At 58.4% G+C, this 55,698-nt stretch carries 62 protein-coding genes; 45 read left to right on the plus strand and 17 right to left on the minus strand.

The genetic code is table 11. From position 1 onward, the window contains the following. Positions 1-598: IS6 family transposase (locus tag DDF70_RS19335; RefSeq protein WP_114946479.1), on the plus strand; the 598-nt coding region annotated here is incomplete at its 5' end. A 227-nt stretch (positions 599-825) separates the two neighbouring features. On the opposite strand, the gene DDF70_RS19340 is transcribed toward DDF70_RS19335, so the two are convergent. Both DDF70_RS19340 and DDF70_RS19345 read right to left on the minus strand, forming a co-directional pair. After that, positions 826-2,598 (minus strand): SIR2 family protein, encoded by a 1,773-nt coding sequence (locus DDF70_RS19340; protein ID WP_114946480.1) that lies wholly within the window; start codon positions 2,596-2,598, stop codon positions 826-828. A 182-nt stretch (positions 2,599-2,780) separates the two neighbouring features. After that, positions 2,781-3,551, minus strand: coding sequence for a hypothetical protein (locus DDF70_RS19345; protein WP_162820504.1), 771 nt, complete (start codon positions 3,549-3,551; stop codon positions 2,781-2,783). An 890-nt stretch (positions 3,552-4,441) separates the two neighbouring features. Between DDF70_RS19345 and repC the strand changes: the two genes are divergently transcribed. From repC to DDF70_RS19390, 10 genes are all read left to right on the plus strand, one after another. Then, a complete protein-coding gene (gene repC, locus DDF70_RS19350; RefSeq protein WP_114946482.1) occupies positions 4,442-5,743 on the plus strand; it encodes a plasmid replication protein RepC in 1,302 nt (433 codons plus the stop codon). A 446-nt stretch (positions 5,744-6,189) separates the two neighbouring features. Continuing rightward, the gene (locus DDF70_RS36680) at positions 6,190-6,843 is read left to right on the plus strand and encodes a hypothetical protein (protein WP_162820506.1); all 654 of its coding nucleotides are present in this window, start codon (positions 6,190-6,192) and stop codon (positions 6,841-6,843) included. Between the two features lie 13 nt (positions 6,844-6,856). After that, positions 6,857-7,612, plus strand: coding sequence for a tetratricopeptide repeat protein (locus DDF70_RS19355; RefSeq protein WP_114946483.1), 756 nt, complete (start codon positions 6,857-6,859; stop codon positions 7,610-7,612). A 94-nt stretch (positions 7,613-7,706) separates the two neighbouring features. Next, complete coding sequence (locus tag DDF70_RS19360) at positions 7,707-8,978, plus strand: DUF192 domain-containing protein (RefSeq protein ID WP_162820507.1); 1,272 nt, start codon at positions 7,707-7,709, stop codon at positions 8,976-8,978. Positions 8,979-9,040: 62 nt separating this feature from the next. Then, positions 9,041-10,981 carry an AAA family ATPase gene (locus DDF70_RS19365; RefSeq protein ID WP_114946485.1) on the plus strand — a complete coding sequence of 647 codons (1,941 nt, stop codon included), beginning with the start codon at positions 9,041-9,043 and terminating at the stop codon, positions 10,979-10,981. Between the two features lie 401 nt (positions 10,982-11,382). Next, the gene (locus DDF70_RS19370; protein ID WP_114946486.1) at positions 11,383-12,357 is read left to right on the plus strand and encodes a GcrA family cell cycle regulator; all 975 of its coding nucleotides are present in this window, start codon (positions 11,383-11,385) and stop codon (positions 12,355-12,357) included. Between the two features lie 94 nt (positions 12,358-12,451). Further along, complete coding sequence (gene ssb, locus DDF70_RS19375; RefSeq protein WP_114946487.1) at positions 12,452-12,871, plus strand: single-stranded DNA-binding protein; 420 nt, start codon at positions 12,452-12,454, stop codon at positions 12,869-12,871. A 100-nt stretch (positions 12,872-12,971) separates the two neighbouring features. After that, on the plus strand, positions 12,972-14,291 hold the full coding sequence (locus DDF70_RS19380; RefSeq protein WP_114946488.1) for a site-specific DNA-methyltransferase: 1,320 nt from the start codon (positions 12,972-12,974) through the stop codon (positions 14,289-14,291). 43 nt (positions 14,292-14,334) lie between these two features. Continuing rightward, entirely contained in the window at positions 14,335-15,606 is a 1,272-nt protein-coding gene (locus tag DDF70_RS19385; RefSeq protein WP_114946489.1) for a hypothetical protein, read from the plus strand. A gap of 27 nt (positions 15,607-15,633) precedes the next feature. Continuing rightward, complete coding sequence (locus DDF70_RS19390) at positions 15,634-16,488, plus strand: winged helix-turn-helix domain-containing protein (RefSeq protein WP_114946490.1); 855 nt, start codon at positions 15,634-15,636, stop codon at positions 16,486-16,488. On the opposite strand, the gene DDF70_RS19395 is transcribed toward DDF70_RS19390, so the two are convergent. Then, on the minus strand, positions 16,448-17,446 hold the full coding sequence (locus DDF70_RS19395) for an IS481 family transposase (protein WP_114946491.1): 999 nt from the start codon (positions 17,444-17,446) through the stop codon (positions 16,448-16,450). The two genes, DDF70_RS19390 and DDF70_RS19395, sit on opposite strands and share 41 nt — an antisense overlap. A 383-nt stretch (positions 17,447-17,829) precedes the next feature. On the opposite strand from DDF70_RS19395, the gene DDF70_RS19400 reads away from it, so the two are divergent. The 3 genes from DDF70_RS19400 to DDF70_RS19405 all read left to right on the plus strand — a co-directional run bounded on the left by DDF70_RS19400 (position 17,830) and on the right by DDF70_RS19405 (position 19,959). Continuing rightward, entirely contained in the window at positions 17,830-18,216 is a 387-nt protein-coding gene (locus DDF70_RS19400; protein ID WP_114946492.1) for a hypothetical protein, read from the plus strand. A gap of 767 nt (positions 18,217-18,983) precedes the next feature. Beyond that, on the plus strand, positions 18,984-19,244 hold the full coding sequence (locus DDF70_RS36685; protein WP_162820508.1) for a hypothetical protein: 261 nt from the start codon (positions 18,984-18,986) through the stop codon (positions 19,242-19,244). Between the two features lie 61 nt (positions 19,245-19,305). Further along, on the plus strand, positions 19,306-19,959 hold the full coding sequence (locus DDF70_RS19405; protein WP_114946493.1) for a hypothetical protein: 654 nt from the start codon (positions 19,306-19,308) through the stop codon (positions 19,957-19,959). A 66-nt stretch (positions 19,960-20,025) separates the two neighbouring features. On the opposite strand, the gene DDF70_RS19410 is transcribed toward DDF70_RS19405, so the two are convergent. Both DDF70_RS19410 and DDF70_RS19415 read right to left on the minus strand, forming a co-directional pair. After that, positions 20,026-20,735 (minus strand): IS5 family transposase gene (locus DDF70_RS19410; RefSeq protein ID WP_205772452.1). Its coding sequence is split into 2 segments (ribosomal slippage): positions 20,026-20,456 and positions 20,456-20,735, totalling 711 coding nucleotides; the frame shifts between segments, so codons are not numbered across the junction. A 212-nt stretch (positions 20,736-20,947) separates the two neighbouring features. After that, positions 20,948-21,838, minus strand: coding sequence for a calcium-binding protein (locus tag DDF70_RS19415; RefSeq protein WP_114946495.1), 891 nt, complete (start codon positions 21,836-21,838; stop codon positions 20,948-20,950). A gap of 118 nt (positions 21,839-21,956) precedes the next feature. On the opposite strand from DDF70_RS19415, the gene DDF70_RS19420 reads away from it, so the two are divergent. The 10 genes from DDF70_RS19420 (at position 21,957) to DDF70_RS19465 (ending at position 29,340) form a co-directional block, all read left to right on the plus strand. Next, on the plus strand, positions 21,957-22,247 hold the full coding sequence (locus tag DDF70_RS19420) for a hypothetical protein (RefSeq protein WP_114946496.1): 291 nt from the start codon (positions 21,957-21,959) through the stop codon (positions 22,245-22,247). Positions 22,248-22,367: 120 nt separating this feature from the next. After that, complete coding sequence (locus DDF70_RS19425; RefSeq protein WP_114946497.1) at positions 22,368-23,522, plus strand: M50 family metallopeptidase; 1,155 nt, start codon at positions 22,368-22,370, stop codon at positions 23,520-23,522. A 172-nt stretch (positions 23,523-23,694) separates the two neighbouring features. Further along, positions 23,695-23,991, plus strand: coding sequence for a hypothetical protein (locus DDF70_RS19430; RefSeq protein ID WP_114946498.1), 297 nt, complete (start codon positions 23,695-23,697; stop codon positions 23,989-23,991). 112 nt (positions 23,992-24,103) lie between these two features. Continuing rightward, positions 24,104-24,868, plus strand: coding sequence for an SAM-dependent DNA methyltransferase (locus DDF70_RS19435; protein ID WP_114946499.1), 765 nt, complete (start codon positions 24,104-24,106; stop codon positions 24,866-24,868). Between the two features lie 174 nt (positions 24,869-25,042). Then, the gene (locus DDF70_RS19440) at positions 25,043-25,693 is read left to right on the plus strand and encodes a hypothetical protein (protein WP_114946500.1); all 651 of its coding nucleotides are present in this window, start codon (positions 25,043-25,045) and stop codon (positions 25,691-25,693) included. Between the two features lie 110 nt (positions 25,694-25,803). Then, positions 25,804-26,163 (plus strand): hypothetical protein, encoded by a 360-nt coding sequence (locus tag DDF70_RS19445; RefSeq protein ID WP_162820509.1) that lies wholly within the window; start codon positions 25,804-25,806, stop codon positions 26,161-26,163. Further along, positions 26,129-26,842, plus strand: coding sequence for an XF1762 family protein (locus DDF70_RS39030; RefSeq protein WP_342633932.1), 714 nt, complete (start codon positions 26,129-26,131; stop codon positions 26,840-26,842). Before DDF70_RS19445 ends, DDF70_RS39030 begins: the two co-directional genes overlap by 35 nt. Positions 26,843-27,406: 564 nt before the next feature. Beyond that, positions 27,407-28,021 (plus strand): thermonuclease family protein, encoded by a 615-nt coding sequence (locus DDF70_RS19455; protein ID WP_342633933.1) that lies wholly within the window; start codon positions 27,407-27,409, stop codon positions 28,019-28,021. 54 nt (positions 28,022-28,075) lie between these two features. Continuing rightward, the gene (locus DDF70_RS19460; RefSeq protein ID WP_114946504.1) at positions 28,076-29,005 is read left to right on the plus strand and encodes a hypothetical protein; all 930 of its coding nucleotides are present in this window, start codon (positions 28,076-28,078) and stop codon (positions 29,003-29,005) included. An 8-nt stretch (positions 29,006-29,013) separates the two neighbouring features. Further along, positions 29,014-29,340 (plus strand): hypothetical protein, encoded by a 327-nt coding sequence (locus DDF70_RS19465; protein ID WP_114946505.1) that lies wholly within the window; start codon positions 29,014-29,016, stop codon positions 29,338-29,340. A 13-nt stretch (positions 29,341-29,353) separates the two neighbouring features. On the opposite strand, the gene ligD is transcribed toward DDF70_RS19465, so the two are convergent. The 3 genes from ligD to DDF70_RS39230 form a co-directional block, all read right to left on the minus strand. Then, positions 29,354-30,343, minus strand: coding sequence for a non-homologous end-joining DNA ligase (ligD, locus tag DDF70_RS19470; protein WP_114946506.1), 990 nt, complete (start codon positions 30,341-30,343; stop codon positions 29,354-29,356). Positions 30,344-30,452: 109 nt separating this feature from the next. Continuing rightward, positions 30,453-30,998, minus strand: a complete 546-nt coding sequence (locus tag DDF70_RS19475; protein WP_114946507.1) for a hypothetical protein — start codon at positions 30,996-30,998, stop codon at positions 30,453-30,455. A gap of 6 nt (positions 30,999-31,004) precedes the next feature. Next, positions 31,005-31,949: a hypothetical protein gene (locus DDF70_RS39230; protein ID WP_425374093.1), complete on the minus strand. Its 945-nt coding sequence runs from the start codon at positions 31,947-31,949 to the stop codon at positions 31,005-31,007. 1,101 nt (positions 31,950-33,050) lie between these two features. Here DDF70_RS39230 and DDF70_RS39235 point away from each other — a divergent pair. Next, positions 33,051-33,269: a hypothetical protein gene (locus tag DDF70_RS39235; RefSeq protein WP_425374094.1), complete on the plus strand. Its 219-nt coding sequence runs from the start codon at positions 33,051-33,053 to the stop codon at positions 33,267-33,269. A gap of 417 nt (positions 33,270-33,686) precedes the next feature. Further along, a complete protein-coding gene (locus DDF70_RS19485; protein WP_114946509.1) occupies positions 33,687-34,391 on the plus strand; it encodes a hypothetical protein in 705 nt (234 codons plus the stop codon). Between the two features lie 99 nt (positions 34,392-34,490). On the opposite strand, the gene DDF70_RS19490 is transcribed toward DDF70_RS19485, so the two are convergent. Together DDF70_RS19490 and DDF70_RS19495 are read right to left on the minus strand one after the other, a co-directional pair. Beyond that, complete coding sequence (locus DDF70_RS19490; protein WP_114946510.1) at positions 34,491-36,725, minus strand: fused MFS/spermidine synthase; 2,235 nt, start codon at positions 36,723-36,725, stop codon at positions 34,491-34,493. A gap of 95 nt (positions 36,726-36,820) precedes the next feature. Continuing rightward, positions 36,821-37,627: an outer membrane protein gene (locus tag DDF70_RS19495; protein ID WP_114946511.1), complete on the minus strand. Its 807-nt coding sequence runs from the start codon at positions 37,625-37,627 to the stop codon at positions 36,821-36,823. Between the two features lie 214 nt (positions 37,628-37,841). Between DDF70_RS19495 and DDF70_RS19500 the strand changes: the two genes are divergently transcribed. The 5 genes from DDF70_RS19500 to DDF70_RS19520 all read left to right on the plus strand — a co-directional run bounded on the left by DDF70_RS19500 (position 37,842) and on the right by DDF70_RS19520 (position 40,256). Continuing rightward, entirely contained in the window at positions 37,842-38,294 is a 453-nt protein-coding gene (locus tag DDF70_RS19500) for a hypothetical protein (protein ID WP_114946512.1), read from the plus strand. Next, positions 38,291-38,569, plus strand: a complete 279-nt coding sequence (locus tag DDF70_RS37530; protein ID WP_114946513.1) for a hypothetical protein — start codon at positions 38,291-38,293, stop codon at positions 38,567-38,569. The genes DDF70_RS19500 and DDF70_RS37530 overlap by 4 nt, the downstream gene beginning before the upstream one ends. After that, entirely contained in the window at positions 38,566-38,868 is a 303-nt protein-coding gene (locus DDF70_RS19510) for a hypothetical protein (RefSeq protein WP_114946514.1), read from the plus strand. The genes DDF70_RS37530 and DDF70_RS19510 overlap by 4 nt, the downstream gene beginning before the upstream one ends. Next, positions 38,861-39,715 (plus strand): hypothetical protein, encoded by an 855-nt coding sequence (locus DDF70_RS19515; protein ID WP_114946515.1) that lies wholly within the window; start codon positions 38,861-38,863, stop codon positions 39,713-39,715. The genes DDF70_RS19510 and DDF70_RS19515 overlap by 8 nt, the downstream gene beginning before the upstream one ends. 115 nt (positions 39,716-39,830) lie before the next feature. Then, positions 39,831-40,256, plus strand: coding sequence for a hypothetical protein (locus DDF70_RS19520; protein ID WP_114946516.1), 426 nt, complete (start codon positions 39,831-39,833; stop codon positions 40,254-40,256). 71 nt (positions 40,257-40,327) lie between these two features. Here the strand turns inward: DDF70_RS19520 and DDF70_RS36695 are convergent, their stop codons facing one another. Next, positions 40,328-41,467 (minus strand): type 2 periplasmic-binding domain-containing protein, encoded by a 1,140-nt coding sequence (locus DDF70_RS36695; protein ID WP_162820512.1) that lies wholly within the window; start codon positions 41,465-41,467, stop codon positions 40,328-40,330. A gap of 599 nt (positions 41,468-42,066) precedes the next feature. On the opposite strand from DDF70_RS36695, the gene DDF70_RS19525 reads away from it, so the two are divergent. The 3 genes from DDF70_RS19525 to DDF70_RS19535 are packed head-to-tail and all read left to right on the plus strand — an operon-like array spanning position 42,067 to position 44,032. Next, entirely contained in the window at positions 42,067-42,384 is a 318-nt protein-coding gene (locus tag DDF70_RS19525; RefSeq protein ID WP_114946517.1) for a DUF5983 family protein, read from the plus strand. Between the two features lie 44 nt (positions 42,385-42,428). Continuing rightward, a complete protein-coding gene (locus tag DDF70_RS19530; protein WP_162820513.1) occupies positions 42,429-43,070 on the plus strand; it encodes a hypothetical protein in 642 nt (213 codons plus the stop codon). Positions 43,071-43,105: 35 nt separating this feature from the next. After that, positions 43,106-44,032, plus strand: coding sequence for a hypothetical protein (locus DDF70_RS19535; protein ID WP_114946519.1), 927 nt, complete (start codon positions 43,106-43,108; stop codon positions 44,030-44,032). On the opposite strand, the gene DDF70_RS19540 is transcribed toward DDF70_RS19535, so the two are convergent. Continuing rightward, a protein-coding gene (locus DDF70_RS19540) for an IS630 family transposase (RefSeq protein ID WP_245435564.1) occupies positions 44,004-44,955 on the minus strand; the annotation gives its coding sequence in 2 pieces (ribosomal slippage) (positions 44,004-44,618 and positions 44,620-44,955; 951 coding nt in all). The two genes, DDF70_RS19535 and DDF70_RS19540, sit on opposite strands and share 29 nt — an antisense overlap. Positions 44,956-44,989: 34 nt before the next feature. On the opposite strand from DDF70_RS19540, the gene DDF70_RS36700 reads away from it, so the two are divergent. Further along, the gene (locus DDF70_RS36700; protein WP_162820514.1) at positions 44,990-45,418 is read left to right on the plus strand and encodes a hypothetical protein; all 429 of its coding nucleotides are present in this window, start codon (positions 44,990-44,992) and stop codon (positions 45,416-45,418) included. Positions 45,419-45,425: 7 nt separating this feature from the next. Here DDF70_RS36700 and DDF70_RS19550 read toward each other — a convergent pair whose 3' ends face one another. After that, positions 45,426-46,097 (minus strand): hypothetical protein, encoded by a 672-nt coding sequence (locus tag DDF70_RS19550; protein ID WP_114946521.1) that lies wholly within the window; start codon positions 46,095-46,097, stop codon positions 45,426-45,428. A gap of 173 nt (positions 46,098-46,270) precedes the next feature. Between DDF70_RS19550 and DDF70_RS19555 the strand changes: the two genes are divergently transcribed. From DDF70_RS19555 to DDF70_RS19565, 3 genes are all read left to right on the plus strand, one after another. Further along, entirely contained in the window at positions 46,271-47,089 is an 819-nt protein-coding gene (locus DDF70_RS19555; RefSeq protein WP_114946522.1) for a hypothetical protein, read from the plus strand. A gap of 225 nt (positions 47,090-47,314) precedes the next feature. After that, positions 47,315-48,733, plus strand: coding sequence for a hypothetical protein (locus DDF70_RS19560; protein WP_114946523.1), 1,419 nt, complete (start codon positions 47,315-47,317; stop codon positions 48,731-48,733). 224 nt (positions 48,734-48,957) lie between these two features. Continuing rightward, positions 48,958-49,221, plus strand: a complete 264-nt coding sequence (locus DDF70_RS19565) for a LuxR C-terminal-related transcriptional regulator (RefSeq protein WP_114946524.1) — start codon at positions 48,958-48,960, stop codon at positions 49,219-49,221. 174 nt (positions 49,222-49,395) lie between these two features. Here DDF70_RS19565 and DDF70_RS38145 read toward each other — a convergent pair whose 3' ends face one another. After that, positions 49,396-49,665, minus strand: coding sequence for a response regulator (locus DDF70_RS38145; RefSeq protein ID WP_245435565.1), 270 nt, complete (start codon positions 49,663-49,665; stop codon positions 49,396-49,398). Positions 49,666-49,877: 212 nt separating this feature from the next. Between DDF70_RS38145 and DDF70_RS19575 the strand changes: the two genes are divergently transcribed. From DDF70_RS19575 to DDF70_RS19605, 7 genes are all read left to right on the plus strand, one after another. Next, positions 49,878-50,369, plus strand: coding sequence for a hypothetical protein (locus DDF70_RS19575; RefSeq protein WP_114946525.1), 492 nt, complete (start codon positions 49,878-49,880; stop codon positions 50,367-50,369). 32 nt (positions 50,370-50,401) lie between these two features. Next, on the plus strand, positions 50,402-50,593 hold the full coding sequence (locus DDF70_RS19580) for a hypothetical protein (RefSeq protein ID WP_114946526.1): 192 nt from the start codon (positions 50,402-50,404) through the stop codon (positions 50,591-50,593). Between the two features lie 135 nt (positions 50,594-50,728). Next, complete coding sequence (locus tag DDF70_RS19585; protein ID WP_114946527.1) at positions 50,729-52,048, plus strand: replication-associated recombination protein A; 1,320 nt, start codon at positions 50,729-50,731, stop codon at positions 52,046-52,048. A 128-nt stretch (positions 52,049-52,176) separates the two neighbouring features. Next, entirely contained in the window at positions 52,177-52,386 is a 210-nt protein-coding gene (locus DDF70_RS19590; RefSeq protein WP_114946528.1) for a cold-shock protein, read from the plus strand. A 93-nt stretch (positions 52,387-52,479) separates the two neighbouring features. Further along, complete coding sequence (locus DDF70_RS19595) at positions 52,480-52,785, plus strand: hypothetical protein (protein ID WP_114946529.1); 306 nt, start codon at positions 52,480-52,482, stop codon at positions 52,783-52,785. A gap of 91 nt (positions 52,786-52,876) precedes the next feature. Continuing rightward, a complete protein-coding gene (locus DDF70_RS19600; protein ID WP_162820515.1) occupies positions 52,877-53,104 on the plus strand; it encodes a hypothetical protein in 228 nt (75 codons plus the stop codon). Between the two features lie 123 nt (positions 53,105-53,227). Next, on the plus strand, positions 53,228-54,019 hold the full coding sequence (locus DDF70_RS19605; protein ID WP_162820516.1) for a restriction endonuclease: 792 nt from the start codon (positions 53,228-53,230) through the stop codon (positions 54,017-54,019). 16 nt (positions 54,020-54,035) lie between these two features. On the opposite strand, the gene DDF70_RS19610 is transcribed toward DDF70_RS19605, so the two are convergent. The 3 genes from DDF70_RS19610 to DDF70_RS19620 form a co-directional block, all read right to left on the minus strand. Beyond that, positions 54,036-54,506: a sigma factor-like helix-turn-helix DNA-binding protein gene (locus DDF70_RS19610; RefSeq protein WP_114946532.1), complete on the minus strand. Its 471-nt coding sequence runs from the start codon at positions 54,504-54,506 to the stop codon at positions 54,036-54,038. A gap of 381 nt (positions 54,507-54,887) precedes the next feature. Next, a complete protein-coding gene (locus tag DDF70_RS19615; protein ID WP_114946533.1) occupies positions 54,888-55,193 on the minus strand; it encodes an integration host factor subunit alpha in 306 nt (101 codons plus the stop codon). A gap of 44 nt (positions 55,194-55,237) precedes the next feature. Further along, positions 55,238-55,423 carry a NepR family anti-sigma factor gene (locus DDF70_RS19620; RefSeq protein WP_114946534.1) on the minus strand — a complete coding sequence of 62 codons (186 nt, stop codon included), beginning with the start codon at positions 55,421-55,423 and terminating at the stop codon, positions 55,238-55,240. Positions 55,424-55,698 lie beyond the last annotated feature (275 nt).

A 55,698-nucleotide genomic window follows, 5' to 3' on the forward strand; every position in this document is an offset into this window, starting at 1 on the left:
GATGTCCGAGCGCGGTGTCAGCGTTAATCCAAGCACGATCTTTCGTTGGGTCCAACGCTATGCCCCGGAGATTGAGAAGCGGATGCGACCAAACCACGGGCCTCGCTCAGGTTCGTGGCGAGTGGACGAGACCTATGTCCGAGTGGGTGGGCACTGGCGGTACTTGTTCCGAGCGGTCGACAAGCACGGTCGTCTGATTGCCTCCATGCTGTCCGGCCGGCGTGATACTGGAGCCGCTTATCGCTTCCTGCGCAAAGCCCTTAAGGCGATGAGCGATTATCCGCCGTCCTCGATCACGACCGACAAACTGGCATCCTATCCGAAGGCCATCCGACGCCTGCAGGACGAAGGGCTGCTGCCGCAGGATGTCGAACATCGCACCTCGAAATACCTCAACAACATCCTCGAGGCGGATCATGGCGCGCTCAAGCGGATGATCCGGCCGACGCGTGGCTTCCAGACGATGAAGACAGCCTCCGCCACCATCGGAGGTTTCGAAGTCATGCGCATGATCCGCCGCGGTCACTGCGTCCAGCGAAAACGTCAGGCGACAGGCGAAGTCCGTCTCATTAATCAGCTCTTCGGTCTAGCAGCCTGAATGACCCGCCCGACGGCGTTCGTTATGCCCTTTCAAGTTGCTGCAACAGTGCCAGCGCCGCAGCCTTGCGATGCTTACATACATCACAAGGAATATTTAATATGGGGGCGTGGAGATATCCACGCCCCCATTTCTTTGACCTAGAGCGAGCCAGGATGGCGCCGCCGAGGGCTAGACGCTAGACGGATCATTCGCCGACTACGGCGTTCCGCTCCTATGAACATCTATCATGTCATGCGTTCAAAACGCCTGCGCAGGCTCTGGAAAGCCAAGTCCAAAAACTCCGTACTCCCATTGCCAAAGCCCGCCTTAGCAAGTTGATCACGCACCTCGACCTTGGAGAGCTCCGTTAGGAGGCGCTCTTGAACTTGGGTGTGCCAGCCAGTTCGCCCTACTGGGGTTCCCACTAAGCCACGCCCTGATGGGTCTGTGAGTTCCTGCTTAAGTTTCTCTACTGTTGTGCCAGTTGAGGCGTGAGCTACTGTGGCTAACACCTCAAAGCATTCGAATCCACGAGTGAACTCATCCTGGGAGAGGAAGTAATCATCTACAAACCGCCCAAAGACCTCATGAAGGTGGTCACTCAATGGGGTCTTTTTATTGGTCCCGTAGACGCGATTCCAGATGTCCTTGTCGCCCCCCTCCCATGCCCAGAGGAAGAGTTCTTGAACTGCAGGTGACTGCACATTCCGGCTTTCTGTTTGGATCCTTGCCGTTAGTAACTGGAACAGTGCTTTCAGACGCCCCGCGCGCAAGGCTCCGATACCATAGGCGTATAAGAGAAGAACGGCGGGGTACTGCCTCAGGTAGATCCAGGTCGTGAGCCCGCCAAGGACACGGCGAGCCCCAAATTCCTGGAGGATCTCCGTCACCAACCCCAGTTCGCTTCCATCGCCCCACCGCCCGAGTACAGCAAAGAGTCTGATCAGGGGCTCGGCCCGGCTTTCATAAAGGGCAACACGCGACTTGAACTCTTCCGGGGACCAGCCACCGTCTGTGCCGAGCTTAGGGTCCGCCATATGCCGTTTCAGCCGGCGCACCTCATCCATCACTAGGTCGTGGAGCTGAATCCTAAATTCCGGCTTGCTGAGATACTTCTTGGCACTAGCGACAAGCAAATCCATGCTCGCCGGGTTCGGCCGCTGGAGGGCTGCCTGGATCTCAACCTTGCGCTGGATCTTCTCGAAGAAGCCATCCGCGTCACTGATCGGTATAACCGTCCCGGCCCGCTGATTGATGACGTCAAGAGCCGTCGCGGAGGGCTCGCCACGGCTTGCCCAAAACAGAGGGTACCGGCGGTTGGGAGCCCGCGTGATCACAGCGCGAAGGGCATGGTCCCAATCCGCGGACCATCCGCAGACAATAAGACCGTGTTCGTCCAGGATCCTGTCGAGCAAGGAGTTCATAGCCTCAGAGTAGCCTGTGAGTTCCGCCTCCGTATTGCGAATGCGGGTGTCGAGGTAATCGCCATGAATCTTGATCACAAAGCAGCGGCTATGGATGAGAGGCACGGCACCCTTCAGGTCGTCATCAGATTTGATGACTGTCGGCTCCACTCCCTCTTCGCGAAGGGCGTTTTCAAGAAGCCGGTCGAAGTTCGTGGTGATGATGACCCGGATGAAGCCATCCCGGACAAGGCGCGCTATGGCGCGATGAGCCTTCGTCGGGAGCTTCCGGCCCTCCTCAAGGTCCTCTTCTGTTGGCTCAATGTATCGGTGCAGGATCGCTCGGCGCTCATCCTGCGAGTGCGACAGGGTGTCGAGCAGGTCCGAATAGTTCGGCTCCTTGCCAAACCGCCCCTGGTACCATTCCGCCCAATCGTCTTGCTCGTCGGCCTGCTCCAAAGCTGCAATTCGCTTCGTCAGATCAAGGATGATCTCCCACCCTGTTGGGATTTGCGCTGCTCGCGAGACACCACTGCCGACCAGGAGAGCATAGACTCCTCTGTTTTCGTAGATCGAGAAGGCAAGCGCGTTCAGTTCGTCCAGTTTGTCTGCCATAGGTGGTCCTTTAGATATAAGATATCTAGCGGCGTACGGGATGCCGGATCAGGTAGGATCAGGGCGATCCTTTAGATCTCCAAAGAAAAAAGCCCCTGAGTGAGGGGCTTTTAGGAGTTTAGAGGGTAATAGCCCTCAAACTATGTTCGGAAATGTAGGGTGAATAGCATCAAGAAGTCTCTTTATTTCTTCCGATCGTACGGCCGTTTCGTGCGTCCCGGCTCTTTGGCAGGGCTCGCTTTCTTTACGCTTTCATGCCCCCGAGACTTCAGAGCAGCCTCTCGGGTTGTCCGGCTTGCGCCTTCCTCGGCAGACCGACGGCTGCGGCGCTTGGGCGCCTCAGGCGCAGCCCGATCGAACAGGTCGCCATCTGGGTCCGAATGCCTCTTACCGTCTGATGGCTTTGAGATCGACTCGTCCGTGCTGCTCCGGGCTGCCGCACCACGACGGCCCTTCCCTGTCTTGGCCGGCGCCTCTTTCGTGGCGGCCGCTCCTTTCCGGGATCCCTTGGCTCCACGCCGAGACCCGGTCGCCTCATCCGCGGCGCTCGCGTCTGCCGACGACTTGCCTCGCACGGCGCTCGCCAGGTCCTGAACCTGATCAGCCAGCTTGTCGAACTTAGAGTCGAGCCGGCTCTGATCTTTCGTCAGGCGCTCTTGCACGTCGACAAGGCGCTGGAAGATGCCTTCCATCCCGGCCGGAACTGCAGGCGCTTCCGGTGCCTTGGCCTCTTTCTTCGGTTTGCGGCTAGCCACTTCCCGAGTTGGGCGTGCCGACGCAGACGCGAAGTCCTCGCTGCTGATGTGCCACGGCTCCTTCTGGAGTTCCGCAAGGAAATCCGAGCCAAATACATGCTCGCGAACGACGATCTGGGTACCCGTCAGCCGCTGGAAGGGAATTCCCAGGCCTGCAGCGATCTGTTCGAGGACCAGAACGGTCACATTCGAGGTCATCCGAAGCAAGCTATCCAGATGCCGATCGCTAATCCCAATCTGCCGGGACATCTCCGTTGTCCCCCATCCCATCATCCTTTTGATGGTCTGAAGGTTCGCACTCACATTCTGGAGCGTGTTGCTTCCAGAAAAATCGTCTTCCGAAAACGCCTTACGGCTCATCCGTTCCCCCAAATACCAAACCCAGACCCTGAAGTGCCGCCGGCCCGGGCTGGGTTAACAACCCCGGTCCTAGCGAACCTGTGAGCGATCTAAAGTTGCGCTCTCCCCGGCATATCCAGGTCTTCGCAGGCTTGACGCTTTCTCGTTCACCATTGTTCCCGCTTCGAAAAACGAATTTTGATTTGAGAACGGTTTTACGAAGCACAAGAATTCGGAATTTGCAAGGTAGGAGGCTGTCAACTACCCGGAATCGCAATCAAAATTCCTATCGATCTAAATCGGGAAGCACGCGAATCAGGGCGGGGCGTTTTAACTCTAATTCGGTCAATCTGCGTTTTAATTCGATTGCTCTTGACTCAAACCACCTTGCCGGTGTGAATCCACTTGGCCCATCAGATTCGGAATTTAGGCGTTGGCGCGCCTGGAGCAAGAGTCCCGGGTCAGTATTCACATTTAAAAGTCGGCCCGAAATGCTTGGCGGCATTTTCTCGGATCGATCAAACACACAAGGACATGAACGGCTTGAAGAAGGCCTAAGAATCAAAAACCCCGCCGTTGGCGCGGCAGGGGTTTTGAAGAGGCCGGTATCGAAAGGACTAAAACCAACGGGACCGGACTAAGAACGTGATTGGCGTCAATGTTCTTAGACCCCCCCGACATCCCTGTCAACTGGAAACGCTCTTTCGGCGATCGGTCTCGCTTGTCCAAAAACAACCGGGGTCAAGACCATGAATCCGCAAGGATTGCGGCCGATGTCGGCTGCGCACGCCCGAGTCGAACGGGCCGTGAAAGAAAAACTCGTTAACGAAAAGCCGACGACCAAGTCGGCAGTGCTCTACGCCCTGAAGAAGGCGGCTCCGGCTCTTAAGCTCCGCCCCACCACGTGGCGGCTCCTCAGCGTCCTTTGTGACCTCTCACATCCGATCGACTGGGAGGATCGTAAGATCGGCCCGGTGGTATGGCCCTCCAACGCCGCCCTCGCTGATCGCGTCGGCGTCGATGTGCGCAGCATTCAGGTTCACCTCCGGCGCCTGGTCCAATTAGGTTTGATCACCCACAGCGACAGCGCAACCCGCAAACGCTTCGGTACACGCGTTAACAATCGCATCGTTCAGGCCTGCGGCATTAACCTCGCTCCGCTTATGATCCGGCGGGAGCAATTTCTTGAACTCGCTGAAATCCACCAGGCGGAGGTCACGGAGCGGAAGAAGCTTGCTCAACTCATTTCGGAAACCCGGATCAAGGTCATCCGCCTGATCGCTGGCGGCCAAGACAGCCAAATCGCCGGTCCTTGGGCCGAGCTCTCTGCTACCTTCGCTCGACTTGGCGACCATTACGGCATGGCGCTAAGCCGCCCGACCCGAACCGTGAAGGCCACCCTTGCTGAGCTTCACACGCTTCTGTCGTCCCTCATCACCCTCGAGGTGTCGGCTCAATCCGCGTGGAACCACCGCCTCGACACCACGGAATTGGTCGAAGATTCTTCGCCCGCAGGCGACAAACGATTCACCCAGAATCCTAATCTGATTCATAAAAAAGATGACTCTTTGATTCAAAGGGCTGCCGGAGACGTATCTGGCATCAATGCCGCGCCATGCGCTCCAAGGTCAGAGATCCAGCAAGAGCGTACCAAAGGCGCATCTTTAGACCTGGATCAGGTGCAACGAGCCTGCCCTGCCCTGTCCCAGTATTATCCCGACGCCTTCTCATCTGTTCAGAAGCTGGCATCAAGCATTCACCAACTCAGAGGCCTCCTCGGGATCTCCGGGAAGTTATGGGACGAAGCGCAGCGATCGCTCGGATCGCTTGAGGCGTCCTTGAGCCTTCTGGTCATCCTGCAGGGGCACGAGGACGGGCGCATCTCGAGCCCAGGCGGTTATCTGAACAGGATTGTAACCAAGACAGGGTCGCACCAGACAAGCATGGAGGAGATTATCGCGAAAATGGCCGCAAGCCGGACGCACGCGCCAAGCCCATCTGTCACGTTCCCGCTCTTCAGTAAAAAAGAGGCGGAACGACATGCCGGATAAAAATCAACGGCTGTCAGTTCCGCCCGGTCAGACGGGCGTAGACCCGCTTCGGCAATGTTGGCTCACCAGGAAGAGGCGACATCGCCGGGTTCCCCATGAACATGCCACCGCGAATGGATGAGCGCAACGTCTATCAAGTGCCGGCAGAACTCAGGGCAAGAGAATGAAAGTGGCTTGATGGTACCGAAGCGTCACAAAGACTTCTGGGATCACATGTTTAGGTTCACAATTTATTGCTCACGACGGGACAATATCTAATCCCCTGTCGGGATCAGTCTTAAAACGAACAGAATTGCTTTCGTGCATACTATCCAAACATCGAGCCAAAAGTAGAAGGAAACGTTGCTCGACTTGCGCGCCGGCTTTGCGACAACTCGGGTGCCAGACTTCAGGTCTTTAGCACTCGGCGCGCGGCTCGCTCCGAAATAAAATGCAGAAGATGCGCTTTGAAATGCCAGAGCTGTGGCGATGTAATCGCGCGATCAAAACGTCGGCCATTATCGCTTGGCCATGCAAGTTCATCGAACGTCTACCCGATAATAAAAGTCATCAGCGGCATTCAACAACGAACAACCTGCCAGAAAATTTTTTCTCAAGATGCGCTGGGGCTAGGTCAGTCGGCCTTCCGAGCCAATGATTTATCCGTTCGACAAGAAGAAACACCACCAGGACATTCTCGAATCATGCTCACTTATCTCGTCTCCGTTCAAAACGCAGCGGGTGCTGTTCCGCTCTTTGCTTCGCTTGATGGAGCGGCCGCTCAGCGGACTGCTGTCGGACTGAGCCAGGACCATCCTGAGGCGCTCATCACAACAACCCCGGTCGAGTTTCATCAAACATGCTTAACCGGCTCATCCCTCCTGATGCTCCCGTCTCCGATTAGGCTCGGGCAAATCGATGGTCTGGTTGAACTTTTAGCGTCCGAGTGTGACCCCGATTCCACCCTCAACGTTCGGGGGACTTCCACTTCTTGCCCGATCAGTTCGCTTTGCCGCGCATTGAGGCTTCGAATTAGCGTGCGCAACGCTTTGAACCCGTTTCACTTCGCACCTGAAAATGCGAAAAGGGCCGAAATAGAAAAACACGAATCGTCGTTTTAACCGGGAAATTGATATGAGACACAGCCTCATCCTCCGTGCTGCGCTGATTTCGGCCGCTGGACTTTTGGCCTCCGCATGCACGACAACCACCGGAAGCCTTGGTCTTTCGGGCCAGCCTTCCCAGAGCCAGATCCGCTCTGAAGCTGAGCGCCTGGGAGAGGCCTATCGTTCCCAGCCGGACAACCCCGAGGCTGCTCTGGCCTATGCCAAGGTTCTCAACTCCCTCGATCGCAATGAGGAAGCGGCTGCCGTCCTGCAGCAGACGGCCCTCCGGTTCCCGAACGACAAGGGGGTGATCGCGGCCTACGGCAAGTCCCTGATTGCCGTTGGCAAGACTCAGCTCGCCTCGAATGTTCTGGACCGAGCTCATACCCCGGATAACCCTGATTGGCGGGTTCTCTCGGCTCAGGGCGTGATCGCAGATCAGTCCGGGGACCACAATCGCGCTCGCTCCCTCTATACCGCTGCGCTCAAGATCCAGCCCGAGGATCCGATGGTCCTGACCAACATGGGTCTCTCCTATGCTGTGACCGGCGACATGGCCTCTGCGGAGCAGTACCTCCGCAAGGCCTCCGTTGCTCCAGGTGCTGACCAGAAGGTCCGCCAGAACCTCGCTGTCGTCCTGGTGATGACTGGCAAAGAAGCCGAGGCGCGGGACCTCCTGAAGTCGGATATCGCGGCCGCTGAGATCGATGCGCATATCGTCTATCTCAAGAGCCTGGGTTCCCCGAATGCCCGTTCTGAGGGCAAGGCTGCAAAGCGGGCATAAAATCATGAACCTGACACGCTTTTGGTCATCGAAGTCTGACGCCGCATCGAAGGATGCCGGCCAGGCACAGCCGACGAGCCCACCCGGATCCGATATGGTCGACGACTCCTTCATTCTGCTGGTCGGCGGCCAACTCCAACCGACACACGAAGATCCAGCCCCAGAGGCGGAGACGGACGATATCCTTTCAAACGATTTCGTGGTCCTCGCCGGAGGCTTTACTGGCAAGCCGTTGGGCGAGGCTGGAGAGAAGGTCGAGGCACTTGCATCGGATGACAGCGCCGGTGACGTGGCTGAGGCCGTCGCCGATGCCGCCCTGGGCGCGGGTGAGGCATCTCCCGAATCTGGTCCGGCAGGACCCGCCGATCCGGATAACCCTGTGATCGACGTCCGCGATCCCTACCTGGAAACCTTTGGGCCTCTCCCCGATGCCGTTCCCGAGGCCGCTCCTGCCCTTGCGCCAGTCGTAGGGAACACCCTACCGGGCCCATATAATGCTCCACCGGCCCGTAAAGCGCGCCGTTGGCCGTGGAGCCGCACCGCGGCCTCCGAGGTGGAGGTCTCGTATGAACATGACTGGGGCACAGGAATCTCGGTGAATGAGGAAGAGGCACTTCGCCAACGCCTCATGAACAAGAACCAGCCGCCAAAGAAGCGTCGTGGCCCTGTTATCATTCTCGGAACTATGGCGGCGGCCGCGGCCCTTGTTCTCACCGCTGGAAGCCCAACGAAGGTCCTCGAGGCTATCCCAACCGCCAAGAAGATCGTGACGCGCGCCCAGAATGACCTGATCTCGCGGGTTGCCCTGACATCCGGACCGTCTGCCGAGCCTGCCAAGGACACTTCGATGTGTGCGCAGCAGCCGTCTATGGATGGATGCTTCACGAACAACGTTATCCGGGCTGCCGCTTTCGTCTGCCCGACTGCCATGCACCCTGTCGCCGTAGAGTTCGCCAGCTCACCGGTCCGGGCCGCTGTTGGGCTTTCGCATCGCGCCTCTATGGCTCCGTCAACGGGATTTGCCACGATCCTGAGTGCTGAGACGACGTTCGACTTCATGACACGGGATCTCAACTTCGCCGTGGATCTCATCTCATTCCGTCGAAACGGCAACATCGCCGGCATGCTCAAGAATGTTCAGCCTCGCCAGCAACTTCCTGTTCAGGTGGCGAAGGCCGACGGTATCATCGCTCTTCGCGGCAATGAGATCGAACGTCTCGCGCTTACCCCGGACTGCCGGATCGCGATTTTTGAGAATGGCATCCCACCAGAGTATTTCGCCCAGGATGCAAAGGTGAACAACTCGCCTGTTCGCATTCCTGTAAAACCTCAGACCCAGGCTCAGGCGGATTTAGGTCGACGCTGACCTAATCCGCAGCCTACCCCTTTCAATCCCCAAAAGAAGCCCGCCACAGGCCAAGGGTCACTATGAATTTTGCTCTTTATCTTCTCGCAATGTTATCTCGTATTTTGCCGAAGCAGGCGGCGCATAAGAGAAAAGCCGTTGCACTTCACCGAGAATGGTCGAGCCGAGTTTTAACCGATCACCTCTTTGCCGCCGATCTGAAAGCGATCGAGCGGCTTTCTCTTATTGTGAGCGATGGAAAGCCGTCTCTGCAGTGGCCGGTTTTAACGATCTTGATGGACCGTCGCTATCCGGCATTCGCCGAGGTACTCTCCGCATTCACCACGGAAGACCGCAACGCTTCATTGTTCCGCCCTGCGCCCGCTGACGGTCGGGATGCTCAGGGCATTCTTATTTCGGCTCTCGCGTTTCTTCAGAATTCCATCGATGCCGCCAACTGGGCAACCGATGCCACCGTTCTGGCTGGGGAACTCGCGTCCCTGCCATGTGCCATGCTGAAGATCCTCGCAATTGAGGAAGGAGCGATCAGTCTTCAGCATAACCTCCATTCGCTATCGATCGCGCTCGAGAACGCCACCGCGCCTCACCCCGATCCTGTTTTGGCCACGCAGGACAAATTGGCATCCGCCCTCATCCGATATTATGCCATTCGACGGCTCGCCCCATCGTCCGTCCCTGGCTTCGTTTCCACGTACCACCCAGGCGAGGATCTCGACTACGCGGCGGCGCGGATCGAGCAAGTCCTAACGTCTCACGGGGTCCTCCCGCTGACGATCCAACGCCACTTTCGGGAGACCCGCGACGTCATCATGGACATCGCCGTTCTCGCTGCAGTCTATGCAGATCACACTGCCGCTATCCTCGTCCCGACCTTCCCGGCGCTCTTCGAGGCATCCCCTTCGAACGAGCCTATGGTCAGCCCCGATGATCCCGAAGTCATCAAGGGCTACGACATCGGGCCGAACTTGGCGCACCTAATGCTTGGATCGATCATCACCCACGGCAAGACACCCATCATTGGTCCCGCCCGGTCTCAGATCCCCCTGATCGGGACAATCGCCAATCGGCTCACCCTCGCCTATCAGCCGCCCCAGCCCTCGTACGAGGAGCGCATCGCTGAAATTAAAGCCGTGGCCCAGACGCTCCCCGGGCCGGAAATGCCGCCCACCGATATCGCCGCCATCGCAAGGCTTGAGCTCACACCAGCCCAGCGGCGCCAGGCCGTCTATTCAACGGTCATGACCGGATCAGCTCAATCCGCTCTAGAGGTCATCGCTCGATCCTCGGCCTCGGTGACACCCGCGATCGCCATCGCCGACCTCGATTTGTCTTTGTATGTCTGTAAGCAGAACTTGCCGGACCTGATTGAAAAGATGACCACAGCGCCACGTGGGCGCATGCCGGTCCTCATTGACGGCGTGGCCGGCACGGGCAAGAGCGCCTTTGGCCGCTATGTCGCCCACCAGATGGGCTACCAGTCAAAGGTCTATCGGTATTCGGATTTAACGAGCCGCTGGCTGTCAGAGTCTGAGAAGGCAGTCGACAAAATGTTCGCCGACGCCCGAAAGCACAATTTCGCGATCATCATGGACGAAGTTGAAACGATGTTCTCTGATCGGGAAGCGGCCATGCACGACTACCAGAAGACGCTAACCAACGCGTTCCTGACCCATCTGGACAGCCACGATCTTCCGGTCTTCTGCTCGACGAACCACAAACGGGACATAGACCCAGCCATCCTGCGCCGCTTTGTGTTCAAGCTCGAATTCGAGGCCCTCCCCCCGGAACTTGCGGCGAAGGCCTTCACCCGTTTCTTCAACATGCCGGCTCCGTCGGACATCCTGCAACTTACAAACCTCACGCCAGGTGACTTTGACGTGGTCTTGCAGAAGGCTTCGGTCCTCCGAATTAAAGAGGACACGGGCTGGTTTGTCGCAGCTTTGCAGGAGGAGCTTTCCCACAAGAAAGTGAAGGGCCTTCGGATGGGCTTCGTACATCATTGAAGTGCCACATGTTTTCTCGCTAAGCGGGTGCGCCACATGGCTGGCACACCCGCGCGGATCAGATCGAATCACGCCGTCTAGGGTGCGCTTTATAATTCGGGCCACCTCTTACTAATTCGTTTCTGCCTTGACGGTTCGAGGCCCTGACGGCATAATTCGGCCACATTGGAGCTACGGCAGGCCGCTAGATGATCCGGCGGTTTTGGCAAGCTGACCATTCTATGACGGAATGGGAGTCAAAGGCTGAGCTTCTCCTGTGAGACTAGAAAACAACAAGCTCGCAGGCTTCACCAGGATCAGGCCTCGCCCCGCGCGCAGTTCATGATCATCGATGAACGACACAGACGCCCGTCTATTCGCGACGGAATGCGAAAGCGGACGTTTGCGTAACCAAGGTCGATATGATGAAAACGTTGCAACAAACGGCTCTTCACAGGACCAGCGGCTTCTCCGCGGTCATCGCCTCTCAATCATCCGCCGCTCCAGCCAATCAGATCAAAGTCAACGGCATTTGGAATGACGAAACTGTTGAGAGAATAAAACAACTCGTCGCCCGCAAACTTACAGCCGAAGCCATTGCGGCCGAAATCTCGACGCCCGAGGTTCCCGTCACCCGCTCTCAGATCCTCGGTATATGCTGGCGCCGTGGCTGGCCGGTGGGCCAGAAGCGTCCGTCCCGCAATCACGTTCCCAAGGAGCGCGTCATCGGGAAGCGCATCCTGAAACGTGGCCAGTCGGACGTACAGGTCATACTGGCACTGCCAGACGCCCGCGAACCCCGCTCCGCTCAAGGAACACGGGTTGTCCGCAAGGCAAACCCCCGAAAGCCGCTCGACAAAGCCCTTCTCGCCCTGCCTCTTTTCGAGGCCGCCGCCACGACCGACACCAAGCTGAACACTGGCGGCGCAGATTTCATCCGTCGCTATAAGAAGCGTACCGAGCAGGCGAAGCCCGCTGCTGAGGCCGCCGAGGTGATCCAGCCTGTCCTTGCTGAGACAGTGCCTGCCGCATTCCCCGTAGCCGAGATCATCAATGTCCCGGCTACCGTGATCGTCACCCCCGAACCAGTACTTGTTCCGGACGTGGCTCCCGTCGTGCCGGACACCGCCCCAGTCGTCGCGGAGGCCAAGCCCGAGCGTGACCTCTCAAACTGTCTGACAATCTTCGATCTGCGCGACCGGCATTGCCGTTACCCCGTCAGTGGAACGGGGGTCTCCATGCTCTACTGCAGCGAGCCTGCAATGAACGGCAAGCCATATTGCGCTCACTGTGCGTCCCTCGCTTACGAGAAGCCAGAGAAAATCGCCGCTTCAAACAAGCCGGCCAAGCGCAAGATGTCCGCATTCTCGATGAGAAACGGGATCATTTACCGCTGAAACCCCAAGCCAACGAAAGTTGGTCAACGCCTTAAGCAATCCCCAGAAGTCCTCCACTCCGACCCAAAGGTCGAAACCTAGGAAAGATCCTCCGATGAAGTCGATCAATGAAGCCCAACTCCTCGGCAATGTTGGCCGAGATCCCGAGATCCGCACGCTGGGCAACGGCGAGAAGGTCGCCAACCTGCGCATTGCCACGAACGAGACGTGGACGCAGAACGGTGAAAAGAAGTCCAAGACCGAGTGGCACAACGTCGTCATTTACAATCCGAACCTGGTCGAAACCGTCGAGAAGTACGTGAAGAAGGGCGCCCCGATCCTTCTGAAGGGACTGAAAATCCAGTACCGCACCTTCACCGATAAGGATCAGGTTGAGCGCCAGGTCACCGATCTCGTTCTCCAGCGCTTCGGCGGCGACCTCATCCTGATCCCGGCCGGCAATGGCAACGGCTCGGACAACGGCGGCAGCACCGACGGTTTCGGCGGGAACGAGGACGATCCCTGGAAGGACTAGAACTCTGCCTCCCCTCAACCAGCAGAGACCCACTGAGCCGGACGTGACCCGTCCGGCTTTTTTCATGTCGGGATCTGTTTGAGCAAACTGAGTACCTGACATGAAATCATCTGAAGCATCGGCGGCGCGAGCCCGCGCCCGACGCGTCGAAAAGGGCATCCGAACCGAGGAACGCGCCCGCACCTTCACCGCACGGCCCTCGCTTCAGGGACTGTTGCAGTTGCCATTACTCGAAGAACTGGAGGCTCACGGCGGACGCGCGAAGCCTAGTGATCTCTATGAGAGGCTTGCTGATCGGCTTGATGTCCCTGACGATTTACGTTCCCAAAAGCGCACCTGCGGAGATGGGCAGACCTATTCGGTCTTTCCGCAAGCTGTTCGATGGGCTCGCCAGAACGCCGTGATGTCTGGCCTGATTCACAAAGGCGACCGAGGCATATGGGAACTCGCCGATCCCGGCTATGCCAAATTGAAGAAGGTTCGCCGCGGCGTTGCCGTCTTGATCTACTCGCTCGACGACGGGGTTGCGCTCTGGGCCCATGCTGAGGATGCAACTCGAGCAATCGAACCTGGCTCGCTGGACCTCATCTTCACAAGCCCCCCGTATCCGACCGTCTCACGTGAGTATGGGCGCTTTTCCGTTCCCGATTGGCTCTCCTGGATTCGACGGCTCATCGCCGCTTGGAAGACCCTGGTGACCCCAACGGGTACGATCTGCCTGAATCTTATGGATACGTTCGTTAGCGGGACGCCCAACCTCTCGCCATACATCGAGCGGCTCACCCTCAGCTGCATCGACGAACTCGGCCTCCATCTTTCTGGACGAAGCGTTTGGCACAGCCCGACCAAGATGGGCAACATCCAGTGGGCCTCGAAGACGCGGCTGCGCCCGCGCAACACTCTTGAGCACCTCCTGTTCTTCAGTCCGAGCGCCAATCCAAATTGGGACACCCGCCGATTGCCGAGCGAACCCTATGCAGCCTCGACGATCGCAGCTTGGAACCGGGCCCAGAAGCGGCCCTCAAGCAAGCGGCCTTGTGGCTACAACATCAACGAGGGGGCCTTTGCTCCTACCGGTGACGGGCCACTCCCCGGCAATCTGATCGTCGCCGCTGGCGCACCAGGCAACGATCAATACAGCCGTCGGTGCCGGGAAGCTGGATACCCACCACATCCGGCACGGTTCCCCGAGGCGATTCCGAAGCGTGTGATCCTGCTCACCACCGAACCAGGACAGATCGTCTATGACCCCATGGCCGGATCAAACACGACAGGCAAAGTCGCCCTCGATCTCGGCCGGCGTTTCATCGCTTCTGAGCCATCGTTGGCCTATCTCGGTGCCTCCGCGCTCCGCTTCGATCAGCGACCTGACTTCCGGCGCCATCCTTTGCCCGAGGGGCTGACAGTGCCGGCCGCCTGACGCGGCCTCCACCCCTTTTCGCTTGTCCTCAGAAAGGCAGCCCATGTTTCCCAAGTTTCCGCTTAACGGCGACTTCGACCTAAACGACGTCGCCACCATTCTCGAAGCCCTTGAGCATTACGCCAAGAGCCCGGAAGCCAAGACCCACGCCTTCCGCCGCGACATCTTTCCTGCGGAGTACGAAGGAGCCGGAGCCGCGGTCACGCCGCTTCGCATCCCCCAGATCATGGAGATGGTTCGGACCGCCGCGGAATCCGCGACGAGGATAGATCGCGAGATGGCGGCTCGGCACTTCTCGGATGCGATCGAGAACACGATCCAGCGTCAGCCTGATCCCATGAAGGCCCTGACCGAGCAGCATCAGCTCGACGTCGACCATACCGGAGGCGGATGCCTCGCCTATGCCCGGCACTATGAGGACGGCTGGTATTTCTGGCTCACCGCTGAGGATGGAGCGTCCCTCCCGGACAACCCGGATGACCCCGCCTGTCAAATCGGCGCATATCACCCAACTGAGGACTGGTGGCTCAATTCCAGCGCCACGCCGCGTCAGGCTTTGAGCGTCATCGGAACCTTCGTGGTTTTCGCCAAGGCCCGCTATGCCGCCGGCCAAGAAGCTACGATCACCGGTTTTCGCGATATCCTGACCACCGCCCACTCCTCTGGCCACTTCGTGACTGACGAGGCTGAGGCAATCGCGGCAATCCTCGCCGCACCTGAACCGCCCCAGGCAGGCGAAGAGCCTCAATGGAAGCGGGAGTTCCCCGAGTTCAAGGCAGATTGGATCCCTGAGCTTCCGCCGGGTTTCGAGGACTACTCCTGGCATAACGACGCCTGCCCGAGGTTCCACGACACCATGCGCGATCTCGTGGTGTGGGTGGATTACCCCGAATCCCAAGATCGCGAGCTTCCGGAGAACCTTCGGTTCGGTGTCTGCCGCGAGCGCGATGACGGGAGCTTGGAAGACCTCTACTCAGCTGACGAATGGACGCTCGTCAGAGATTTCTTTGACAATTATTCCCCGCCCGCAGGATCGGCGCCGAACTACAACACGCTCCTGATGCTGGCCGAGGACGCCAAGTGCAAGACCGATGAGGACTGGGGCTCAGATCGCCAGGTCGACGCCGAGAACCGCTTCTTCAAGGCCGCGATGCAGCGCTTCCCTGATCACTTCACGGACACCAATGACGATTGGCAGGAGGCGATCCACAAGGCGACATCGGACGAGATCATCGATGAAGCCATGCGGCGGATCGTGAAAGAGGTCGTTCGTCAGAGCCCACAGCTCGCCACCCTCCTCGAGAAGAAGGTCTGATTCTTCTTAAATCCCCGCGGATCCAAGATGCACCCTGTCTCAACCAATAAGCCAACCCAAGCTCAACTCGTGTTCCCTCTGATCGAAGCCCTGCAGGAAATGGGCGGTCGAGGTCGGGCCAAAGATGTGGGAATGGCTCTTGCCACCCGGTTCCGCCTTCCCAGGAACATCATCGAGGAGACCGTCACCACTGGAGACGGACAACTTGTTAATCTATGGCACCGGCATGTGCGCTTTGCCCGTCAGAAGGCAGTTGCCATGGGCTATCTCTCGTCAGCGGGCACCGGAGTCTGGCAGGTCACTGACGAGGGACAGACTGGAATGCGGAGTGCGTCGGCCGCAATCCGTGTCATCGTTCTGGTTGATCCGAAGACCAGCGAGCCGCGCTGCGCCACCGTCGATCTCGCAGTCGGGATCCCTACGGTCCATACGCTCTACAACGGCGACAGCCGGGATCTCTCCTGGATCGATGAGGGACAGATCCCCCTCATCGTGACCAGCGCTCCGTACGCCGATCTCGTTGAGTACGACACCGCTCCCGGTCAACTTGGAGCAATTGCCTCGTACGAGGAGTTCCTGCGGCAACTCGATGAAGTTTGGAAGGAGTGCTACCGGGTGCTGGAGCCTGGAGGGCGCCTAGCCTGCAACGTGGGTGACGTGCTCCGATCCCGGAAGGCCTACGGCCGTCACCACGTCCTCCCTCTTCACGCGGACATCCTCGTCCGTTCCCGCAGTATCGGCTTTGATACTCTTACAGGGCTCCTGTGGCAGAAGCGGACGAACGTCGCCTTCGAAGGCGGGCCCGGCGGGGTGCTCGGGAAGCCCGGGCAGCCCAATAACGTCATACGGTCCGAACTCTGTCTGGATGCGAGACCTCCTTAGCGCGAGCGACGACCCTGAGGGCTGGCGGCAACGCGTCTGAATTGGGTGGCTTGTAGCGCCGGTTGGCCAGCTTCGGCTCGGCAACCAAGCGGCTGTGCACGACCTGCTCGGGGGATCGCCCCTTGAGCACGCGCTGGCGTCTTCGGTTGTAGGCCTGGTTGAAGCCCTTGAGCAGGGTTTCCAGATCCCGGTGGCTGTAGATCGTGATGCCGAGCACCTCGCGCTGCACCCGCCCGTTGAAGCGCTCGACGAGGCCGTTGGTCTGCGGCGTGTAGGGCTTGGTCCTGCGGTGCTCCACCTTCAGCCTCCGGCAGGCCTCCTCGAAGCCATCGGCGGTAAAGCAGGAGCCGCGGTCGGTGAGCGCGTGCGTGATCTTGAAGGGGAAGGCGCGGATCGCCTCGTTCAGGAAGGCGACTGCGCTGGTGGCCAGCTCGTCATCGTAGACGGCCAAGTGCACCCAGCGCGAGCAGCGGTCGATAGCGACATAGAGAAAGCGCTTGCGGCTCTCGCCATTGGCGGTTCTCAGCTTCGGCAGGTGCTTGATGTCCATGTGCACGAAGCCAAGATCATAGTCTTTGAACGTGCCGATCTTGCGTTTGCGCTGCTGCGCCGGCGGAAGGCGGCCTAAGCCTTCAGCCTTGAGGATGCGGTAGACCGCGTCGCGGTTGAGATGCGGCAGGAAGTGCGTGATTACGAAGGTGAGGTCATCGAGCGGAAAGCCGGTGGCCCGGCGCAGAGCGCAGACGATCGCCCGCTCCTCGTCCGTGGCTTTCCAAGGCAGCTTGTGCGGCCGGCTGGAGTGGTCCTGGCAGTCCTTGGCCCCGCGCTTGCGCCACTTGCGGATGGTCTCGGTGCTGACGCTGAAGCGCTGGGCCAGCACACCGGTGGGCTCGCGCGAGCGGGCGATCTCCTGGCGAACGGCGGGGGTGGTGCGGGCTTGCGGATGAAGGGAGTGCATCACGTCCTCCTTCGACGAGGGGCTCGGCGTCGCAGACCATCGAAGCGCCAAGCATACTCCTCAATTGCACAACGCACCTGATCCCAACAACGTTCCGCCACCAAACAAGTAGGCTTCGTCTATAGCCACCTGCGGGAATCCTGGATCAAAGAAGACGTATCCGATCCGGCGGCCGAGGCTCAACGGCTTATCACAGCACTCACCGAAGCTGGTTATGCAGTTGAGACAAACCAGTTCTTCACCGGATTGAACACCACGAGGCCGACGGCCGCCGACGCCGCTTCGATCGCAGCATAGACGGGATGGATGGCGGTCGAGTCGTACTTACATTGCAGAGTAATTCGGAATGTGCTATCCGTAACTCGCCAATAGGAGCGCAGATTATGGATTTCGCGATGGTCACCAAACCGAAGGATCTGGAAGCCGCCCGCGCCCAGATCGCTCTGCTGCAGCAAAATCAGCAGACGCTTCAGGCAGCCCAGTTTGCCCATCGCTCTGCCTTGAATGCTGTGGCTGCCAAGACGCCTTTCGGCCGCGATATGATCCGGCACCTCAACGCAGGCAGATCGATCGAGCAAGCATTCGGACTCGCCGCGACCCATTATGCGAAGATCCATGCCCATGAAGGGCTGGGGCGCGTTTGCTCATCAATTGCGAAGTTCGCTAAGGACCTGGGCCTGTTCATTCCGAGGAACAAGATGGAAAACCTGGCACGGAACGTTAAGACGATCGTTGAACGTGAACGCGAGGCCGGGCGTCAGCTCAACTAAGCCGCACTCACCGATCGTTTGCCTGCTTCGGCCCTTTGCCCCCAGATACCCAGGTTTTAGACAGTCGATGTCCAAACTGCTCCCACTTCTCGTAGCTCTCACGATGGCAGCGGGATCCGGCTATCTGGTCTTCTTCCGGTCATGAACGGATAGATTCGATGCTTCCTGGATTATGCCTAGTCGCCCTCTGTCTCGCAGTCGCTGTTTGGACCGCCGCACCTCTCGACCGGCTGAAGACAGTTCCTGTAAAACGGCGCACGTAGCCACAGTTCCTCAGATGCGCTGGCGACATTCCGTAGCCCCCAACCGATGTCCCGCGTAGGAAAGGCCGCTCAACGAGCGGCCTTTCTTTTTTTGCTCATCCGCCTCCGCACTACCAATCACCCGAGATCCGAATTAAAAGTACTGACATCGACAGAGCTTTTGCGAATCCATGAAACACCTCCTGTTGCTCATCTATGCTGCTCCCCTGGTCATCGTCTGGCTTTGCCTCCGCATTATGGGCATCGGCTCGATGAGATTTCTCAAGTTTCGGCTACGATCGAAAACCCAGGAGGTGACCGTCGCACCCCAAAAGCGGAGTAGCCGTCGACGCAGCCGATCCACACTATCCTCCGGTGGCGGCAGTGGGGCCATATCCGGAAACGGCGTACCAGGCTTGAACAGTTTGGCCACCTCCACCAAACCTGGGAAGCCGCAAAACTCTGGTCGGCCCGGCCTTAAAGACCGTTCGGCCGACATTATTCGGAAAGGCTTAAACGGCCAGATTGCCTCAGAACGGCGTGAGGCCGACCGGCTTCGAGGCGAGCAACAGCGGCTACACGAAGACACTCTCCGTAATGAGGAAAGTAACCGGCTTCAAGAAGAGGCGCGGCTGCGTGAGGAACTGGAGCGAGCTCAGGAAGAACGTCGACGTGAGGAAGATCGCTTGGAGGAGGAACGGCGGCGGGCCTACTCTTGAGGCCAACCGACAGCCGGCCGACCTACCGCAAGAAGACCTATCCCCTTCTACGAAAACCAGAATTTAAAGTTCTCGGGATAACAGGTTTGATAACCCATCGGCACGACGGGCAATAAAAGGCATAAATCATGAAGATTCTGAGGGGCAGTACCAAGCCTGAAGAGGGCCAAACCAGAAAGCACGTGAATGAACTCGGCGGTGGCTTCAACTGGCGCCCGATAGTTGGGATCCTGATGCTCGTCGCCGGCGGCATGGCTGCTGGCTGGGCCGGGATTTTGATCGTCCTTGGCATTGGCGTTGCCATCCAGGTATCCACCGCCCGTGATAAAAGAAAAGCCAACGATCCCTTCAAAGAGCACCTCGAGGGCCGAAAACTCGATTATTACACCAAGGCTCCCGGTGGTCGGATCGGTGTAGACGTTACAAACCGCACGATCATCCTTCAATTGAGGATGGGAACGACTCCAACAACGTTCGAGCTGACCGCTGACGACATCCGGGACTGGACTTGGCGGGTCGAGGGCTACTCGTGGACATCCTTCTCCACAAATCCTTTGACTGCCCAAATGAAGGCGGACTGGGAAGCTATCAAGGCAAAGGCGCAGGCAGCTGCCAACTCCGGAATGTTTATCAAGACGACCAGTATTGACTTCCCAGAGCTTTTTCTAGGATTCGGGATTGGACCTCAATATACCATGCTGTTGAAGAAGTGGGATGAGGTGCTAACCCAATTCTTCGAAGGCACGCTTCCTCCGCAGAACGTCACAAAAGTCATCCAATAGGGCGAAGCGAATCGGAATAGCGCGATATCAAATCGATACCGTCGGCATACTAGAGCGCGTTGACATTCACTTGGTCCAAATGAATGCGCTGACGAGGCAAAGGAGTGACATAAATGCCCGTGGGGTTTGTTCATAGCGGGTGGCGATGCGTCTGAAGTGTTTGATCTTCAGGAAGAAGCGCTCGACGAGGTTGCGCTCGCAATAAAGGGCGTAGTCGCAGGGGACTTGCGGCGATGTTGCCCTGGGCGGGATGACCGGCACGGCGTCCTGGCTTTCAATGGCCTCCCGCAATGGCTTGGCATCGTAGCCCTTGTCCCCCAGGACATGGTCGGCGGGAAGATCGGCGATCAAGGCTTCAGCCTGAGTGATATCGCTCACCTGTCCTGGCGTCAGGATGAAGCGGAGCGGATTGCCCAACGCATCCACGACGGCATGGATCTTGGTGGTCAGCCCGCCGCGGGAGCGTCCGATCGCACGAGCCTCACACCCCCCTTTTTGCCTGCCGCATGCTGGTGCGCCCGGACAATGGTTGCGTCGATCATGATGTATTCGAAGTCGGGCTCATCGGCCATGGCGGCAAAAAGCCGATCCCAGACGCCGCTCTTGGACCAGCGCGAGAAGCGAACAAAGGCGCTGTTCCAGTTGCCGAAGAGGTCCGGCAGATCTCGCCACGGCGACCCGGTTCGGGCTAACCAGAGCACGGCTTCCACGAACAGCCGGCTATCGACTGCCGTTCGGCCAGGATCCGTGCGTTTGCCCGGCAGATGCGGCTCCATGCGATCCCACTGGTGATCTTTCAAAATCAGACGCACTCCGCTCACCCAAGCCTCCGCTCGCAAAAGGAGCTTGAATCAGATTTGCGAGTTCGCGGGAATCCTGAATGTCAACGCGCTCTAAAACACCCGCCTAAAGGCGGGTGTTATTGCTTTCAGATACCGGCAATCTCGGAACTTTTGTCCACGCGTCCGGGAACTCAAATATTGTATGTCTACAAGATGAAGTACGACTTCGAGAGGCTTACAGCGTCATCGAGATGGATTGAGAAATCCGCCTGACCGTCGCCATCCACGTCTCCGTAGATGTACGTATCAGAAGCCGCTTTATCAAAACGGAGTTCACCAGCCTTCTTGCTGAACGCAGCGCTGCCGATAAAGCTGAAGGCCTGGTTCCCTTCGCTGGTGAGGTCCGCGTCGATTGCTCGTAGATCGATACGGTCCTTCTGAGACTTGGAAAAGTCAAAGATCGTGTCGCGGCCGCCGCTGTCGACCGTCGAGTCAGTAACGGACTTGAACACGAACGTGTCCTTCCCGGCTCCGCCGTAGAGGCGATCGCTTCCACCAGAACCCGCGATCGTATCGTTACCGGCGCCGCCATTGATCTTATCGCGGCCGTTCCCACCGGACAGACGATTTGCGGCAGACGTCCCGGTGATTGCGAACCCGAGCTCGAGGGCGATCGTGTCTCCGTTGTCGAATGCCAGCCCTTCAGCGTTCACATAGAGCGCATTCTTCGTGAAGCTGACGTTCTTCCTTGTGATCTCTAGCGACGTATCCGCCGCGACAATGTCGACTGCGTAGAGTGCCTTGCTTTTACCCGCGCCGAGCGCGTCGAACTTCAGTCCGTAGCCGTTGAACCCGCCTGTGTCGGGAACATCTAAGAACGTGCCAGAGTAGCCACTGATAACTTTATAGCTGAAACGGCTTCCGGAGATGTCAAACTGTGCCGGGACCACATTGTAGAGGTCGCCGTCCAACTCGTAGAATTTGGAGTTGTTGAATTCTATCTTGGCGGCAGAGATTTTGACCGTCGCCGGCTTCGTTATCGCGTGATCACGCTTCGGCGAGTAAATAGTTAACTCAACTTTAGTTCCGTTAAGCATCTTCAGCCCCTAGGCACACTTGATAAGCCCAAGCGTCCAGATAGCCGAACTGCATTATATTCTCAATCAGATTTGGACTCTGCAGCAGGCCAGACAATCAAACCCCAAAAGGTAGATCATGATGCGCAGCGGTCTCACTCGTGTCGAACACCAGCCCATCCCTGACGCCGATGCCGTCGCGGCACTCGCCCGCATTCTCTCGACGATGAACGGCCCCTCCACATTCACGTGCGGCAATACAGAAGCACCCGCGAAAGATGACGAGGAGGACCTAGGGAATCAGATCGCGGCCAACGCAATCCTTGACCAACTCGCAGCCAAGGGATTCGTGATTTCCCGGTCCGGTCAGGACAGGGCCCTCGGTCCGAAAGTGCGGGACACAGCGGCAGCACGGTTCACTGTTCTGTAACCGTCTGACGCTGTTCGCGACAAATATGTCTTCAATGGACTCGGCCCGACCGGGACTTATCTGCCATTCCCGCGCAATCCGTATTAAAACGCTGAAACGCGAAATAGGAATTCTCGAATCATGGCCGCCTTTTTGGATTCTATGTACTCTCTAGTGCTCTCACTTCCTTTGACACTTGCCGCGTTCGTCTTTGTCTTGGGCGTTGTAATTGCCGTTCACGAAGCCGGACACCTGTTCACGGGGCGAGCTTTCGGCATCAAGGCGGAAATCTACTCACTAGGGTTCGGGACATGCCTTTGGGCCAGGACTGATCGGAAAGGAACCGAGTGGCGGATTTGCCTGATCCCACTGGGCGGATACGTCAAATTCGCAGGTGATAAGAACGCAGCGAGCCAGAGCTCTCACGAAGCACTGGCTGAAATGAGCGAAGCCGAGCGAAAGGTGACGTTCTTCCATGCGCCTCTCATAGCAAGGGCGTGTACGATTGCCGCCGGCCCCCTCACGAACCTGATCCTGGCGGTTCTCGCCTTTGGCGCCGTCGCCTTTGTCCAGGGGCAACCCACCTTGAGCGGCCAGGTCGGCAGCATCACTCAGGGGACTCCGGCGGAAAAAGCAGGGATAAAGCCGGGTGATATTGTCACGGCCGTCAACGGGGCCCCGACGCCGGCAGCAGAGGACATCATCGCCGCCGTCGAGCGATCTCGGGATACTCCTATGATGATGACGATCCGGCGGGGTACAGAAACCCTGGATCTCAGCGTCACCGCAGTTCTCAAATCCAGGCCGATCAGTGAGGGGACGGCACACGAAACCTACCCCGTAGTTGGATTCGGTTTCTCTACCGCGCCTGAAAACATCTTCTATGTGCCCATGGGTCTTGCCGATGCTGTCACCAATGGGTTCAAGGTCACCTATAAGGTCGCCGAGATCACAGCCGTTACCATAAAGCGGATGATTACCGGTGAGGAAGGTATTGAGAACCTGTCTGGTCCGGTGAGGTTGGCAGCGATCTCCGGCACGTACGCGGAGGACCACGGGATTGAAGGTCTCATCCTCTTGATCGGCTTCGTATCGGTGTCTATCGGCTTCATGAACCTACTTCCGATTCCCGTCCTCGATGGCGGACATTTGACGATGTTCGCTTACGAGGCGGTCGCAAGGAAGCGCCCCAACAAGAAGGTCGAACAGTTCAGCTATGGCGTAGGCCTAGCGTTCGTGATGTCACTGATGATCTTTGCGACTCTGAACGACGTCGCACAATTGCTCTTCAAGTAGGCCTTGACCTCCACTGAACTATCGAGGGCTTGAGGCTCCTGTCTCGCCCTCGATCTTGCTCAATGCCTCGCTGCAACGTCGACGTCGCAGATTGCCCGACGGCAGCTTACCCATCCTGACCACTCCTTCGAAAAGCCGCCCGTGATGATCCCATGACAAGGGAGATACACTCATGCCCGAACACAAGGCTCTCCTTGAAGCCGTCGATGTCCTGAAAGACGCAGCATCGGGTTACGCTAACCGCGCGAAGGTCGAGTTGGCCTCAGATAGCCTTCTCGACATTCTTCTTGCCGACCAATCGCTCCCCGCGAAAGTACGACTCTATCTGGAGCTTCAAGAGATCCGCCGGGGCTTTCACGATCAAGCCCGGATCCACAGTTTGCTCGCAGTTTTTGGCCGGCTCAATGAGCCACTCCCACGGCGGCGGGCACGCTCCCGCACGCGAAAGAAGCCGGGGCCCAGACGATAAAACTCAAATCAAAATCGCTCTGGTAGAAGCCAATCAGATCCTTCCACACGTCCACCTTCAAACGAGAAACCAATCCGCAATGAGTAAAAGCCCACGTGGCGGCACATCGGTGATGGCTCATCGTCTCGGCCAAGAGGCCGACCATGCTCTGCCCGATGCGGACCAGTGGCGAAAGCTCGATCTCTTCCCGACGCCTCCGTGGGGCACAAGAGCGCTGTTCAAATATGTGTTGCCGGCGCTACAACTCCCTCCACGCATCCGTACAGTTTGGGAACCGGCCGCTGGGTTCGGGCACATGAGTGCCCCGCTCTCGGAATTTTCTCAGATGACCTTGGCGACCGATATCTATCCCTACGGGCCCCACCTCGACGCTCAGATCGACTTTACAAAGGCGGACCCGAACACGGCGCTGGTTGACTGGGTGATCACCAATCCGCCCTTCGATCATGCTTACGAGTTCCTCGAGCAGGCGATGCGGATCGCCCGAAGGGGGGTAGCGTTCCTTGTTCGCCTCGCATGGCTCGAAAGCAAGGGCCGATATAACAGCCTCTGGACCCAGACGCCCCCTTCAGTTGTCGCAGTGTTCACCGAACGGCTTCCGATGTGCCTGGGCGGCTGGGATCCAAAACTCTCAACGGCTACGGCCTACGCTTGGTATGTCTGGGTGCGGGACGAGCAAGGTCAGTGGCCGCGTGTTCAAAGCCTGCCCTTCTTCATTCCCACGTTTCTCATTCCCCCCGGCTGCAGGGAAGGGCTCACCCTTGAGAAGGACTTACTGCTGGCAGAGCGCTCAGTTCCCGGCTGGATTTCTCCCAGCGAGCGGAAAAGGCTGGAGAAGGTGCAGAAGCAGGCGATACGGTTAATGGCTGCGGAGTGATGTCGTTAACCACACAATGAATCCAGCAATAGATGGCAGTTGATAGTCTACTGAGGCGATAGATTGGGCGGAGTAAACAGGGGATAATGCGCCTTAGAAACTGTAGTCAACGTGTGAACAACTTTCGATCTGAACCGGTGATCTGAAACAGGGACTAAACCCCAGGAGCATCACATGATCGGACGTCTCGCGAGCCGCCGTATGTCACTTGAATCGACCCTCTCCGTTATCGGCACTGCCGGTCGCAAAGATGATGCCTCCCGCATGTCCGCGTATCTCTACGAGACGATGATGCGGGAGACATTTCGAGCCATAAACGACTTCGATATCCGGGATGGCATTTCCGGCGGAGCAGCTTGGGCTGATCACTGTGCGGTCACTGCGTTTCTTCAGGGCGCGCTCGAAGGTCTTACGCTCTACATCCCAGCGGAATTCGATGGCCGCCGCTTCGTCCCAGACGCCAGCATCCAGTTCAATCCGGGGAAGACGTCGAACTACTATCACGACATCTTCTCCCGGGCCTTGAACCGCGACACGCTCCGGGATCTGGCGGTTGCGCAGGAGCGGGGCGCTCGCTTTGTCGTGAATCCGGGCTTTAAAAACCGGAACAGCGATGTCGCGAGATCGGGCGCGATGCTCTGCTTCACGTTCGGCACATCGGCAGCCGCTGCCGTCGATTTCCGCCCCGGCGATGCTGGGTTCAGCGATAGCCGCGCTGGCGGCGTGAAGGACGGCGGTTCCGCCGATACCTGGACTAAGGCCACGTCGCAGGCCGTCAAACGCCACGTCAACCTTTTCAGGTTGGCGCAGGACCTTGTTGCGTAGGAATGAGCGAGAGTTGCGCCATGGCACCGACCCCTGAGTGGACGATCTTCTGGGCCCTGCCCCACAACGAGGGCATGCACGTCCTTTGGCATAAGGGTGAATCCCGCATCATGTTTGCGCCCGACGAAAAGACGCCAGGCAATAGCCTCATGGCAAACCTGATCCTGGATCGCCTCAACTCAGGCGAAGAAACACCGGAGTATCACGAGAATGGCGACTGGATCATCGACCGTCCTGAGGGGACCGGATCCGAAGATAACGGTGTCCTAATCCTTGATATTGATGGCGATGTGCGCCTCGAAGTTCTCGATACGGACGATCTCGAGGCGAATCTGGCTCTGGCCCAGAAGGTGGCCATGATTCTGAATACGACGGATTTCTCGAAGCTGGCCTCGCTCCCATTGGTCCGCATTCCCCCCACCCTTCCGGCTCCCTTTGTCAAAACGTTTCCTCTTCGAACTTACGGATAAGGCCACGGCCAACTCCATAGTCAGGCAAATGCACCGGCATTCGTCCGAGGTCGGCGTGTCGGTTAAGCAGCTCCTGATCCGGGACCGAAAATCCCGCAACATCCTCGGTGTCGGAATCCTCGGTCGCCCAGTATCCCAGATACTCGACGACGGACTGACCTTGGAGGTCAGCCGCACGGCAACAGATGGCACCGCCCATGCATGCTCTGCCCTTCTGGGGGCGCTTGCTCGCGAGGCCAAATCGATCAAATTACGCGGCCATACAATCTATCGCCTCACGACATATACCCGCATTTCGGAGAGTGGAGCGTCACTAAGAGCGGCTGGATGGCGGCTGGACGTTCACCATCACTCCCGCTTTATCTGGACCCGTGGGCATGGCGCCAAGCGAATTCTCGTCCCGATCGAGCCAAAGACGTGGTCCAACTCCAGTCGAAGGCGGCCGATACGCCCACTAGGTGAGCCGCGCCTACGATGGATTAAGCTGCTCCCCGCCGCGCTTAACGATAATGCGGCATTCGAGATGGGCCGAGCAGCAGCCGGGGCCGGTGCTAAGATCTCGGCCAATCCATTCTCGTATCCGGTGCTCCGACAAGACGGAGTCTCCCAGACGGACTTTATCGGGGAGGATCTTTGGGAAGTATGGCGCGAAGGATACCATCTGACCTCTTATAGATGACCGATATGGCGTGAGACGCCCTGCTCATCGCTTACTGCTTGGGGTGCCGCCTTCACGGGACAACTCGCAGAGCCACTCCCACCTGAGGAACGCCATCTCCATGATCTCCAATCGCCTTGAAGGAGCGGCTCATTCGATGCCTGTCTCACATGCACTCTCAGCAGATGATTGCACTTCGCAGCGGACAAATCTCAGGTGCCTCTGCTGTGGAAGGCACGACAGGATCGATATCGCCGCTTTGGTCTGGGTTCGCCATTCGGCCGGCGGAACAGATCCCAACGAGGCCGCTGACCAAAGCCATGAGTGGTCGGACGACAGCCCGACTGTTTGTCGGTCGTGTGGTCACGCCGGAACCGCTCGGGAGTTTGGCGCCTCGGAAGAGTCCTGAACTTAGTCGTGGATGACGGCAGCTCGCCAGCTGAACATCCTGCACTTGGCGGCTAGTGTGCCGCCAACTCTCGATACACTGAACTTTATCCCATGATCAGACCTATAATCGCCTTCACAACCCTCCTCCTGTCTGTCAGCCCCCTCTGGGCACAGACGATCACAGGCCGCGCCAGCGTGATCGACGGCGACACCCTCGAAATCCGCGGCACCCGAATCCGGTTTCACGGCGTCGATGCCCCGGAAAGCGCCCAGCTCTGCCAGGACGCCGGCGGGCGGGCCTATCGCTGTGGCCAACAGGCGGCGTTAGCACTGTCCGATAAAATCGGCTCTGCAAATGTCACCTGTCAGCAAAAAGACGTCGATCGGTATCAGCGAATTGTCGCCCAGTGCTCGGCGAATCGTATTGACCTCAATGGGTGGCTGATCGAGCAGGGCTACGCTCTTGCCTATCGGCAGTACAGTACCGAGTACGTTCCGCAAGAAGATGCCGCTCGAAAGGCCAAACGCGGCCTTTGGGCCGGGTCTTTCACCCCGCCATGGGACTGGCGGCGAGGAGAACGCGGACCATCGAAGGCAGAGCCGGCCCCGCAGGTATCAAGCTCACGCCCGCAGTCCACCTCCAGCGACTGCAGAATCAAGGGTAACATCAGCGCGAAAGGCGAGAAGATCTATCACCTGCCTGGCAGCCGCGCTTATGACCGTACTGTGGTGAACGAGGCCGCCGGCGAACGGTGGTTCTGCTCTGAAAGCGACGCAATCACTGCAGGTTGGCGAGCCCCCAAAGGGTAGCTCGGAAATCCACGGGAGCCTCCGCTTAACCTCACGCCTGGTTGAAGAGTAGAAATGAAACCGACCTTTCTCCCTCCCCTCGCCCTCCTCCTTCTCACGACAACCCCCTCTTTGGCTCTCACAGATGCCGATCGAGACGCGGCGATCAAGGTTGCTAAAGCTCACACGTTGGATGGCTACATCCAATGCGGCAAAGAAATGGGCAGGCCGGTTGTTCTCGATCCTGAGCCGATGGATTTGAACGGCGACGGTGTAGAAGAAGTCATGATCACCGCCAGGCATGAGGATGGCGGCGCCGGGTGCTTTGGTCGTGTTGGTGTGAGCAAGACGCTCATGATCAAAACCAAATCTGGCGAGTGGAAAGCCAACCTCGGCTACCTGAGCGATCCGATCACGGTGATGCCGGAGAAATCAGGCGGGTTCCCCGATCTTGAGTTGGGTGGCCCCGGATTCTGCCACCCGATCTGGCGCTGGAATGGCGCCGAGTACGATCTCTATCGACGGTGTGTAGACGGTAAGCTGGTGATGGCGCCAGACTTCAAGTCGGCGGTTCCTGGAACCAAGGCCTCAGCGGCAGCCCCGACCAAGGCGGCTCGATACGAGGATCTCATGATCTGGAAGGAGGATATCGTCTACCTCCACAATGGATCGATGATGCACGTCAACAAGGGTGCCGGCGAGATCCGCTACTACGAGCCGAAGTCGTCTATCTCGGGGACTGTCCAGCAGGGTACGGTGTTGTTCCGAGGCGAGTTTAAGAATGCGCCGGGGCTGGAAGCACGTGGCATCGCCGAAGGCACAGCATATGTCTTCAAGAAGGGGTGTGAGCCTGCTCCCTACCCAGTTTCGGGAACATACAATTCCTATTCCATCACGCTGAAAGGGGCGGCCCCGAAAAGGGCAAAGGATTCTTGCGCAATTCTAGAGGCGACCAAGAGCAGTCCGCACTCTGTCCTCAAGTTTGAGACGCCGTCAGACTATTGAGGGCACGCATGCGCTGGGCCTATCTGCCGTCGGCCCTGTACATGGCCTTCGCCGCCTATGTTTGGATTGACTTCACCCACACAGCCCGAGATGGCCTCGCCAATCTCGGGCTCCTGCTGGCAACCTTTCCCGTGGCTGCGCTGGGGGTTGTCCTTACCTCGGCTCTGGGCCAGTCGGGCTTTGTCCTCATTCCGAGCGGGATGGGCTACTACACGGCACATGCAATCTACTTTTGGCCGGCGGCAGTCCTGACCGCCTACCTGCTCTACGTCGTGTGCTCGGCTCCAATGTGGCTATGGCGGCGGATCATCCGGTCACGCCAGAACCGCTCCTAATTGACCGCCCGTCTTAGGCTTCACCGGCGATCACAACCTCCCGCGGATCCTTGTCCTCTCGCAGCCCTAAAAAGGCCGGGTGGCGCAGGATTCTGTCCCGGGTCCATTCGGTGAACTCAACCTGAGCCAGGTAGCGCGGTTTCACCCAATGTACCTTGGCGCGCATATAGGTGCCCTTCGGCAAAACGGCTGTCGGGTCCGTCTGCTCGATCTTCTCTAGTCGCTTCTGGAACCCGATCAGGAACTCTCGCGAGTATCCGGTACCGACCTTGCCGGCATAGCGAATCTCACCTTCGGGCGTATAATAGCCAACCAGAAGCGCTCCAAATCCGACACGCGACCGCTGCGGCTCGGTATACCCGATGATGATGAACTCCTCGGTATTGAGGCATTTGACCTTCAGCCAGTCTTCGCTTCGGGTTCCGGTGTAGAGAGAATCCCGCCGTTTGGAGATGATCCCTTCCAGGCGCAACTGGCAGGCCTGCTTGTAGAGCGCCTTCCCTCCACCGACACGATGCTCGCTAACCCGGATCGTCGCGGGGGCTTTCGCTAACAGCTTCGACAGCCTTCGCTTGCGCTCTTCCAAAGGAAGGCCTCTCAGGTCTTCGCCGTCAAGGAACAGGAGGTCGAACGCCACATAGACCAGATCTGCCGTCTGCTCTTTGGAAAGGGCATCCTGCAATGCTGCGAAAGAGCTAACCCCGCTCTCGGCAAGTTTCACGATCTCACCGTCTAGGACAGTCCCCGATCGACCGAACCTGGTGAATGCCTCCGCCAGCTCGGGGAAGCGGGCGGTCCAATCCTGATCATTCCGGGTGATCAGGCGTGCCGGGCCAGCGTCCATGCGGGCGAGCATGCGATACCCGTCAAATTTCACCTCATGTAACCACTCGTCCGTGTCGAGGGCCTCCTTTGTCAGGACGGCCAACTCGACCGGGATGCGACTTGGAAGCGGCGAGACAACTCGCCTTGCTTTTTGTGGTGAGGTACGCGGATTGACCATTGCCCGAAATCAACAATCATAACCGTCCCAGGTTCCATTGTAACACACGATAAAGCCGTAGGCAGATTATGCCTGCGGCTTCATTTGTGGCGTCGCTGCCAAACCCCGCTTACTGACCAGATTTCGGGAGAAACTTCAGGACATCCTGTGGACGATCGATAATGGGTTGATCCACCCGATCCTGAGCCCTGTAGCCAAGAGATTGCGCAAATTCGGCGCCACCGGAGTTGAACGAGTCGAAAATCCGTCCGTGGCACACGGCGAAATACTGTGCGATCGAAATCGCATTCGCGTGGCCATATCGGCCTGCATCGTCAAGAGTGAGGAAATCAACCAAATATTTGCCCTCAGATGGGGAAACAACGGCAGGCATCTCCTTCGAGCAGAAAACATAGCTCGCGCCGGCTGCTCGAAGTCGGGTCTTCTTCTTCGGGTTGTGCATCGAGAACGACCAAGTTTCTCCTTCGACGCGGAAGAGAACTCCTGCCTGATGGAAAAGGGTGGGCTCGATATACTCGACAGTCGGTGTGATGCACTCTCCTTGAGCGCACCAGTCAGGGAGAGGCTTTGCAATAGGTTTTCCAGGAACGCGAGATTGAGCGTTCGCACTGACAGCAAGGCACATCAGGCCCAATACAACGAAGACTCTTCTCATGATCCCTCAAGAGGCAATGCGAGCACTAGCGGATATGGATGCTTGATCGCAGACTGCCTCAAACGCCTGCGCTACCCTCGCCACTGCTAGATAAATTCTTACCTTTGACGGGCCTTGAGCAACCTCTTCAACGGCCGTCGTGATCGCGGCCGAGATCTTCGCCTCAGCGATGCGCGAATTGAATATGAACTGGAAACCCTCCCTCACATCTCGTACTTCGGAGCGCGTGAGAAGGGTTGAACGTGCCGGCTCTAGGACCTTTCGAACGTAAGCTAGGGCCACTATGACCATGATCGTATCAAACAGGTCATCCGCGTATCCGAGCAAATCGAGAGCTCGGCTCGAAAGGAACCGGGCGAGGATAATTTCTGCCCCCTTGACGGTGGCATTCAGACGAAGATCATCATGGACTGCGACAAGGAAATCCGAATTCCGATTTAGCTCCCACCCATCTTCGGATAAGAGAGGCTCCCAGTTTGGATCAGCGCACAGGCCAAGGTGCTCTAACGGAGTCCCGCCCTCCTCCATAAGATCGTCGCCGAATATGACGTCTTGATTCTCGGCATCGAGAACCACAACTTCAATCGGCGCAATCTTTATATTGGCGCCCATAAACAACGTCTCCGCAGCGTCCTTCAGCTGCTCCACGCCTTTCATCCGAAGCGACAGGGACTTTTTCTCGTCTGCGAGGGTCGCAAGGGTATAGCTAAAGTTTGTAACGAGCTCCTGCGGGCTCCAGCCATCCCACGAGACGCTTCGCCCTGAGACGGTCGAATAAACCACCGGCAGCGGGCCGCCATCGCCCCAAGCCCGCAAGAGCCAGAATGGCTCGTTGGTCTCCTCATCCTCCACGACCTCGAAGTCGACCCACCTTACTTCGCCTTCTACGAACCTAAGAACCTCCACGACATTCACCGAGTCCTCCAATCCGTCCTCAGCGGCGTCATACACCGAATCAAGGTCGATCCTGGTCGCTGTGGGGAGACGTTGGAAGATCACCCTCGCTGGCGGCTCACTGTCCTGATCTGGATGAAGGTCTTCTTCAATGAACTCCGGCGACAGGATCTGATGGCCGGACTTCTCATGGCGGACTGCATCAAGAGATTGGCTCCAGTCCTCATCGACGACCTGTCTCACGTGCTCCAGCAGCTCTCCAGGGCCACGGAAGCGAATGAGGATGTCTCCGCCAAATTCCGAGAGGCTGCTCTGCAGCGAGAAGAGATCAGACATAGCCTGATCATGCAGAACCTCTGCAATTCGGCTTCCGATAACGGGCAAATCCACCCGTCCGACAACATGGCAGATTTTGAGGTCGAGCGTCAGGGGCATCATCACCCCCGCCTCAAGGGTCACACCGAGAGTACGTTCGATCCCCACATAGGCAGACGTCCCCCGATCCATCACGTCAAACAGATAGATCACCGCGCGCCGGACGTCGCTGCCAAAGTCTCCAAAGACTGCCCTCGGCTCCTTGGAACCCAGATCCAGCGCAAATCCGCCTGCTGCCATAGCGATAGACGATGCATACTCAGCAACGATGCTCTCGGCTCTACGCCCCAATGCAAAGTCCGGACGCCCTAATGGTGTTACGCGACGTAGATCCGAACGTGCGATAAGACTGGCGCTTCTGAGTATCTGGCGCGCCCTGAGCGACTCCCTTGTGTCACGGGCGCTGTTTGAACTCTCACTGGTAAACCATGTCCCCGGGAAGAATGGCCCCACGACATATGCCGGGCCGAGACCGTCAAACGCGTCGACCATGGAATCCCAGTAGCCAGAGTACGTCTCTACGAGGCCACCGAGAATGTGAACGACTTCCTCATCTGCATCAGAACTGCCTGTGACGTGGCTTTCGACCCGCACGCCGAGTTGAGATGAAAACGGCAACTGCGGCTCGAGAGCATGGTATGGCATTTCGTGCGAGACCAACTGGCCGGCGACCGACGCTGCGTCTAGGTGAAGCTTCATGAGATCCGCCAAGGCACCGGCACCACAGGCCTGCATGAGCGCATCGGTACTGAAATCACCTCTGCAATGTGACGCGAGCACATCATGGACCATACGAATGGCAAGCGGAGTGCCATCTCGACCGGCGACGTACTCAATCCCGCGACGGAGGACAATGAACTGCGCCCTCTTCCCAGGGAGTTCCTCAATGACCACAGCATGGTTCACAAGGTCTCTGGCGGCGTGCTCAAGAATATCAATGTTACGTTCTTTTATGTCCTCAGGAACCGGCTCCCTCCGGTAATAGGCAATCAGATGTTTTGAAATTACATCGGGGGTTGACGCAACAAACACGGTCCTCGGAGCTTCAGCGCCCATAATCCGGAATTCAACCGGAACTTTAATTTGCTCAAGGATGCTACCCTCGATCTCCTGAACCGCCCGGATCTGCGTTCCGAAGGGCCGAATAACTGAAACGGGCAAAACGGGTTCAACCGGAATATCTTGACCGTTCATCTTCAGGTCCTCCCCACTGATGCCTCGCCGTCGCATAACGGACACCCGTCCGAGCGTATGCGCTTTTGGCAGGTTAGTCAGTAATAGCTACGGTTATTTGCTTCAGCATCCATTCTAGGCCGATTTCCTCTCAATTTCCTACCAACAGCTTGCTCCTGAAGTCTCTTTAAACCCCAGCGCCCTTGGTCATTCACTGGACAATCAGGCCGCTCAAAGGACAGGCTTATGACCCTCCTCTCCTGCACCCTAACCGGAGTCGATCAACAGACCGATCTATCCAAAGTTATCGAGCTCTCATCTCGTTTTCCCGAAGCTGAATTTGCCATCCTGTTTTCACCTGAGCGTTCGGGAGAACAGAAGCGGTTCCCAACCTTTGAGTTCATCCAAAACATGCTGAACGCCGGCCGTGTCCGGTGGGCAGTCCATCTGTGCGGAAGGGCTGTGCCGGATTTCATTCAGTCAGCAGTTTCGAAGGGACATACGGATTGGGATCAGCAGGCCTTCCAACTTGCGACACATCCCAGGGTCTCACGGCTACAATTGAACTTCGCATTCAGGAGAGCAAAGTTTACGGTCCATGAATTAGACACAGCGATTGAATCGCTTGCCATCCCGGTCATCACCCAGGAACACCGAGCCAATGAGGGCGTCTCATGCGCCTTAGCAGCGCCAAATCACCAGGTTCTATTCGATGCTTCAGGTGGGCGCGGTATCCCAGCATCCGAATGGGCGCCGCCACTTGACGGTAAAATCTGCGGTTTCGCCGGCGGCCTAGGCCCGGAGACACTATCGCGTGCGCTTCGAGGCATCAAACAGGTTTGCGATGGGCGTCCATTCTGGATCGATATGGAGACCCGAATTCGGGACGAGAACGATTGGCTCGATTTGGACGCATGCGAGAGGGTTTTGCAGATTGCCCAAAGCGCGTAGCTGAACGAAATCCGCCCTCCATAGATAGTCGAATATAGTGAAAGGCCGCGGTGATCATCACCGCCACCTCTTTTGTTCAGTCCCTCACAATCCCCGACGTCAGTTCGGCGCGTCAACACTTGTCCCGGGCTGGATCAAGACTTCGTCCATTGCAGGCCCAAACCACTTGTCTTTGATCCCCTCGATGATGTTCGAGTAATCGTCGGTCCAGGGAGTGCGGGCGTAGTCGGGCCGGATCAGCTTCCATGTCTGGGCAATATCTCCCAGGTCCTCTGCTCTATGGCCGACCGCCAGAGTGATACTCGCCCCAGTCGCGTCACCGTTGGCCTGTGTCGCACCGGCATAAGTGACCAGGCCCGCCTCGGCCGCAGCTCGTGCAATGATCGCACGCAGGTCCAGGTGTCGGTTAGAAATGTGCATCACCAGCGCTCCATTTGGACTCAGCCGATCCACATAGGAGCGGATCGCCTCGACGGTGATCAAATGAGCCGGAATGGAATCTGAGGAGAAGGCATCCAGAAAGATCAGATCAAACGGAGCATGCTCTTTCTGCAGCGTAAGCCTTGCATCCCCATGGACGATCCTCGACTTTGGCGCACATTTTGCCATGAAGGCGAATAGAGATGGATCGGTTGCGATCTCGCTCACCACGGGATCGATCTCGAAGAAGGTCCAATCCTCTCCTCCCTTGATCGAACAGGCAATACTACCACTCCCCAGGCCGACCGCTGCGACCCGTTTGAGCCGCCCACCTTGAGCATGCCGCACTGCCTCAATCCCAAGCGCATTTGACCCCGCCGGCGTATAGTAGGTCAGCGGCTCGGGCCGGCCTGATACCGGAATGCCTTCCGCTGTCCGGAGCCTCATCGCCCCATGGATCGTGCTGCCGTGACGGATGTACCGAAACTGGCCGTCCGGAGATTCATAGACTTTGTTCACGCCAAAAAACGATCGATAGGATGTTGTCCCGACCACCAGGTCAGACAAGACCGTTACGGTGAGGGCGCAGGCAGCACCAACCAAGACCGCACCGACGGCCTTTCGCCAAGCGATGATCAAGAGAACGATCAGCAACACCCCTGTGATGAACAGGATCGTCTCGCTCAGCCGGTCGACCGCAAGGATCAAGGCGCCACAACCTAACAACAGAACAGCAGCGACAATGCCTGGATAGGCGTCCCTCGAGGTGAGATCTCTCCATGTAATCCGTCGCCCGACAAAGAGAGCGGCTACCAGGAGGATAGGGTACTCAAGAACTCCAGAAAACAGGAACGGCGCCAGCAGACCGCTGAATACGCCGCCTATCACTCCGCCGGCGGACATCCAGACATAGAACGACGTCAGGTTCCGGGCTGTGGGACGGCGTTCGTAAAGAGTCCGATGAGCGATAAGAGCGCTAATAAAGAACACCCCGAGGTGGAGCCCTGCGAGTGCCAGAGTTTCCGACCCTTTCAGCAGCATCACGAACACAAATGCGATGCCCCAGACCTGAGCTGCCTTTAATTTAGCCGACGACGCGAACGACCTATCGCGGAATGTGAAGATGAAAGTCAGCAAAAACAGGGCTAAGGGTAGGACCCATAGAAGGGGAGCGGAGGCCACGTCCGTCGCGATATGGCCTGTGACCGCAACCAGCAGACCAGACGGGACCAAGGCAATCGCCATCCAGCCTACACGGTCCGACCACCTCACGGGAGGCTCCGCAGGGTTATCCGCGGCGGCGACTGCACCGCTGCTCACTCGGCTACGGCGGATCAGGAAAAAGCCGCAAATAGTGACGCCGCAGGCCAGAATGGCATACAGTGATGCCCAGAGAAGGCTCTGCTCCCCCAGCCGTAGCCACGGCTCGATCAGGAGCGGATAAGACAAGAGGGCGAGGAACGATCCGGCGTTTGAGGCGGCATACAGAAAGTACGGGTCTGCAGATTGCTTGTCCCCGACTTGGCCGAACCACGCTTGGAGCAATGGGCCGTTTGCCGACAAAGCAAAGAAGGGCAGCCCCACTGATGCCGCAAACACGCCTAAAAGCCACACTGCCGTCGCCCCCGATGGTTCTGGGTTCCCGAACGCAGTGACCGTGATCGGCAGGCCCGCCATCGCGATGGCCAGAACGGCAACATGCACCCCAACAGCGATGCCCCGGCGCAGCCGCGTCACCAGTAGGTTTGCATAAGCATAGCCAGCCAGCAGGAGAGCCTGGAAGAACACCAAAGCGATCGACCATACCGATGGGGAGCCGCCAAGGATTGGCAGTACCATCTTTGTGAACATTGGCTGCACGCCGAAGAGCAGGAAGGCAGACAGGAATATAACTGAACCAAATAGGGGGAGCATCGTCGAAACGTCCGCGTGACTGGAAACGTGCCTCACTAAGAAAAAGGCCGAGCGTTATGCCCGGCCCCCTTTCACCATCATGAAGTGACGGCAGCTCACCATTTGAAGTTCAGGCCGGCGCGGACGAGATTGCCATTGTTGTCGCTACGCACATGGTAGTCAGCGGCCTCGCCTACAGCGCCGACGTCATACTTCGATGTCCCCAGGTTATAGTAGAGATATTCGAACTTACCCGTCAGGTTGTTGGTGATGACGTATTCAGTGCCGGCGCCAACCGTCCAGCCAGTGCGGGTCTCATCACCATTGCCACTAATGGGCTCAAGAGGCGTCACCACGCGGCCAGTCGTCACCGTGCCCTCAACAAGCGCATTGTTCTTCACGTCTCCGAAGGCCAAGCCACCGGTTCCGTAAACGAAGAACCGATCCGCCGCCACGCCAAGGCGACCGCGCACGGTGCTCAACCACTCAAGGCTGTTCTGGACCGTCACCGTTCCGTTGACAGTATACCCCGTGCCCTCAACCGTTCGCGGCATGGACAAGGCCTTCACGTCATCGAGGTAGCTGATGTCGCCTTCGATGCCGAACACAAGCAGACCCGTCTGCCAGTTGTAGCCAGCTTGGGCGCCGCCGATGAAAGTCTGGAAGTCATCCTTGGGACGAACCCAGCCGCCGAGTTCGGACACGACGGTGTCGCTTCCGAATTGGCCCTGACTCTCGCCATACGCCAGTCCCGCATTGCCTCCGACATAGACACCGGTCCACACGAAACCCGGCTTCAGGCTCTGAACAGCGGACGGCAGGATCGACGAGAACGACGGCGCGGAAAGATCGGCGGCGATCGAAGAAGTGCTGACAAGAGCCAGCGCAGCGGCAGCAATGAAACCCTTCAGATGATTGTTCATGATTTGCGAAACTCCTGGTGTTCGATAGGCCGCTGTTATCCGATCGCCCCGCCCCTGTCTGCAATAAAGCGGGAGAACACGAATTAAAAAGGGGGAAGCCGAACAGTTTGGTAAAGACCTCGCCTCTTTTCTGAAGAGCCGTCCAAATCCGGATCAATCCCTCTCAAAACCCCTGAAATTCTAGGGGCTTCCACTCGCGCCAGGAGGCGCACTCATGGAGACATTTACAGTCACCGTCGCCTTCTATGATGCCTGGCGGGTCCAGACACTCGTGACGAAGGCGGAATCGCCCCTGAAGGCAGGGGAGAGCGCTATCCGCCTGGCCGACGGTCGACGGGTTGAGCGCTACAAACTCGAATCGTGGGATCCCAGCGCCAGCTTCGTTGCCGGTATCCGGCCCGGCGGCAAACTCTCGGACAACAAGTTTGAATTGGATCCGGTACTCAAGGGCCCAGTTCCGTTCCGACTGTCTGAGGAGTTCGCGGCCGGGAGCCCATGCTCGGGTGAGACGGCGCAAAGCCTGGTCGAGACACTGGCCATGCTGCGCCTTTGGGCTGCCGATCAGCTCGGCGGCGCTGCGAGATGCGCCCGCCTGCCTGCGGATCATCCCATCAAACGAGCCTCGAGAGCACTCCTGGCCGCCAAACGAGAAGGCCTGACCCTGTGAGCACGACTGAACGATCGCCTGTTGGCACTCCGTCCCGTGGCTCTGGCCCGCAATTGCTGGGCTTCCAGCTGGCCGATCGGTCCGGGCACAACATCCAAGGCGACGACGAGGACCCTCTCAACCTCATGTCGTTTCAGATCATGACGCCTGCCTATGCGGTCGCCGCGATGGGGAAACTTGGAGGCGATCCCCGGTATCTCCTGATGCCGATCTTTGAGGGAGACATCGAAGAACCCAGCCTCATCGGTCCTAGCGTCACGGAGATCAGCCAATGACGAAGCTTTTGAACCTCGACGAAATGCTCGACTGCGCCAAGGAAATCGGGCTCCCGGACGCGGATCTCTGGGCAGGTCAACTCGAAACCATCGGTTCGACCATGGCGGCCTCCATCGCAGACAAGCTCGGGGTCATCGCAGGGGACGCCTCCGCCGAGGGAGTGGCCTTCGCCGGCACCTGTGCCCCGTTCAATCCGGCCTTCGAAGGACAGCCTTGCCCCGACGCTTTAGATCAATTCGATCCGGATGGCGACTGGGGCACCCAAGCGGATGTCGATAAGGAGACCGCAAATGCATGAGAGAGAGCTTAATCACGCCAGGGCAGTTCTGAAAGCTGCTGGGTTCTCCAGCTACCACAACTACCCGCCCTATGAGGATTTCGACCACTGGCTCAACAATGACCAGGCCGTGGTGATCACGCTTAATGGCGATGATGGGACCTTTTATGGCCTGTACCGGGCGAACAAGGAACCCGGTGGCGACCTGGAAACGTCCGCAAGCCATGTGCGGCAGGGCCTGCTCTCCGCGCTTTCCTCTGACACAGTCGAAGACATTGTCCGCAAATTCGACTCGGCTCTGGTCTTCCCGACCCGACGGTCAACTCCGAGTTCCCCGGGCCCTGTCATCACGGCCGAAACGGTCCTGCAGGAGTTTGTCTCCGACGTTATGGCCGCGCATGGCACGCAGGGCCAGTCCATTGCCGATGTTCGTGACAGTCTCGAAGAGGAATGGCCCGATCTTGCCCCCACCTTCCTGAAGGCGGTTGTGGCTCTCAACAACGAGCATGTTGACGCTGCACGGTGTCTGCTCGACCTAGCCCCTGAGCAGAACCTCCTCCAGGAGCATCCCAGTGCCCTCGTGAGGGTTCAACTGGTCAAAGGGGCCGCCTACCGCATCAGGAAGGAGGGCGCACGCCTTCTGCAGAACGTGACCCTGCCCAGCGGCGGCACGACTAACAAGCGGATCGAACTCCCTGCCGGGGCCGAGATCATCTTCCAAGGATCTCAGCAGGGCCCAGGCTCCGATCCTGGCTATGAGCAGCAATTCACCTACCTGGGGCAGGACGGGCGTTTCTGGCCGACAACCACGATGGGTCTCGCCATAGCGAACGAATGGCTCAGTCCAATCGAGCCCTCCACTAGGTAGAAGTACCGTCTTGACCCCGTTGTCCACGACTTCTGTAGGCGGGCGCCTCGACAAATGATCGAACCGTCTCAATAAGTCCCGAAATCTGCACTTCAATTCGTCTGTTGGAGCCCTGATGAAGAAATCCGCTTTGGCCTTCGGTCTGGTAACGCTTTCCTTGGCCGCCCTCACCACCTCACCTGTTCTCGCGAGGGACCCGTTCGCAGGAGGATACGAGGGCACTGATAGCGTCTGCGCAAAGAACGTATCCTGCAGCTTTGAGATCGATCCGGTCGCAGGTGGGAAGTCCTACACTGCTGTCTTCGAGGCGGAACAGCAGGGACGCAGCCCCGACGGTCTCATTACGCGCAAGACACTCTGCAAAGTGACCGCACAGCTGACGCGGGAGGGTAAGCGCCTCAAAGGCGCTTTCCCTGATGGGCAGCCGATCGAGATCACCCAGGCGGGTGCCGCCACCGTAGCGGTGAGCAAAAGCTCAACTCGCCCTTGCGGTGTGCCGTTTTCGATCAGCGGCAAATACGAAAACATCATGGATTACTGAGCGTCGATCCGATCAACGTAGTTAAGAGGCGAGGCGTCGAAAGATAATCCTCGCCGTATCTCCGTCAATGTTTATCGAACTTGCCCTATTGCAACTGCTGTAAAAGCTCGGTCGAGCGCTGGCTTGAGCTTTCTGACTATTTCGTCGGGAACCTGAACGGGGACGTAGATAGAACTTGAGACGGCCTTAAGGCCTGCTGTTGATGCCGTTCCTGCATGCGCTAGAACCGTATATCCATCGGGTGGGGACTCAGACACCACTTTCACGGCATTTGCGCCATTGGCTCCCACTACGTTTTGGACAGTGGCTGAAATGCCCCTAAGCTGAAGCGCACGGACAGTTGGGCGCATCATGGAATCAAGTTTTCCACCAGGCGCCTCAGCCACTACAAATGTAATGGTACGAGCAGGATAGAACTGCGCTGCGTTCGGGTCCGGTTCGTAACGCGGCTGGATTCGAACTGACTCGATTGGTGCTACTGGTTTGATGTCTTTCAGCGCAGGGATAAACGCAAAGCAAGAATAAGAGTAGCGACCTCGATGCGTCAGGCTGATTTCGATCAAGTAGTCGCGCCCCTCATTGCGGTCGATCTTGTACTGTGACTGGTTCAGTAAGACCTGTTGACCCTTCTCTATAAGTTCTGAGCTTGCCCCTTCTGAACTTACGGATGACGACCTAACTGTCGGAAGCTCAGCGTCCATGCTTCTCCAGTTCATGGTGAACAGTATGGCTTTGCCATAAGGGCTCGCCCAGCAGCTTAAATTTTCTTTCCGAAGAATGCACGCCTTCCAAGCAGATACAACCCCGGAAGCGACTGTGGACTGGGCATAAAACTCGAATGCCTTTTCGCTCCTATCTGAGCTTACGTCGGAGCAGTTTTTTTGTTGCCAGACCGAGAGTTGAGATTGGGTAAGACTGCTTGCCGTCACACTACTACCCTCACCGCTTGCGCCAAAGAGGCCGTAGTTGACCGACCCGCCCCCGCTATCGGTTTGGGATTCTTGTTTCGCTAAGTAGGAGCGCGCTTCTTGTAACGAAGCATTGCATGCCCAGTACCTCTCTGCATTCGCGTATGAACGATCCGTCTTCTTCTCGAATCGTTCGATCAAGTTGGCGCGCAGTATGTCACCGCATTCGTCCGCTAAGACAGAACCGGGGAAGGACATAAGGGAAAGCAGGACGCCGATGGCGCAATGATGTAGCTTTGCCATGGTTCTCACTCCGGGATGCGGCCAATGAAGCACTAAGGACGACACAGGCTAACGCGACTGGAGATTCAAAACACCTAAGGTAAGCCTCAAGCCCGATAGGACGGAGCTTGAGCGAATTCTACTCAGAGGCCGATTCAAACCATTGAGACAAAACGCGTTTCTATTTCTCCGAGCATCCTGATGCAGCAGAACTGATTGTTCAGTCAATCAGTATAAGGATTGTCTTGACCACTCTAAACTTCGCCGTAGTCACCAGCGCATAACTCCCGCAATCTCGGCGTTGCAAAACATTCTATCACGGAATTAATCGGTTTCGCGGAAATCCTGTCCTGGCGGTTATATTACCGGAATCGCGCGATCGACTGACGTCCGCGATGAGCAAAAACTCCGGTAGCTTTTGGACCCTGCCATTCACGATCAGCGGGAACTACCAACCCATTCAGGTACATAGTTCCGATCTGATTGACGTAGTTTATGAGCGTGGGGACAAGAGATACTCTTCGCCCTCTTTGTTCTGTCGAGCATCCCTCAGCGAGAGTCTGCATCTCCCGAAGCCATGAGTGGCTGAGAGCGACAATTGAAAACCCCAGGAAACCTTTATGACCGACGCTGTATTCAAGCCAGCGGTGGAGTACCCGCTGCGTGCCTTCTTGGATCTGTCCACCGCGCATCTCCGGCCGGAGACGATCAACCATCTGAACACGCTCGAAAACGACGAGCTTCCGTTCTCGGGCGGCGTCACCCAGCACGGCTGGCTCGTCTACGCCCCACACGAAGCTGACCTCAAGGCTTATCCGAAGTGCCCGCCCGAAATTGTCGAAGCGATGAAGAAGGCCCGTGAGCTCGGCGCCGACTATGTCCTCTACGACAACGAGGCCGACCCGGACCCGGATGTTCTTCCGGTGTTTGAGCATTGACCCCATCCCGATCGACCAAAGCAGTCCAGTCAACGAGGATAGACATGTTTCGAGAACACATCACGGGCCGGTCCGATAACCCATTCCTTACGTTGCGGGCGAAGCTCCACGATCGCCTCGGCCCACAAGGGCGCGAAACCATACGGGCGAAAGCTGCTCAGACGATGTTCGCCGCTCAGGATTTGACGGTTGAGAAGCCGTGGGCTGAGTTTCAACACGAAGGCTTCAAGTTCCGGGTGAGGCAGGACGGCCATGATCTGATGGTTGAGTTGACCGGAGAACCGACTCTCGACGAGGCCCTTAAGGCTCGCGACCTCTCCCATAAGCGCGATGCCCTCACCAGTGCGGATGGGCGCCATACGATCAAGGATGAGGCGGGCACGATCATTGGCAGGTTTACCGCAACCGAAGCGTGGGCCGAGGTCGTCCAGGACACCAAGCGCCCACTTCCGGATTTCGATCCGTCCAAGGTCCGGATCGAGCGCCATCGCATGAGTGTGACCCAGGGCGAGACGTCCGTGTTCTACGATGAACGTCTTCTCAACCGCTACGGCGACAAGATCGTCATGCTTGAAAGGGACGCCACTGCGCCCGCCGGCGCCCAGGTCATCGGTGGCTATCACGGGTACGGCGACGACGAATGGATCGATGTCGCCCGCCGCGTGGTCACCCGAGGCTCCTGGTAAGGAGCCTCCCCTCATCTCCTTTGCCAGGCTGTCCGATGCCCCGCAGTTCTACCGCTCTCCTCCAATCAGAGTTCGACTTCGACGTTTTCATTGCCGATCCCGTTGCAACTCCGCCGCTGTCGATCCAGCCCCGCATCATTGGAGCGGATCCCCTGCCCCGCTCGGACGCGGTCAACGACAACACGGCTGGAGATCCGACGGCCCTCCTGCAGGTTCTGAAGCAAAAGCTGGTGATCTTCGCGTCCGGCATGAGTCGAATTGGGGACCTGGAAGCGGGAACCTATGTCTGGAACAATCTGAGGAGCCGTGGCATCGGCGTTGAAGCAGGTGAGTTGTCCAGCAACGCCGTCGAGGCGATCGCCGAAGCGGTTATTCTGCGAGAGACCCAGATATTTGTCGATTCCGGAGCCTTCAGCGAATTTAAGCGCAGCCTCAAAGCCTCGGCACGACCAAAGCGGATCACGTGCGATCTGTTCTCCGATGCGACGGAGAGGCTCTTGGCCAATTGCCAGACGGTTGATTTCTCCCGCGTCTGGCACCGCTATGAGAGCATAAAGGCGACGATCGCCTACTTCCTCAATGGCGACTCCGGCATCGTGGGGGCGGCCACGCCCGATAATCCGGACTACCCGCGCCCTCTCTTCGTCATGCCGGATGTGGTTGGCGATCAAACGGCCAGTATCGCCCTGGTGGAGCGCTACCGCTCGTGGATCCTTGAGGAAATCGAACAGGATCAGTCGATCCCGATCATCCCCATTCAGGTGGGGGACCTGACCCTTGCCCAGGCCTTCACCCGTGTCATGGAGATTTTAGGGCGGGATACCTTTGTCATTGGATTGCCCTCGAACGAGAGAGCGATCACGCCCGACCAGCTGCGGGCCTTCATTCAGGAGGTCCTCCCGAAGCGCATCCACTTCCTAGAGCACCGGCGGTTCAGACGAATCCATAACCTGCAGCAGTGAAGTAGTTGCGGCATTCCTCAGGCTCGACCCCATCGCAGATCTCCCCGATGGCGCGCCAGAGCGCGTCAAAGGTACGGGCTTCGGCTTTGCGCAGGAGCGCCTTGAGCTTGGCGAACAGTTGCTCAATTGGGTTCATGTCCGGACTGTACGGGGGCAGGAACAGGAACCAGGCGCCGCGTTGCTTCAGGCACTCCGCCGCCTTCTCACTCTTGTGCGCCGCCAGGTTGTCGAGGATCACCACGTCGCCTTTGGACCAGGTCGGAGCAAGCTGGGTCTCGACATAGGTCTCGAAGATCTGCCGGGTCATCGGCCCGTCAATCACCCAAGGCGCCGTCAGACCACAGTAGCGCAGCCCCACCACAAAGGTTTGGGTCAGCCAGTGGCCGAACGGCGCCTTGGCATACAGGCGCTGCCCTTTCAGGCAGCGGCCGCGCAGGCGCGTCATCTTGGTCGAGGTGCCGGTCTCATCGAGAAAGACGAGCCGATGCGGCTCCTGGCGCATGCGCGGCTGGCGCTTGGCGTGCCAGTGCTCGCGCGCCTGACGCACGTCGGAGCGATCTTGTTCGCTGGCCCGCAGCGTTTTTTTTAAAACTGTAGCCCTGGCGGATAAACCAGTGCGAGATCGACGCGGGCGTGACCTTGGTGCCGAGGGCCAGCAGTTCGGCCGCGAGTTGGGGCATGGTGATGTCGTTCGCCTCGGTCACGCGCCGGATGAGGAAGTCGCGATGCGGGTCGAGCTTGGAATAGCGCCAGCCGCCCTCGGGTTTGGCGGCCAGGCTGCCGGTGGCCCGGTACGTCGCCATCAGCCGCACCACAAAGGCGACCGAGACCTCGAAGTGGCGGGCGGCCTCATGGCAGGAATGGCCCGCCTCGACAAAGCGCGCCACCCGGCGGCGCAGGTCCAGCGAGTAGGACTTGGTCATCGCTCATCTCCTCCCAGGAAGAGGGTCGAGATGAGTGAATCACGAAGCCGCCACGTCGCATAGCCCCAGCGACTCGGTCAGAACTGCCGTTGCTCTAGGTGCCGCATCGTCAAAAACCTTAGATCCGAAGCTCCAGATTCTCGCAGAGGTCGGTCACGTCCCCGAGTTTCTCACCGCTGACGCCAATATCTGCCGATCCGCTGTTTACGGGAAAGGCATCGACAAGAACCGCTTCCGCGCCATCGTCGAGACGCTCTACCGGCGCTCCGCCGAGGCTCAATTGGCTGCCGGTGAGCATCCCACGTGGAGAAAGACCAAGCCAGGAGACCGCCTCCCCGATGGAACGCACCTGGTCCTGAAAGGTCTGAAGTGTAGGCTTCAGGCCACGCAGATCGCCGCTCAGCATAGGGGCGGCAAGGTCATTCCAGACGGGCCCGTCCGCTTCGCCGTTACTGCCGCGTAGCCCTTCCTCACCATTCATCGACACGGATCAGCTTATGCCCCGAAACACTCTCGGCGCCAGCCAGATGGCGTTCGACTTCGACGCCTTGTTTGCGCCGCAGCCTACGATGCCTGAGGCGGTAAAAGAAGCCGTCAAGGACGCAGTGTTCGCCTACAGAAACCCAGTCAAAGCGCCTTCCGGAGATCCCGAGACAAAGCCGTGGGCTGACCGCCCAGAGGCTGTCGAGGATAAGACCCCTTGCATCCTCGAGATTGATGGCATCCGGGCGATCTGCACGCCGGATCGCTGGATGTGCTTCTACGCGATCGATCCGGGCAAGCCTTTCATCAGCGAGACTGGATTCATGTCGGGTTGCTCCAGCCGAAAGGGATCGTCCGAGGAAACCTTCATGGCGCTCCTTACGGAGCGCAGGAAGCAGCACAAGGGTAAGCTGCCGATCCCGGCGACCACCTACCGACTCCCCGAGCCAGGCGAAGACGGCCCGCAGCCGGCCACCGGTGCGCTTCTCGCGCTGAAGAAACTCAAGACCGATCCCTACAATGCGGCCCTCATCATCGAAGGGAACGGTCAATGGAGCGATGGCACCTGTTCCGATCACGGCAAGCCTGAACGTCTGAAGGAGCGCACTAAGGACATGATGCCCGACGGCTTCGACGTCGAAGTCGACGCCAAGGGCCATGGCTTCGCCCTCATCGCTCCGAACGGCCGCAGATGGCCAGAGGACGGGTCGTACTTCCCTGCCCTGCATAACATCCGGTGCGCCGTCACACGGCAGGCCCGTGACGATGCCGAAACCGGCGCTCCCTTCTTTTTCGAACCCCTTCCGCAAGCTGCTCGAACAACAGGTCACCCATGTCGACAGACACCGTACTCAGCCTCGAAGCCTCCCTTCCCAAGACCGGCGACCAGATCACGGTCCAAGCCGACGGGCTTACGATCCTCATCAAGCGTCAGGACGAGGGCGTAAGCGTCTATACCTATGGCGCCGGGCAGGAGGCGCTCAAGGAAGACTGGACCCTCTTCACTGAGGGGCAGACTGACGAAAGTCCCTATGAGGCTGCGGCCCGGGCTGCGGGATGGTCACTGCTCTCGGCCCAAGACGATCACGAGGAGGCCTTCGTTTTGCAGGTAGAGGGTCAGGATGATCGTATCGAGCCCTACGGCGACTGGGAGGAACTCTGCTTGAGCGAAGGCATCGAGGTGGCCTCAGCCCCCTCAAAGCCCGTCACAGGCCCTATTCCCGCGACGGCTTCCCGTCCGGACTGGAACGCTCTGCCCGATCTGCGCCAAGCCGAGAAGGAAGGATGGCGCATTTCGGAATGCAACGAGGAGACCGAAACAGCCCGGCTCGAGCGCGACGACAGCATGGGCGTATTCGCCGGCGATGCCGAGGCCTGGACCCATGTCTTCAGCCAGGCTCAGGGAGGCAGTGCCTATCACCAGTCGATCCTGAACTGGCTGAAGGACAATGCGCCCGTCGAGTTCCAGCGGATCACCGTTCACCAAGAGGCACTGCAGGACAAAACCACCTGGGCGATTGTCAACGATGCCGATGAGTTCTGGTCCAACGAGGACGGTTGGGTCGATCAGGAGTCGAAGACCCTGTTCTACGCCCACGAGAAGCTCACCGTGAACCTGCCGATGGGCGGCCAGTGGACACCGGCCAGCTAGAACAAGGGATCAGGGTCATGTTGCTGGTAAGACGAGGGAATGTTACACTTCCAAAGTTGATACTTGCAGTATTGAGCCCAGCTGTACCTGCCGGGCAGGAAGAACTATTCAACCCTTCGCTGCGGCGGCCAAGAACATTTCCGCCTGAGTCTTCGGGTGCCACACGGACCTAGTCTTGCCACGCTGGGTGGTGCGTCGGCTCATGAGGAGCCGGGGAGTTGCAATATGCCCGGACGAATCCTTCCTGAAGAGATCAGGCTGTATGCGGTGCCTGGCGCTGAGGACTCCCAGGATTTTTCAATCGAGTTCGGGAATGTCAGCCGCACCCTTACAGTCTCGTTGACAGGTTCCAGCCTCATCGAAATCGAAGAGTTCCTGGTCTCAGTCTCAGTCGAGGGTCCGGGCGTCGATCCCGATCCTGGAACGGGTGGCCCTTTCATCCCGGGCGATGGCGATGAGCCTCCGTTCGGGGGTGGCGGCGTTGAAGTCCATGACGAAATCCTCGCCACACCGGGCCTTGGCCAGCCCTTCCAGGTTAGCCCTGAGCAGAGGGTCACCGGACGGGTGCGGGCTCGCGTCGGAGCGGGGCACATCGCAGGCGTCTTCACCGCCACTCTGAAGGTGGAGGGTCTGGATGCACCCGCATCTATCCAAGTGCGTCTGGTCACCGGCACGCTGCGGATCGAGACGCTAGAGAGCCCAGCCTACCTGCATCAGGATACGTGGGATGTCCTGCCGCTGCGCATTGCCCTTCCCGGAGCGGCAGGCACCGAGTTGCGTCTTACGCCGGACACTCCAGCTCAGGGGCGCATACCGCTGCGGGTGGTACCGCCGGATGAGGGACGCGCAGCGGCAAACCTGGAGGTACTCATTCCAGCACCGAGCTTCCCGCTCGGTCCTACAAACATCGTCATCAAAGTCGAGGGCCTTGCCCAGTCAGCCGTGCTTTTCGGGGTGGAGATTGAGGTCGCCGCAAGACCGCCACGTGGCGAAGGTCCAGTCGAATTGAACCAGGCGTTATGGGACGCCATGGGAGCGGCCCTCCTGCCTCTAAGGGTCAGGTGTGTCGGATTTCACTGCTACGGCGAGTCGACCGAAATCTCTTCGTCCGAGGAACCGCAGTTTTTCTTCGGCGTATTACCGGCCAATGAGCCCGCGTGGCTGACGGCCCATACCGGGGTGTACGGGGGAGTCGACAAGGGCGAGACACGGGGAGCGGATGTCGAGCTCTACTCCGGCCGATCCAGGCTCATGTTGATCCAGACCACTGTCATTGAACACGACGAGGGCAATCCCGAGCAAATCAAGACCATCGTCGAGGGCGCCTATGACAAGGGCTCTGAGGAGCTTGCCAGCGCGGCTGCGGCGACTGTGCCAGTCGTCGGCCCCTACATCGCCATTGCCGTATGGTTGTCCTTTTTGGTGGGAAAGTCGGACGCAGTGAAAGGGATCATGGAGGGCCTTGGGCTGGATCCCGATACCGTCGGGACGTCCGAAATCGTTCTGACCGCGAAGCAGCTGCGCGAGTATGCGGGGTCCCCCCCATCCGACTTCTTCGGTCTCAAAGCGCATTTCGCGACGCCCATCATCACGCGTAAGAGCGAGGGCGCTTTTGCGGCATTCTTCCTAGTTGAGCGTACTTAGGCTCAACTTGAAATTGGCGAACCGCCGCGCCGACGGGATCATTGCTCTTTTCTCATAGAGGGCGGTGACGAACTGGGACCATCGCTTGTTCTTTCCCTACTAAAGAATACCCCCTATGAGACGGGGGCTGCGACAGAGTGCAAAGTTTTTGAACTCCTCGGCAAAGTCTGTTCCCCTATAATCACGTACAAGGCTGGGATCATAGTCCGGCGCCCGGGGGGCTCATGGCGGCGAAGAAAACGGAAAGGCGGGTTCAACTGAATGTCGATCCCGCTGCCAACGAGAATACAAGGCGGCAGCGGCCTGTGCTGTCGGAGCAGGAAGCTCTTGTTCTCCGACTATTAGCTGCAGGCGTCCCGACGAGTGCCATTGCAGACCGGCTCGCGGTCAATGAACCCGAGGTCAAGCAGCACATCAAAGCCTTGCTTCTCAAAGTCAGGGCCAAGTCCAAGCCTTCGCTGGTGTCTCACGGACCGACGCCTGATTGAAGCAGAGTCCGCCTCACTGAGGAGGATCGCGCTTCACCGCCCGCTTGATCAACTCGATCATCTCCGGCAGCCGATAAGGCTTTGGCAGAAACGGGACACCCGCAGACGCGCACATCCCGTGACAGGCGCGGGGGCGGCCGGACGTAAAGACAACCGACAGAAGCGGTTGGAGCGTCAAAGCTGATGCCGCCAGGTCAATCCGTCCCGACCGCCGAGATTGATGTCCGTAAAGAGGACGTCCACGGAAACTTCGGCCAAAATCACCTCGGCTTCCTCGGCGCTCGCGGCGGTAAACACCTCGAAGCCGGCCTCTGTCAGGGCTTCAGCCGCAATCTCGCCGATGATCAACTCATCTTCGACCACGAGCACGCGCTGGCACAGATTCTTTGGAAGGCGAGCTTTAGCCGGGGCTGGCCGGCTCCAAGGGGACAGGATCGGTGTCATGTGCGCAACCTCACTGAGCTAGTCCGCGTGGTTAACGACGCGCCTGCCCAGCAGTTCGGCTCCCGGACCGACAAGCGGCCGGTATGGTAAGCAAAGGGTTATCGAGCCAATTCGAACCAACCAGAAGGGCTGTCATCGAGAGATGACGGCCCTTTTGCCTGGTGCACTCCCAATCCGGAAAACCCCAGAAACATCAATCGAGGACGCCTGAAATGACCCACGAATTGCATGAGGCCTTTGGGTTCAAGAAAGACGACGTGGTTCAAATGCTGGTCGAAACCAGCGGCTTGGACGCCGATGACAATGAACTCACGCTCCCGATCGGCGCCGTGGCGATCATTGATCGCATTGAGCGCCTCGAGGGATCTCAGGGGATCGCATTCACCCTCGCCATCGAGGGCAAGATCGTCAACGTGTTCGACGAGGGCGATGGGCTCCCGGCCAGGAAGTTCTTCGAGCCGGTCCTCACGGAACGCGACGACACCAAACGCCCGCTCACACTCGCCGACGTGAAGGACGCCGACACCTATACCCACGCCGCCTTCGTTCACGGCGAGAATTCGGAAGGTGACCATGAGGTTGGCGATCTTCAGGACCTGTTCCGCGCCGCCTGGGGCCTCATGACAGAAGAGCAGAAGATCGACTTCCTCTTCACGGATCAGGCCAAAGCCGTCCTGTCCGCGGCCCATATCCTCACCGAATAATCCATCCTCAATCCACTTAGAAGAGGGAAATCATGAACCGCGCTCGCCCGACCCGGGCCCAAATCAAGTCCATGCACCAGCTCTTTCAACGCTCTCCGGATGGCAGTCCGAATTACCGAGCTTTCCGGAAGAGGTTCCGGCTCCTCTCATTCGACAGCATCTTCGGCGGAACCTGGCACGGGATGTTCATCGGCATCGAAACCGACGGCTACCGGCACTCGTGAACAATGCTGGGGAGACCTGATGGAAGAGTGTCGCAGAGCCTTGGTTCGACGATGAATTCGCGGCATCAAATCACCATATCTCAGGCTCTCCCATAGCGCCCGAAAGCCGGGCAAGGACATCCCTTAGGTTCTCACATGAGCGATCTCTTCCAGACGGCCACGGCGCGCAACCGCCCTAAGCCCCTCGCCGCTCAGATACGGCCAACCCGCCTCGACGACATCGTTGGGCAGCGCCATCTCCTTGCCCCCGGCACGGTGCTCCGGAATATCGTGTCCTCCGGGCGTGTGGGGGCATTGCTGTTCTGGGGTCCTCCGGGAACCGGCAAGACGACGATTGCGAGGTCCATCGGCCAGGAGATCGGGAAGGAGTTTCGGGAACTCCACCCCGCACACAACAACGTCTCTGACATCAAGGAACTCGGCAGGGAAGCGCAGGTTCGCGACCTCTTGGTCTTTGCCGATGAGGTGCATCGCTTCAGCAGCAGCCAAAGCGACTATCTTCTCGGCCTTGTCGAGGACGGCGTCTTTGACCTGATTGGCGCGACGACGGGCAACCCGAGTTTCGTTCTCACCCCTGCCCTTGTGTCACGCATGACTGTCTTCCGGCTTGAGCCGCTGACCGTCGACGACATGAAGAACGTTGTCGTTCGCGCCGTGGCCCACTTCGACGCCAAGGGAGTTTCAGTCAAAGTTGATGAAGCAGCTCTCGCCCAACTCACAGCTCATGCGGGCGGAGATGCCAGGCGCGCGCTCACGGCGATGGATCGGCTCACGGCCCACGCCACCGCCGGCTCAACGCTTACCATAACTGGCGAGATGGTCGCAGACCTGTTTCAGGCATCGCCGGTTCTGTATGATCGGAACGCCGATCAGCACTATGACTCGATCAGCGCCTTCATCAAGTCAATGCGAGGCTCTGACCCCGACGCGACGCTCTACTGGTTGGCCAAGTTGATTCATGCTGGCGAAGACCCGAGATTTATCGCCAGGCGGATCATGATCCATGCCTCTGAGGATGTCGGCCTCGCCGACAACACGGCCTTACAGACGGCTGTCGCTGCGCTGCAGGCCGTGCAGCATATCGGCTATCCAGAGGCCCAGATCGTCCTCGCACATGCAGCTCTGCATATCTGCCGGGCTCCGAAATCCAATTCGGTCTGCCGCGGGATTGGACAGGCTATGGCCTACGTTCAGTCAGCTCCGCCGATCCCAGTTCCGCTGCATCTGCGCGACACCCACTATGCCAGCGCCAAATCCTTGCATGGCTATGGCGGGTACATCTTTCCGCATGACGATGCGAGAGGCTGGGTGGAGCAGGAATATGCCCCGGGCATCACATCCGGCCAGTTCTATCAAAGCGACAGCCGGGGTCCGAATACCTTTGAGGGCCGCGCCGACCAGTTCTGGGCGGAAGTGACTGGCCGGGAGCAATCGCGGCATCCGAAGAAAGGTTAATATCGTTTTTGCCTCTTTGTTGCCACGGTTCCACTGCCCAACTAGCCTCCTTCGCGTGATCGATCGGTCACCGTAGGGCGGAGCAGGACGCTCCGCCGGAGGGGAACTACTAGGGACTAGAGACGAGAATGGCGACTGGCACGGTAAAGTGGTTTAACGAAACCAAAGGTTACGGCTTCATTCAGCCGGACAATGGCGGCAAGGACGTGTTCGTTCATATTTCAGCAGTGGAGCGCGCAGGCCTCCGCGGTCTAAAGGACGGCCAGAAGATCTCCTACGAGATCGAGCAGGACCGCCGGTCGGGCAAAGAGTCTGCGGCCAACCTGCAGGAGGTCTAAGACCTCTCACATTGGCGGATCGACCCGCCTTCACAACGAGCCGCTCCATCCCGGGGCGGCTTTTTTGTTGTGCGTGCCACACTGGAGAATCCCATGACAGAGACATGTCCCCCTGACTTCCTCAGCGACGAGCGCTTCATCAACGAGCATCGGAAGGTCTTCGTGATGTTCATGGGGCGTGATGGCTACTCGCCAGATATGTCGACTGAGGAGTTTCCTCGCCTGCGTGAGACCGTCAAACTCGATGCCTGCCCGAAGGCGTACCTGCGCCTGCAACGGACCGGATCCCGCTTTGCGCTCGACCGGCGCAAGAAAATGGACATTGTGGAAATCTACCATAAGGCCGGCGAACATGCGTACTACGGCTACTGCGTTGCCCTCGGCATCAAGCCTGAGTGATTGGACCTTCTGGCTCCGCCGCGCTACCAATCAGCAGGGGTGAGTGGTCAAAGATCAGCACCCCTGTACGACCCGCTTGGAAGGAGCTGCAGTGACCTCTCGCCTTATGGAGATCCTGGATCGTGATGCCGCGATCATGAGAGCGAAGATGGCTGAAGTGATGCCGGCCGCCGACGGTGAGGCTCAGCGAGCTCGGGAGTTGATGATCCTCCTCCATACCGGGCTCTTCGTCATTCAGCGGGATGAGACCAGCTCTGCCGAAGAGTTGCGGGAGTTCGCCGGTCAAATCCTCGACCGAACCCGGTTCACCAGGCAGTAGCAGCCGAAATATTCCTGTGAGTTTCAGCCGGCCGAAGTCTTTGCGAAGCGGCTGGTAACCCCAGTCGGCTATCCAAACCCTTGCAGTCACACGCGAACCCTCCGCCGACTGCCGGATATGGGAATGTTTCGCTACCTCTGGAGACACAAGGCGTTCAGCGCCGTTCTGCTCTTCCTCCTCGGAATCAGCTGGTATCTGCAGCCGGTCACCGCCTGGATCGCGCTGGCCCTGCTACTGTTCCTGCGCCTGACCAAGGTCCATTCTGTCCTGCTCATCTATGACCTGACGGACCGGACGGCCCTGAGACATGTCAGGACGTTGGCAACCAAACGCGCCCATATGCTCTCACCTGACGAATATGGGAATGTCTCTGAGGAGGCGTGGGATAAGCATCTCAACAGCTTCATCAAGAAGACGCTCGTGCCGGAATTCCAGCGCAAGAAAGTTGAGCACCTCCTGGCCAAGGATTCGAAGCGGTCCATCGCCCGCCTGCGGACACGCATTAACCGGATCATCGATCGACACCAGCCAGCCGAGCCAACAGTCGAATTCGAAGACACGATGACCGGCAGGGAATTTGAGCTCTACTGCCGGGAGGTGCTACAGGAGGGTGGATGGCGCGCTGCGCTGACGCCCGGATCAGGCGACCAGGGCGCTGACATCATTGCCGAGAAGGAAGACCGGCGGGTTGTGATCCAGTGCAAGTTCTACAACGGCACGGTCGGCAACAAGGCGGTTCAGGAAGCCTATGCCGCCGCAGCCTTTCAGGATGCTCCCTACGCCGTCGTGGTCACCAACTCGGTCTTCACCAAGTCGGCTCACCAGCTCGCGCACAAGAACGGCGTGCTGCTGATGCACCACACCGATCTGCCACGGCTTGAGCTGATTGTCACCAGCGGGGCAGGCTCCCGCTGATACAAGATTCCATTTATTAGTCGGAGACCTTGAGAAAGTCGTCGATCGACAACTGCGCAGGACTAGCAGGCTTCGCTCTCGGCTTTCTCGGCGCTTCTTCGACACTTGCGGCCACTGGCTGCTTGCGCGGGATCGGCGTATCTTCCGACTGCATCCGCTTCATCCGAGCTTTCGCCTTGTCTCGCGCCTGGGCTTCCTCGGATAGCGGATCCTCGGTCAGCCACTTTCCGCGCTTGATCACCTCGTTCACGCGACCTTGGTTGATCCCAAGCTGGAAGGCGATTTCCTGCTGGGTCATATCCGTGGTGCTATGAAGTTCGAGAATCTTGCGGGCGAGCTCCGGCGTCATCTTGCGGCCAGACACCCGCCGTGCTGGAGCGACAGACCGGGTCTTCTTCTCCTCCTTGCGCATCTTCTCCAGGATAGCCAGGGCCATGTTCATGCCTTGGGCGCGCAGGGCTTCTTCGAATTGCTTCAGCGTAGCCAAAAGAGAGACTCCTGAACTCCTGCCCCGATGCACTCACCGGTTCAGACAAACTTTTGAACGACGAAGAGGTGATGGGCGTCCTGCCAGCCCCGCACGGCTTTTGGACAGGTCAGCCGATTTAAGCTGACCCGAAATAGAATGAGTCCATGATTCGAGTTTTTCAAGCTCGGCTATTCCAATTGGTTGTTGATTTGTTCCATCTTCGCCGTTTCCCCACGATGGGCGGGCTGGCTTGCTCAACCTATAGTCGGTATAAACCCCGTATTTGCCGACACACGAAGCTCACGCCACAACCACCGATGGCGTTGTGTGCTCCTGCAAAAGCCAAATAGCGTCTGAGAGCGGGTCCTTATGTCAGGGGTGGGTTCACGGCGCCTTAGATCATGCGCCCACCGGATCGCCGTTCACACGATCCTTCAGCTTATGGGATGGCGTGAAGGTCACGACGCGACGTGGCTCGATTGGGACCTCAACCCCGGTCTTTGGATTGCGTCCGGTTCTCTCGGCTTTGTTCCGAACTGTGAAATTCCCAAACCCGGAGAGTTTGACATTCTCACCGCGTTCCAGCGCATCGCAGATCTCGGCCAGCACTTGCTCAGAGAGCGCTACCGCTTCGTGGCGGGTCAAACCAACAGCCTCGACCACGGCTTGGGCCAGATCCGCTCGGGTCACGTTCCTGCTGGTCATCAGTTCATCCCACCGTGTGAAGGGTGCCCTCATCAGGGCATGCCCTACGGGGGATATTTCTCCTCAAGCTTGAGCACAAGAGCTTTCAGGTGCTCTGGCATGTCGGCGGCAATGACATCATCGTACAGGCTCTTCAGGGAGTGCCCGATGAAGAAGACCACCTGCTCCTGGGAAAAGTTCAAGCTGCCGGGGAGGTCACGCGACCAATCCCGAGTGTTATTCTGCTGCATGGCGTCGTTCTCAAGGCTGTGCCCTGCATTGCCCCTGATTAACCTATGTGAAGGGGCAACTCACGCCTGCCCGGACAGTTTCAGCGTGGCCGTATCCGGTGGATCAAGCCAACGAAGGCGCAGATGGAGGTCTTTGGGCCTTACCTCAGAAGCGTAGCAAGAGCGAAGCTGACACTCGCCATGCTCGCCAGGAACCACGGCCACCACGCTGGCAAAGGCCTGTCACTACGTCCCGTCATTGCTGCTCCCTGTCTTTTCATTGGGCCCAATTTGCC

Origin of the sequence: Microvirga calopogonii (genome assembly GCF_003347665.1) — a bacterium.
In the GTDB taxonomy this organism is placed as follows: domain Bacteria; phylum Pseudomonadota; class Alphaproteobacteria; order Rhizobiales; family Beijerinckiaceae; genus Microvirga; species Microvirga calopogonii.

Bases quoted from the DNA above. Each gene is read 5' to 3' on its own strand.
- DDF70_RS19340 (WP_114946480.1), bottom strand. From the start codon at position 2,598: ATGGCAGACAAACTGGACGAACTGAACGCGCTTGCCTTCTCGATCTAC.
- DDF70_RS19345 (WP_162820504.1), bottom strand. From the start codon at position 3,551: ATGACCTCGAATGTGACCGTTCTGGTCCTCGAACAGATCGCTGCAGGC.
- repC (WP_114946482.1), top strand. From the start codon at position 4,442: ATGAATCCGCAAGGATTGCGGCCGATGTCGGCTGCGCACGCCCGAGTC.
- DDF70_RS19355 (WP_114946483.1), top strand. From the start codon at position 6,857: ATGAGACACAGCCTCATCCTCCGTGCTGCGCTGATTTCGGCCGCTGGA.
- DDF70_RS19360 (WP_162820507.1), top strand. From the start codon at position 7,707: ATGGTCGACGACTCCTTCATTCTGCTGGTCGGCGGCCAACTCCAACCG.
- DDF70_RS19365 (WP_114946485.1), top strand. From the start codon at position 9,041: ATGAATTTTGCTCTTTATCTTCTCGCAATGTTATCTCGTATTTTGCCG.
- DDF70_RS19370 (WP_114946486.1), top strand. From the start codon at position 11,383: ATGATGAAAACGTTGCAACAAACGGCTCTTCACAGGACCAGCGGCTTC.
- ssb (WP_114946487.1), top strand. From the start codon at position 12,452: ATGAAGTCGATCAATGAAGCCCAACTCCTCGGCAATGTTGGCCGAGAT.
- DDF70_RS19380 (WP_114946488.1), top strand. From the start codon at position 12,972: ATGAAATCATCTGAAGCATCGGCGGCGCGAGCCCGCGCCCGACGCGTC.
- DDF70_RS19385 (WP_114946489.1), top strand. From the start codon at position 14,335: ATGTTTCCCAAGTTTCCGCTTAACGGCGACTTCGACCTAAACGACGTC.
- DDF70_RS19390 (WP_114946490.1), top strand. From the start codon at position 15,634: ATGCACCCTGTCTCAACCAATAAGCCAACCCAAGCTCAACTCGTGTTC.
- DDF70_RS19395 (WP_114946491.1), bottom strand. From the start codon at position 17,446: ATGCACTCCCTTCATCCGCAAGCCCGCACCACCCCCGCCGTTCGCCAG.
- DDF70_RS19400 (WP_114946492.1), top strand. From the start codon at position 17,830: ATGGATTTCGCGATGGTCACCAAACCGAAGGATCTGGAAGCCGCCCGC.
- DDF70_RS19405 (WP_114946493.1), top strand. From the start codon at position 19,306: ATGAAGATTCTGAGGGGCAGTACCAAGCCTGAAGAGGGCCAAACCAGA.
- DDF70_RS19415 (WP_114946495.1), bottom strand. From the start codon at position 21,838: ATGCTTAACGGAACTAAAGTTGAGTTAACTATTTACTCGCCGAAGCGT.
- DDF70_RS19420 (WP_114946496.1), top strand. From the start codon at position 21,957: ATGATGCGCAGCGGTCTCACTCGTGTCGAACACCAGCCCATCCCTGAC.
- DDF70_RS19425 (WP_114946497.1), top strand. From the start codon at position 22,368: ATGGCCGCCTTTTTGGATTCTATGTACTCTCTAGTGCTCTCACTTCCT.
- DDF70_RS19430 (WP_114946498.1), top strand. From the start codon at position 23,695: ATGCCCGAACACAAGGCTCTCCTTGAAGCCGTCGATGTCCTGAAAGAC.
- DDF70_RS19435 (WP_114946499.1), top strand. From the start codon at position 24,104: ATGGCTCATCGTCTCGGCCAAGAGGCCGACCATGCTCTGCCCGATGCG.
- DDF70_RS19440 (WP_114946500.1), top strand. From the start codon at position 25,043: ATGATCGGACGTCTCGCGAGCCGCCGTATGTCACTTGAATCGACCCTC.
- DDF70_RS19445 (WP_162820509.1), top strand. From the start codon at position 25,804: ATGTTTGCGCCCGACGAAAAGACGCCAGGCAATAGCCTCATGGCAAAC.
- DDF70_RS19460 (WP_114946504.1), top strand. From the start codon at position 28,076: ATGAAACCGACCTTTCTCCCTCCCCTCGCCCTCCTCCTTCTCACGACA.
- DDF70_RS19465 (WP_114946505.1), top strand. From the start codon at position 29,014: ATGCGCTGGGCCTATCTGCCGTCGGCCCTGTACATGGCCTTCGCCGCC.
- ligD (WP_114946506.1), bottom strand. From the start codon at position 30,343: ATGGTCAATCCGCGTACCTCACCACAAAAAGCAAGGCGAGTTGTCTCG.
- DDF70_RS19475 (WP_114946507.1), bottom strand. From the start codon at position 30,998: ATGAGAAGAGTCTTCGTTGTATTGGGCCTGATGTGCCTTGCTGTCAGT.
- DDF70_RS39235 (WP_425374094.1), top strand. From the start codon at position 33,051: ATGGACCATACGAATGGCAAGCGGAGTGCCATCTCGACCGGCGACGTA.
- DDF70_RS19485 (WP_114946509.1), top strand. From the start codon at position 33,687: ATGACCCTCCTCTCCTGCACCCTAACCGGAGTCGATCAACAGACCGAT.
- DDF70_RS19490 (WP_114946510.1), bottom strand. From the start codon at position 36,725: ATGCTCCCCCTATTTGGTTCAGTTATATTCCTGTCTGCCTTCCTGCTC.
- DDF70_RS19495 (WP_114946511.1), bottom strand. From the start codon at position 37,627: ATGAACAATCATCTGAAGGGTTTCATTGCTGCCGCTGCGCTGGCTCTT.
- DDF70_RS19500 (WP_114946512.1), top strand. From the start codon at position 37,842: ATGGAGACATTTACAGTCACCGTCGCCTTCTATGATGCCTGGCGGGTC.
- DDF70_RS19510 (WP_114946514.1), top strand. From the start codon at position 38,566: ATGACGAAGCTTTTGAACCTCGACGAAATGCTCGACTGCGCCAAGGAA.
- DDF70_RS19515 (WP_114946515.1), top strand. From the start codon at position 38,861: ATGCATGAGAGAGAGCTTAATCACGCCAGGGCAGTTCTGAAAGCTGCT.
- DDF70_RS19520 (WP_114946516.1), top strand. From the start codon at position 39,831: ATGAAGAAATCCGCTTTGGCCTTCGGTCTGGTAACGCTTTCCTTGGCC.
- DDF70_RS36695 (WP_162820512.1), bottom strand. From the start codon at position 41,467: ATGGCAAAGCTACATCATTGCGCCATCGGCGTCCTGCTTTCCCTTATG.
- DDF70_RS19525 (WP_114946517.1), top strand. From the start codon at position 42,067: ATGACCGACGCTGTATTCAAGCCAGCGGTGGAGTACCCGCTGCGTGCC.
- DDF70_RS19530 (WP_162820513.1), top strand. From the start codon at position 42,429: ATGTTTCGAGAACACATCACGGGCCGGTCCGATAACCCATTCCTTACG.
- DDF70_RS19535 (WP_114946519.1), top strand. From the start codon at position 43,106: ATGCCCCGCAGTTCTACCGCTCTCCTCCAATCAGAGTTCGACTTCGAC.
- DDF70_RS19550 (WP_114946521.1), bottom strand. From the start codon at position 46,097: ATGGCCCTTGGCGTCGACTTCGACGTCGAAGCCGTCGGGCATCATGTC.
- DDF70_RS19555 (WP_114946522.1), top strand. From the start codon at position 46,271: ATGTCGACAGACACCGTACTCAGCCTCGAAGCCTCCCTTCCCAAGACC.
- DDF70_RS19560 (WP_114946523.1), top strand. From the start codon at position 47,315: ATGCCCGGACGAATCCTTCCTGAAGAGATCAGGCTGTATGCGGTGCCT.
- DDF70_RS19565 (WP_114946524.1), top strand. From the start codon at position 48,958: ATGGCGGCGAAGAAAACGGAAAGGCGGGTTCAACTGAATGTCGATCCC.
- DDF70_RS38145 (WP_245435565.1), bottom strand. From the start codon at position 49,665: ATGACACCGATCCTGTCCCCTTGGAGCCGGCCAGCCCCGGCTAAAGCT.
- DDF70_RS19575 (WP_114946525.1), top strand. From the start codon at position 49,878: ATGACCCACGAATTGCATGAGGCCTTTGGGTTCAAGAAAGACGACGTG.
- DDF70_RS19580 (WP_114946526.1), top strand. From the start codon at position 50,402: ATGAACCGCGCTCGCCCGACCCGGGCCCAAATCAAGTCCATGCACCAG.
- DDF70_RS19585 (WP_114946527.1), top strand. From the start codon at position 50,729: ATGAGCGATCTCTTCCAGACGGCCACGGCGCGCAACCGCCCTAAGCCC.
- DDF70_RS19590 (WP_114946528.1), top strand. From the start codon at position 52,177: ATGGCGACTGGCACGGTAAAGTGGTTTAACGAAACCAAAGGTTACGGC.
- DDF70_RS19595 (WP_114946529.1), top strand. From the start codon at position 52,480: ATGACAGAGACATGTCCCCCTGACTTCCTCAGCGACGAGCGCTTCATC.
- DDF70_RS19605 (WP_162820516.1), top strand. From the start codon at position 53,228: ATGTTTCGCTACCTCTGGAGACACAAGGCGTTCAGCGCCGTTCTGCTC.
- DDF70_RS19615 (WP_114946533.1), bottom strand. From the start codon at position 55,193: ATGACCAGCAGGAACGTGACCCGAGCGGATCTGGCCCAAGCCGTGGTC.
- DDF70_RS19620 (WP_114946534.1), bottom strand. From the start codon at position 55,423: ATGCAGCAGAATAACACTCGGGATTGGTCGCGTGACCTCCCCGGCAGC.